Below are 55,986 nucleotides of genomic sequence, written 5' to 3' on the forward strand. Positions count from 1 at the left end.
CTCTTGGCGGGCGTTTCCGCAACCGGCGTCAGCGGCGGCTTGCCGGCGAACCAGGCTTTCAGATTGTCGACCACCAACTGATCCATGGCGTTGCGGGTCACGACCGACGCGGAGCCGATATGCGGCAGCAGCACCACGTTCTGCATGGTGCGCAGTTCATCCGGCACGTTCGGTTCTTTTTCGAACACGTCGAGGCCGGCGGCCAGAATGGTCCCCGATTTGAGCGCTGATATCAGCGCCTGCTCGTCGACCACCGAGCCGCGCGCGACGTTGATGATGACGCCGCGCGGGCCGAGCGCCTTCATGACATCGGCGTTGATCATTTTCGCCGTCGACGGGCCGCCGGGAACGATGACGATCAGCGTATCCACCGCCTTCGCCATCTCGATCAAATCAGGATAGTGCTTGTGGGACACGCCATCGGCGGGTTTGCGCGTATGATAGACCACGGGCACGCGCGACGCGTCGAGCCGGCGTGCGATTGCTTGTCCAATCCGGCCCATGCCGACCATGCCGACCTTGCGATCCCGCAGCGACCCAACGCTCAGGGGGAAATTCTGCGTCAGCCAGAGCCCGGAGCGCAGATATCGGTCTGCCTTGATGAATTCGCGTAACGTCGCGATCAACAGCCCAAACGCGATATCGGCGACCTCCTCGGTCAGCACGTCCGGCGTGTTGGTGACCATGATGTTGTGGTCGCGCGCATAAGCCGCGTCGATGTGGTCGTAGCCGACGCCGAACGAGGAGACGATCTCCATTTTCGGGAAACGCGCCAGCGTCTTGCTGTCGCCGCGAACCGAATTGTACGTCACCGCCATGCCGCGGATTTTCTCGGCGACCGCAGGCGTCAAGCGCTCGAGGTCGGGAATGGTCTCGAACGGATGCAGGACAAACTGATCGGAAAAGCCGTTATCGACGATCGGCTTGCTCGGCCCATAGATCAATAAATCGATCTTCTCGGAGGAGATGTTTCCGCCAACCATCAGTTTTCCTTTCCAAGCGCGCTCTCGTGCCAGCGCCGCAATACCAGATGCGAGGTTAGCGCCAGCAGCCCATAGATGACAATCCCGGCGGCGGAGAGCAATAATAAGGCAGCGAACATGCGGGGAATGTTGAGGCGGTAGCCGGATTCGAGGATTCGGTAGGCAAGGCCGGAACCGGCGCCGGCGGAGCCAGCCGCGATCTCGGCCACAACGGCGCCGATCAGCGACAATCCGCCGGCGATCCGCAATCCGCCGAGGATATACGGCAACGCCGACGGCAGTTTGAGATGGACAAGCGTCTGCAGCCGCGAGGCGCCATAAAGCCTGAAGAGGCCGGCCAGATTGCGGTCGACCGAATTCAATCCGAGCGCGGTGTTCGACAAAACCGGAAAGAATCCGACGATCCAGGCACAGACGATGACGGCGGCCTGCTGCGGCAGGTAAATCAGAAGTAACGGCGCGATCGCAATCACCGGCGTGACCTGCAGGATCACCGCATAGGGAAACAGCGAATATTCCAGCCATTTCGATTGATTGAACAACAGCGCGAGCGCAATGCCGCCGACGGCGGCGGCAACGAAACCTTCCAGCGTGGTGGTCAACGTGGTCATGAGCGATTGCGACAGCACCGGCCAATCCACGATGAGCGTCCAGAACACCGCGCCGGGAGCCGGCAGGATATGGGGCGGGATATCGTTGATGCGCACCACGAGGTCCCAAACCGCGATGCCCGCCGCCAGCACGACGACCGGAAGCAAAATCCGCACAAGGCGCAGGGTGCGGCTGTCGAGTGCCGCCTGCTCGGCCGATATGGGCTGGGTTTGCAGTTCGCTCATGAACCGGGCAGCCCGGAATAGGACGGCGCCAGCGCGTTCGATACCTCGCGGCAATAGCCGGCATAGTCGACGGAGGTGCGAAACTCCTCGCCCCGCGGTTCAGGCGCATCGATGCGAATTTCGGCCGTGATGCGTCCGGGCCGCGCCGACATCACCACCACGCGCTGCGACAGATAGACCGACTCGAACACCGAATGGGTGACGAAGATGACGGTCTTGTGCAGATTACGCCACAGCGACAACAGATCGTTGTTGAGGCGAAAGCGCGTGATCTCATCGAGCGCTGCAAACGGTTCGTCCATCAACAGGAGATCCGGATCGGTGACCAGCGCACGCGCCAGCGAGACCCGCATCTTCATGCCGCCGGATAATTCGCGCGGATACGCATCGGCGAACTCGGCAAGCCCCACTTGCGTCAGCGCTTCGCTGACGCGCGCATTGGCCTCCGCAGCGGCCGCACGGGCGAGTTTCAGCGGTAGCCGCACATTCTCGCGCACGCTGGTCCACGGCATCAAGGTCGGTTCCTGGAACACAAAGCCGATGGAATGTCCGGCGCGCTCCTCGCCGGGGCGGTGGAAGACACCGACCGTTCCCGACGTCGGCGCGTTCAGCCCCGCGATCAGCCGCAACGCCGTCGACTTCCCGCAGCCCGACGGCCCGAGCAGCGACACGAACTCGCCTTTCGTCACATCGAGGTCCAGCGGCCCGAGTGCCATCACGCCATTGTCATAGACCTTGGTGACGGCGCGGAGACTAACCGCGAGGCCGGCCATGCGCGCCTCGGCTTCGGACAAGACTGCAGGCTGGGCCATCGCCAAGCTAGTTCTTCGGCCGCAGATCGAGGCCGACGCCTTTATTGACAAAACGAAGCGTGTAGGCCTTGCGGAAGTCGATATCGGGCTTGACCACGCCGGCGCGAACCATCTTGTCGAAGAAACTCGCGGCGCGCTCGTCGGTCATGGCGCCGATGCCGTCGCGCAAGGTGTCGCCGGAATCGACAATGCCATATTCCTTCATCTTGCTTAGGGAGTAGGCGAGCAACTCGTCGGTCATTTCCGGATTGAGCTTCTTGATCATGGTATTGGCCGGCGCGTTGTCGCCGTAGAGATAATTGTACCAGCCGATGATGGAGGCATCGACGAAGCGCTGCACCAAATCCGGCTTCTTGTCGACCAGGTCGCGCCGGGTCTCGATCAGGGTGGAGTAGGTGTTGAAACCGTAATCCGCCAGCAGGAGCACCCCGGGCTTGAACTTGGCCGCCTTTTCGACCGCGAACGGCTCCGAGGTGACATAGCCCTGCATCGCGGTCTGCTTGTCGGCGATGAAGGGCTGCGAGTTGAAGGTGTAGGGTCTGACCTTTTGCTCGCTGAAGCCATATTCGGACTTCAGCCATTGAAAGTAGCTGGAAATGCCTTCCTTCGACACCAAGAGCGTCAGCGGCTTGAGCTCTTCGAGTTTTGTCACATTCGATTCCGGATGGGTCAGGAAGACCTGCGGATCCTTCTGAAAGATGGCGGCGACCGTCACTACCGGCACGTTGTTGGCGACCGCATCGAACGACATCAGGGTGTTCGCGGCCATGAAGAAATCGAGCTTGCCGGCGATCAGCAGCATGCGGTTGTTGTCGTTCGGGCCGCCCGGCACGATGGTGACGTCGAGCCCGTATTTCCGGTAGGTGCCGTCGGCCAGTGCCTGGAAAAATCCGCCATGCTCGGCTTCCGGAACCCAGTTGGTTCCGAACGAGACCTTGTCCAGCGTTTGGGCGCGTGCAGGCGAGGAAGCCATGACAATGGCCGCAAGGCCTAGCGTTAACGCTCGCAGCAAAAGAACCGGGTTCATGATTGGACTCCGTTGATCGTTCTGCCCATGATAGGAAGCAATGGACGCCGGTTGCGCCCTTTTGAAGGAATACAAACTACCCTGCAAATCTCCGCAAAGAAACATTCGCTCGATGACTTCTTTCCTGCCTCCCCGCGACTGGACCGAGATTCACTGGCCCGACTTCGCCGCCGCGGAGCCTGAGCGATGGATCGCGGTGCTGCCGCTGGCTGCGACCGAACAGCACGGGCCGCATTTGCCGCTCGGGACCGACGTCATGATCGCGGAGGCCTATCTTACGCGGGTGCGCGAGCTGTTGCCCCAAAACATTCCCGCGACCTTCCTTCCCGTTCAACCGGTCGGGATTTCCACCGAGCATGTCGATTATCCGGGCACGCTGACGCTATCTGTGGAAGTCGCGCTGAAGAGCTGGATGGCGATCGGCGAGAGCGTGGCGCGCGCAGGCCTCAAGAAATTCGTGATGGTGACGAGCCATGGCGGCAACAGCGCGGCGATGACGCTGGTGGCGCAGCAACTGCGCGCGCAACACGGGCTTCTCGCCGTCACCACCGGATGGTCGCGCCTCAGTGCGCCGGAGGGACTGTTTCCCGCCGATGAACTCCGTCATGGCATTCATGGCGGTGCGGTCGAGACCTCGATCATGCTAGCGCGATATAAGCAGCATGTGCGCGTGCCTGCGACCGCCGATTTTCGCTCCAGGGCGATCGCGATGGAAAAAGACTATCGCGTTCTGTCGCCGCAGCGGCCGGCGCCGTTCGCCTGGCAGGCCCAGGACCTTCACGCCAGCGGCGCCGTCGGCGATGCGACGATAGCGTCGGCAGAAAAAGGCGAACGCCTCATCGATCAGGGCGCGCGCGCGTTCAGCGAATTGCTTGCCGACGTCGACAAATTCGACCCGAAAGCCCTTTCAGCGCCCCCGAACGTTTGATGCCCTCTCCTAAGCGCATGTAATCGCTAGCAAATAAAAGCACTTTTCGAATTCCCGGACCATGCTTCGAACCGGAATCGAAGACGCTCCGTCCAACTGGGCATGCGGGCCACAACGGCCGCGTCCAACCCGGATGGAGTTTTTTCATGTCGATCAAAACCAAAATTGCAGCCCTTGCGCTGGCGACCCTTGCCGTCACCGGCGGCCTCGTCTCCACCACCACCCAGGCACAGGCCGGCGGTGGCGGCCTCGGCTGGGGCATCGGAGCCGGTCTTCTCGGCGCCGCCGTGGTCGGCAGCGCGATCGCTGCGAACAATGGCTACTACAACAACGGCTACTATTATGACGGCTACCGCCGCTGCGGCTGGGTTCGCCAGTTCGATGCCTACGGCAACTATATGGGCCGCGTCCGCACCTGCAATTTCTACTGATGATCGGCTGAATTTGAGAGTCTTCAAGACGTTCTGATTGTGAAGACGCTCTGACTGTGGATCCGCGTTCGGCACGGGCGCCTCATCCACCCCCGTGCCGCACCCGACCCGCCCGGTTGTCCCCCCGGGCGGGTCATCCTTTTTTCAAGCCTTGGTTGACGCTCGCCGTCAGGGTCGAGCGATCGGCGCGAGTGTTTTAGGCTAATGCGGCGGCAGCGCGATCAAAAGCCCAACGTTCACGGCAAGATTCTGGTCGTGCCCGCGGGTGAAGGCATAACTGAAGCTGGGCTCGACAAACCACCCGTATTGCGGCGTGACCCAGAACATGAAATCAAGAACGCCCGTGGCGCCGAACGAGCCGGAAGATGTCCATTGCGGGCCGGCGCCGATCATGAATTCCACGTTCTTGGACAGTTGGAACGGCTTCTTGAAAACCAGGTCGGCCTCCCACTCCGTACCTTCCTTGCTTCGCAGTGGACTGATCCCGGCCTCGATCTCCAGCCAATGCTCGATCGGCGTCACCTCGATCGCAAGGCTCGGGCCGAAGCTGTTTTTGCCGTCTTGCAGGCCCCATTCACGCGTCGCGCCAATTTCGAGAACGGCACCGCGATGATCGTCGTCCGAACGCTCCCCGGCGAGAATGGGCGCGGGAGCGGCCATAAGCCCGACAATCAGCAGGGCAGGCACTGAATCGAACGGCTTCATGGCCCATCCCTTCGCGACGAATCGAAACCCGCGCAGATTATGCATGGGCGGCGATCCCCCGCCAGATTGTAAAAAAATTGCGTCGGCGGGCGCGACGCGCCATCGCGGCGCGGCGTTCATGAGCGACCGAGCATCGTTTCTTGACGCGAACCGGTCTCCACCCCGGATCAAGTCCGGGGCAGGCTCTCGCTTGAAACGCGCTAGAAGGCCGCCGACCGGGTTGACGTAGCATAGGGGGGTATCCTATATAACCCCGATGTCACATACCATCCGAGAGAAGAAGAAGCTGCTCGCCCGCGTGGGCCGGATTCGCGGTCAGGTCGAAGCGATCGAACGGGCGCTGAATGAAGAGGCCGGATGCGACCGCATCATGCACATGATTGCGGGCGTTCGTGGCGGCGTCGCCGGCCTGATGGCCGAGGTGGTGGAAGACCACATCCGCACCCATCTGGTCGACCCCGAGAAGAATCCGGGCGCGCTCAACGCCGACGCGGCTGATCAGCTCATTGAAGTGGTCCACACTTACCTCAAGTGAGAGACGTCATGACCGACAATAGCAGCAGCGCCGCGGCGGCCTTTCATAGCCATGTTTTCCTCGGCGAAGGCCATGAGAAGAGCGAGCGCAAGACCTGGGCGGTGATCTGGCTCTGCGGCATCATGATGGTCGCGGAAATCATCGGCGGCCTCTTATTCGGCTCGATCGCGCTGGTCGCGGATGGCCTGCACATGAGCACGCATGCCGGCGCGCTGCTGCTGGCGGCGCTGGCCTATACCTACGCGCGCAAACACGCCAACAATCCGGCCTTCACCTTCGGCACCGGCAAGCTCGGCGACCTCGCCGGCTTCACCAGCGCCATTGTGCTCGCCATGATCGCGATCCTGATTGGCTATGAATCCATCAGCCGCATTTTTGATCCGGTTCCGATTCATTTCGCCGAAGCGATCCCGATTGCTTGTCTGGGGTTGGCGGTCAACATCGCGAGCGCATGGCTCTTGAGCGGCGGTGAGCATCACGGTCACAGCCATGGCCATGGTCACGGACACGCCCATGAAGGCCACGACCATGACGAAACCCATGAGATCGCGACCGCGGGCGGAATCGCAACTCTCGAAATATTTGAAGACGGGATGCCGCCGCGCTTTCGGCTGAGTGCCGAGAGCGGGCTGGTTCTGACTGCCCAGGCGTCTTCGGTTGAAACCGTGCGGCCCGATGGGGCCCGGCAAGTTTTCGCCATGAAGAGCCAAAGCGGCTATCTGGAATCGATCGACGAGATTCCGGAACCGCACGCCTTCACCGCGACGGTTCGGATCGGCGACCGACATTATCCCGTCGTCTTCGAAGAGCACGAACATGCGCACGGATCGGCGGCGCGCGACAACAACATGCGCGCGGCGGTGGTGCATGTGATCGCCGATGCCGCGGTGTCGGTGCTGGTGATCGTCGGCCTGTTGCTGGCGCGTGCCTTTGGCTGGCTCTGGATGGATCCGCTGGCCGGCATCATCGGCGCTTGCGTCATCGCCAGCTGGTCCTACGGCCTGATCCGCGACACCGGCGCGATCCTGCTCGACATGAATCCCGACAAGGGCATGGCCGGCAAACTGCGCGAGGCGATCGAGGCCGAGGGCGATACGCTCGCCGATCTGCATCTCTGGCGCCTCGGGCCCGGCCATCTCGGCGCGATCATCTCGGTCATCACCAATAAGGGACGCGACGCCGATTATTATCGCGCCCGGCTGGCGCGCTTCAAATCGCTGTCGCATCTCACCGTCGAGGTCGCGCGCAGGCCCTGACTTTATAAGCGGGGGATCGCAGGGCTTCGCCTGCGATCCCAGATCATCGGGTGTGGTCGGCGGTAAACCGGATTATGCAACCATGGCTCCGCCATCCTCTGGTTTCGCCGCGTGCACGATCGGGGAGCGATTTCGCGCCTCGCATTGGCTCGCCTGCTCGAGCGCGCTGATCGCAGCATTGGTTGCGTCACAACTGTCACAGACGGCGGATGCGCACGGAATCGCGGGCAACCGCTATTTCCCGGGGACGCTGACATTCGACGATCCCGCCGTGGCCGACGAAGCGATCGTGCCGAATTTCTCGACGCTCGAGCACCCTGACGCCGGCGCCGATGTCACCGACAATCGCATCAACTGGTCTTTTACCCGGCTTCTCACGCCCACCGTCGGATTTGTCGTCGACAGCAGCTGGATCGCGCGCAACTGGGGCGCCGCAAAACGCTCCGGTTTCGACGTCACCTCCGTTGGGCTCAAATGGGAGGTTTTTCGGGATAATCCTCACGAGATGCTGCTTTCCGCAGGCCTCGCATGGGGCATCGGAAAATCCGGCGCGCAGGCGGTCGATGCCAGCGCGCCCGATACGATCAGGCCCGGATTATTTTTCGGCAAAGGCTTTGGCGATCTGCCCGATAGTGTTTCGTGGCTGCGGCCGTTCGGCGTCACCGCCGCCATTGTGCTGGAGCATCCGACCGGCGGCGTATCGCGAAACTTTGGCATCGATCCCCTCACCGGCCAGCTTGGCCCGATGTTGACGAGTAACGTCGACATCCTGCATTGGGGATTTGCGGTCGAATTCTCGACGCTGTATCTGACCAGCCGGTTCACCGGCGGCCCGCCAAAGCAAGAGCCGCTCAATCAGCTGGTGCCGCTGGTCGAATTCGCCTTCGACAGTTCGAAGGGCACAAAATCGATCGCCACCATGAACCCCGGTCTTACGTACGTCGCGGTCACCTGGCAGATCGCGATCGAAGCGATCGTCCCACTCAACAACGCCTCGGGACACAACATCGGCGGCAGAGCCCAATTGCTGCTGTTCCTCGACGATCTGGCGCCCTCCTTGTTCGGAAAGCCGCTGTTGAGCCAGTGATGGCCGCCGTCGTAATCAGAGATACTTCGCGATCAATTTAAAATCCCGCAGTGCCGCCTGACCTTTCGCGCCGGACGCCTTGAGCGACCGTTCGAGGCTGTGGCTGATGTGATCGTGGATAAGGGCCTTCTTGGCGCTCTCGATGGCGCTCTCCACGGCCTGCAATTGCTGGGCGATCTGGGCGCAGGGCCGGCCCCGCTCGATCATGTCGATAATCGTCTCGAGATGGCCATTGGCACGTTTCAGACGCCGGGCGATCGCGGAATGCGGGTGGTCCATCAAATCCTCCTATCCTCCAGGGAGGATAACAGCCATCCTCCAGGGAGGATACGGGAAAATCACTTGACACCGTGAAGGGTCAGGCATACTTGCCAAGGGTTGTCACGGACGTTGGTTCGAGACAAGCCTTTCAACCCCAATGAAGAGCACATGGGCAGTACCACCTTTGGCAACGTCACCCCGGCGATGATCGGGCCAACGCTGCTGCAAGACATCAAGATCAATCGCGCCGGCTTTGGCCGCGTGAGGGTGATGGTCGCACCTAGCTGACCCATCGCGCTCACCGGCCTGCCGCGCCAAGCGGACATGGAGGTGAGCGATGTTCAAAACGCTCGCAAAATCCGGACTTAAAGGATTCTGGCCTGTTCAGCCGCGGCGCATCGCGCCTGTGCCGCACGAGGTCGGGCTTTCCAATGCCACCCATTCCAATGACAACCTTCCGGGTCTTCGCCGCCCGAAGGGCCGGCGCCGGATTCCATCCCCGGCGCTGGCTTGTCATTGGATCGATCGCAACGGCCGGCTCGAATGCCGCTGGCAGGTCGTGCACGGTGGCGATGCGCCGATCGGCGATTTCGACGAGCACGGCGCGACGGGCCGGGCTTCGGGCACGCCGCCGCTGATGTCATCGCGCGGCCGAAGGCTGGCGCCGGCCGGATAGGGGGACCCGGGTACTTGCAATTGCGAATGAGTTGCAATAACGCTGAAGAATGAATGTCACGTTCGTTTGATCTAGCTTACGCGTGGGGCGTGGGGCGGTGAATGAAGGCAATTTGCAAAATTGGAGGCGGCAAAATCGCAGGTGGCACGGCGATCGTGCTCGCGACGTGCTCCGCCGCGCTCGCCGCCGACCTGCCGCCGAGCCTCCCGGCCAAGCCGCCCGTACCTTACGTCGCGACCGCTTACGACTGGACTGGCCTGTATGTCGGCGCCCATGCCGGCGTGATCAGGGGCGCTTCGAACTGGACCGCGCAGCCGGGAGCCGGCGTCCCGGATCTGAATGGATCATTCAATCTTCCGTTCCATTTGGATTTCATGGCCGGCACCGGCAGCTATGTCATGGGGCTGCAGGCCGGATACAATTACGTCTTTCCGTCTCGCGTGTTGCTGGGCGTCGAGGCTGACGTCACCATGCCCAACTCGGACGTGCTGATACCCTTTTCGGTGCGTGGCAGTCAGACGGTGAGCTCGCCCTTGATCGGCCAGGTGACCTATGGCGAGGCGGTGATTCATTACGGCAGCGCGCGCGCCCGCTTCGGTTATGCGTTCGACAACTTTCTGCTTTACGGCACCGGTGGGCTAGCCTGGTCCTACGATCAGGTGACGCGGAGCCAGGACGGTGGCGTTTCGGCTAACGGCTTCGCGGCGCAGGGCACGCTGGACACCAGGCGGTTGTGGCGCCTGGGCTGGGCGGCGGGCGCCGGCATCGAGATCCCGGTCGCCGGGGGCTGGACAGCGAAAGCCGAATATCTGTCGACCGGATTTGGCCACAAGGGCATGACCTTCACGGCCGCCGCAGAACCCTTCAATTCCGACCTGGCGATGCAAAGCATCCGGCTCGGCCTAAATTACAAGATCGGCGATGACAGCACGCACGTCTCGGACTTCCTGACCAAGGGACCATCTGCGCTCGAGACGGATCGCTTCGCGTTCCACGCCCAGGCCACCTACCTCCAGCAGTATGATCCTCCGTTCCGGGCTCCCTACAAGGGACCGAACAGCCTCGACTCGAACATCAGCCGCCAGACCTCGGACTTGACCGCCTTCGCGGGCATCCGCCTCTGGCAGGGCGCCGAAGCCTGGATCAATCCGGAACTCGATCAGGGGTTTGGCCTAAGCGGATCGCTCGGCGTCGCGGGATTCCCGAGCGGCGAAGCCTACAAGGTCGGCGCGGATTATCCCTATCTGCGTGTGCACCGGGCGTTCCTGCGGCAGACCATCGACCTCGGCGGTGACGCCATCGAGCATCTCGACGCCGGGCTCAACCAGTTTTCCGGAACGCGAACGTCGGACCGCCTGGTGTTCACGGTCGGAAAATTCGGCGTGGTCGATATCTTCGACACCAACCAATACGCCCACGACCCGCGCGGCGATTTCATGAACTGGTCCCTTGTCGACACCGGATCGTTCGACTACGCCGCAGATGCGTGGGGCTATTCCGTCGGCGCGGCGGCGGAGTGGTATCAAGGTCCCTGGACGTTTCGCGGCGGCGTGTTCGACCTCTCTTCCGCGCCGAACCAGACCGGCCTGGATTCGCGGTTCGAACAATTCCAGTGGGTCGGTGAAATCGAGCGGCGATATTCCATCCTCGATCAACCCGGCAAGATCGCGATCACGGGCTTTCTGACGCGAGGCGTGATGGGAAGCTTCGAGGACGCGATCCAGCTCGCCGCGATCAATGGAGGCCCCGCCGACATCGCCGCCGTGCGGAAATACCAGGGTCGCGGCGGCATCAGCATGAATCTGGAGCAGCAACTGATGCCCAATGTCGGGCTGTTCATGCGGGCCGGGTTCGCGGACGGCCACAAAGAACCCTTCGAGTTCACCGACATCGACCGCACCGTCGCGACCGGCCTGTCGATATCGGGAAAGCAATGGGGGCGGGATCAAGACGTGTTCGGCATTGCCGGCGTCGTCAACGGCATTTCCGGCGTACACCAGGCGTTTCTCAACGCCGGCGGACTTGGCATCCTGGTCGGCGACGGCATGCTGCCGCATCCCGGCTACGAACAGATCCTCGAGACCTATTACAGCTTTCCGATCTTTGCCTCGAGGATCACGCTCGACTACCAGCTCATCGTCAACCCAGCCTATAATCGCGACCGGGGTCCTGTTTCGGTGCTCGGTCTACGCCTGCATACGCAGTACTGAGCGGTTCCAACAGACAAGGACAATCGGCAGCTAAGGTTGGAATCTCTCAGCCCCGGGCTTAGACAGCAACAATGACCTAAAATTGCGGACTTGCGCCGCGAACAGGCATGCCTGCTCCGCCTTGCGGAAGCCACCCACTCGATCTAAATTAATTGGCTTCGATGCCGATTGCGATTCCGTCCGTCAATCGGCTCGATTTGGCTTGCTGGAACTGCAATGTGCCGCATCCGCTTCCTGATCCTGATACTGATCTCGGCAATGGCTTTCACGGCCGCCACTTGGTCAAATTGCCAAGCCGCCGGATCCTTTCAAACTAAGCCGGCGTTCACGACGGTGGTGACGGCCGGGGTTGCACCTTCGCTGCCAACCGTCACAGCGCCGAACGTATCTGCAGGCGATCTTGTTGGTGGCTGTGGTAGGGGTCGCGTCCGCGATCCGCAAACCCATACTTGCCGTGGCCCGGCCGACATCAGGTAGGGCGCTCCCACAAGACGCGGCCGCGATCGGCTATGAAAAAGCTACTATGGCAGCAGCGGCCGATCCGCTCCCCATACGTTTATTCGTGTGCCTTCGAACAGGCCGGGTCGGTAGAGAACTCGGTCAGCATCCCGCTCAAGCCCCAGCCGTGCGATTTCAGAAAACGCCAAGCTTCCCGACCCTCCGATCTTTGCGAAGCAGGTCGGCAGGATTGAGCTGTCGTAAAACCATAACATAATCGGGAGGCTGTTTCAGGAAAGCGGTTTGCGTGTGACACGCAATACCGGCGTTTCCGATCGGCTTGCAGCGACCCAATGGGCTCAAAGACTATTGATGTCTGCGAACAGATTCTGCAATGAAGAGCTGCCCTTCGGCACGCCTCCGGAGTTCGTTGCTCGTCGCCTTCGCTGCCTACTATCCACCCATCACAAACCCCGCCTATAACGCTGATCTCGGGTCCGGCCAAAAACGTCTCGGGCCGTTTGCACGGCAAGTTCTGAAACAAGGCGCCTCGCATGCCACTTCAAGAAATTCTGACGCCGAGATTGGGGCAGGCGCTGCGGCCCAACATCTGGGACGCGGTCGCGCTTATTCTGGTGATCGGCGCCATGGTGCTGATCGTCTATGGCGGCAGGCAAACCACGCTTCCGCTGTCGGCGCTCGACATCAGTCCGGTTTCGCTCGATCCCTCCAACCTGCCGGTCTATGCGCTGCGGACGACGATGCGGATGCTGCTCGCGATCGTCTGTTCGATCATTTTCACCTTCGTCTATGCGGCGCTTGCCGCCAAGAGCCGGCGCGCCGAGATGGTGCTGATCCCGCTGCTCGACATCCTGCAGTCGGTGCCGATCCTCGGCTTTCTCACGTTCACGGTGGTCTTCTTCCTGAATCTGTTTCCGGGTAGCGTGTTCGGCGCCGAGCTCGCCTGCGTGTTCGCGATCTTCACGAGCCAGGCCTGGAACATGACCTTCAGCATGTACCAGTCGCTCCGCAACGTGCCGAAGGACCTGGAGGAAGCGACCCAAAGCTTTCATTTGAGCGGCTGGCAGCGCTTCTGGCGGCTCGATGTGCCGTTCGCCATGCCGGGCCTGATCTGGAACACGATGATGTCGATGTCGGGCGGCTGGTTTTTCGTGGTGGCGTCGGAAGCGATCACCGTCGGCAACACCACGATCACGCTGCCGGGTATCGGCTCCTATGTCGCGCTCGCCATCGAAAAGCAGAGCCTGCCCGCGATCGGCTATGCCATCCTGACCATGCTGCTCGTCATCATCGCTTACGACCAGCTGCTGTTTCGCCCGGTGGTCGCCTGGGCCGACAAATTCCGCTTCGAGCAGACCGCGTCAGCCACCGCGCCGTCCTCCTGGATGCTCGACCTGTTTCGACGGACACGGGCGTTGCGGGCGCTGACCTATCCGTTCGCCGCCGTGAACAAAGCCATCTCGAATTTGCATATCGCGCTGCCGACGGGCCTTTGGAAGCCGGCCACAAAAGGCCCGCCATCGCGCGTGGTCGATGCGGTCTGGCTTGCGCTGATCGCGGTCAGCACCCTCTATGCCGGCTGGAGGGCCTATTCGTATCTGTCGGCGACATTGAGCCTGGCAGACGTCTTCACCGCCGTTGGACATGGCTTCGTCACACTGGCGCGCGTCGTCGTGCTGATTGCGCTGGCGACGCTGATCTGGGTCCCGGTCGGGGTCTGGATCGGGCTGCGGCCGAGACTCGCCGAACGCATCCAGCCGCTAGCGCAGTTTCTGGCGGCATTCCCGGCGAACCTCGCCTTTCCCGTGTTCGTGGTAGTGATCGTGCGCTACCATTTGAACCCGAATATCTGGCTGAGCCCGCTGATGATCCTGGGGACCCAGTGGTACATCCTGTTCAACGTGATCGCGGGCGCCAGCGCCTTTCCGACCGACCTTCGCGAGGCCGCGGGCAGCTTTCATCTGCACGGATGGCGGTGGTGGATGAAAGTGATCCTGCCAGGCATTTTCCCCTATTACATCACCGGCGCCATCACCGCCTCCGGCGGATCATGGAATGCCTCGATCGTCGCGGAAGTCGCAAGCTGGGGCGATACCCATCTGACCGCAACCGGTCTCGGCGCCTATATCGCAACAGCGACAGAGACCGGGGACTTCCCTCGGGTGGTGCTCGGCATCGCCACCATGTGTATTCTGGTGACGCTGTTTAACCGGCTGCTCTGGAGGCCGCTCTATGCCTTCGGCGAGCGTCGTCTTCGCCTCGGCTGATCAGGGGACAATCATGCTCGATCAAACCACAAAGGCCAATTTGCTCGAGATCCGCGGCGTCTGCCGGTCGTTTCCGAAAGGCAGCGGCGAGGACCTGCAGGTGCTGGAAAAAGTCGACCTGACCATTCATGCCGGCGAAATCGTCGGCCTGCTCGGCCGCTCCGGATCGGGCAAGTCGACATTGCTGCGGATCATCGCCGGACTGATCGCGCCGTCCTCGGGCGACGCCAAATGCCGCGGCGAGACGATCGTCGGCCCGCCGAACGGCGTCTCCATGGTGTTTCAGTCGTTCGCGCTGTTTCCATGGCTGACCGTGCTGCAGAACGTCGAACTCGGACTGGAGGCGCTCGGGATCGACGCCGCCGAGCGCCGCAAGCGCGCGCTCGCCGCGATCGACCTGATCGGCCTCGACGGTTTCGAATCCGCCTACCCGAAGGAATTGTCGGGCGGCATGCGCCAGCGCGTCGGCTTTGCCCGGGCGCTGGTGGTTCATCCGGATTTGCTGCTGATGGACGAGCCGTTTTCGGCGCTCGATGTATTGACCGCCGAGACGCTGCGCACCGACCTGGTCGATCTCTGGATCGAAGGAAGGCTGCCGATCAAATCGGTGCTGATGGTGACGCACAACATCGAGGAAGCGGTGTTGATGTGCGACCGCATCCTGGTGTTTTCCTCCAACCCCGGCCGGGTCGCCGCCGAGATCAAGGTCGACCTGCCGCACCCGCGCAATCGCCTCGATCCGACCTTCCGCCAGCTCGTCGACAGCATCTATGCCCGCATGACACAGCGCGCCGAGCCGCGCGCGCCGGCGATCGAGGGCATCCACGGCACCGGCGTCGGCATGATCCTCCAGCACGTCTCCTCCAACGTGCTGTCCGGCCTGATCGAAACGCTGGCGGCACCGCCCTATAACGGGCGCGCGGACATGCCCGTGCTCGCCAACAGCCTGCAGCTCGAAGCCGACGAGATCTTCCACCTCGGCGAATCGCTGCAACTTTTGAGGTTTGCTCAATTGAACGAAGGCGATTTGATCCTGACGGAAGCCGGCATGCGCTTTGCGCACCTGGAGACCGACGCCCGCAAAAAACTCTTCGCCGAGCATCTGATCAATTATGTGCCGGTGATGGGGTTGATCCGCCGGGTGCTCGACGAGCGCCCCTCGCACACCGCGCCCGAAGCGCGCTTCCGCAACGAGCTTGAGGATTACATGGCGGAAGACCAGGCCGATGAGACGCTGAAAACCATCGTCTCATGGGCGCGATATGCGGAATTGTTCGCCTATGACGAGCAGTCGGAAACGTTCAGTCTGGAAAACCCGCACTAGCGGCGGATTTTTATTTGGTCGTCCCTGCGAAAAGCAGGGACCCATACGCCGCGGCCGCGCTTTGGGCACGATGGCCGACGGCTTTCTAAAACAACTGAACCCTGTGGTTATGGGTCCCTGCTTTCGCAGGGACGACGAGAGAACCCTAACCCCCCGGCGCGAACGACTCCGCGCGCGCCAGCGCCCAGCCGTCGCGAAAACGCGGATCGCTGGTGCCGTCGATCAGTTCGCCCGGCAGCAGCGAGGGATAGAGCTGCGCGAAGGAACGCACCTCGGTCGTGGAAGATCGCTGCGAGAAATGGATCGGCCGCAATTCCTGCGGATGTTCGAGGCCCGCGGCGGCGATCAATTCAGCCAGCGCGTGCAGGGTGGCGTGGTGATAATTGTAGACCCGCTCCACCTTGTGCGGCACCACCAGCGCGCGCTGGCGGGTCGGGTCCTGGGTGGTCACGCCGGTCGGGCAGCGGTCGGTGTGGCAGGACAGCGACTGGATGCAGCCGAGCGCGAACATGAAGCCGCGGGCCGAATTGCACCAGTCGGCGCCGATCGCCATCGCGCGCGCCATGTCGAAGGCGGTCGCGATCTTGCCGGCGGCGCCGATCCGGATACGATCGCGCGCATTGATGCCGACCAGCGCGTTATGAACGAAGTTGACGCCCTCGCGCATCGGCATGCCCATATGGTCCATGAATTCCAGCGGCGCCGCGCCGGTGCCGCCTTCATTGCCGTCGACCACGATGAAATCCGGATAGATCCCCGTCTGCAGCATTGCCTTGCAGATCGCCAGAAATTCCCAGGGGTGGCCGATGCAAAGCTTGAAGCCGGCCGGCTTGCCGCCGGACAGCCGCCGCATCTCGCCGATGAAGGCCATCATTTCCAGCGGCGTCGAAAACGCCCGGTGGGTCGCCGGCGAAATGCAGTCCTCGCCCATCGCGACGCCCCTGATCCTTGATATCTCCTCGGAAACCTTGGCCGCCGGAAGCACGCCGCCATGGCCGGGCTTGGCGCCCTGGCTGACCTTGAGTTCGACCATCTTGATCTGGTCGTCGGACGCGACGCGGGAAAATTCTTCCGGATTGAACGAGCCGTCGCGGTTGCGGCAGCCGAAATAGCCGGAGCCGACCTCCCAGATCAGGTCGCCGCCGTTCTCGCGATGATAGGGGCTGACGCCGCCCTCGCCGGTGTCATGCGCGAAGCCGCCCTTTTTCGCACCCGCATTCAGCGCCCGCACCGCGTTCGGACTAAGCGCGCCAAAACTCATCGCCGAGATGTTGAACACCGATGCCGAATACGGCTTGACGCAATCCGGCCCGCCGATGGTGACGCGGAAATTCGCGTCGGCACGTGCTTTCGGCGCCACCGAATGGTGGATCCATTCATAACCCTCGCGATAGACATCCTCTTGCGTTCCGAACGGCCGCTTGTCGAGCACCATCTTGGCGCGCTGATAGATCAGCGAACGGGTGTCGCGACTGAACGGCATGCCGTCCTTCTCGCTCTCGAAGAAGTATTGCCGCATCTCGGGGCGGATCTCTTCCAGCAGGAAGCGCAGATGCGCCGAGATCGGATAGTTTCGCAACACCGCGTGATTTTGCTGCAAGAGGTCGCGAATGCCGAGAGCCGTCAGCCCGCCAAAAATGAGGATCGGTATCAGGACCAGATCGAACACCTTGCGATCGAAGATCCCAAGCCCAAGCAGCAAGGCCGTCACGACGCCGCAAATCGTCAGAACGATGAAGCGCGGCGAGAACGGAAGCATCAGTGTTTCCATGGGACCCCTCAGGCAGATTCTTCCGTTGTTTATTGTTGTCGGCCGCAGTTTATTCCAACTAACGGACCAATGCTGTACACGATATTTCGCGGACAGGTCATGGATATGACAGCCATCAGGCTAGCCAATCCGCCGGTCTGCAATCAATCGGTCCGGTGACCGGGTATATTACCCGGTATGAGTCTTATTGCGGTGCAACGTAGGCGGCCCCGAGCTTGCGATGCCAGCCCCTCATGGTGAGGAGGCGCACTTGCGCCGTCTCGAACCATGCGGCCCGAGCGGTGCCTCTGGCCATCCTTCGAGACGCGCGCAAAGCGCGCTCCTCAGGATGAGGAGCGGATGCGGAGGCACGGCTCAATGACCGTGCGGGCGCATCTCATGCGGAATCCCGCGTTGCTCGAGGCCGCTTTGCGCCAGCCAAGCGTCGGTGCTCTGGATCGCGCGCTCGATATGATCGGCGGTTCGGGTGAAATCATAGGGCGATCCGACCAGCGGACACAATGGCGGGACCACGTAATATTCTATACCGGGGTGGAGGCCCTCCAATTCGCTCACCAGTTGCCGCGCGATCAGCAGCGTCAGCGCGTGCAGCGCGTTCGCCACCGCGCCGCTCGGCGGCGCGTGCTCCGCGCAGGCATAGCCGGTCGGCAGGATGATCAGGCGCCGCGCGCCCTTTTTGACCGCGATCCGGACCGGCGTGTTGGAGGAGATCGCGCCGTCGGCGAGATAGAGATCCTTGTAGCGGACCGGCGCGAAAGCGCCGGGGATTGCGGTCGAGGCGACAATGGCGTCCGCGGTCGAACCCTCCGACAACACGATGCTGTCGCCCGAGAGGATATCCGTGGTGACGATATGCACCGGGAGCTTTGCGTCTTCCAGATTTCGATAGGGAATATGGTCGTCGATCAGCTTGCGGATGCCGTCATTCGGGATCAGAAAATCCCGCCGCCAGACAAATCCCACCAGCGTCCGCCACGTCACCGGAAAAACGTCATGCCGCTGCAACCCGCGCCAGATGGTTTCGAGCTGCAGCACGCCTTTGAGCGTCGGATCGCCGGCATAGTAGGCCCCGTTCAGCGCGCCGACGCTGGAGCCGACCACCATATCCGCTGATATTCCGTGGGCGGCGAGCGCGTGCATCATGCCGACCTGGATCGCGCCAAAACTGCCGCCGCCTGCGAAGACGAAGGCCGTCTTGACCGGGCTGGCTCGGTTGGATGTCAGCAAGGTTTTCGTTCGCTCCCGGTGTCGTCGCATTGGGATGTGCGACGTTGGCTGGCGTTATAGCAGCGGGTGGGGACGGCGTGCTACTGGCACGAGCCTATCGTCGTCCCCGCGCACGCGGGGACCCATAACCACCGATGGGTGGGTTTGCGAACGCTGGGGCCACGGCCCGGCGCAACAACAGCGAGCGGTGGTTATGGGTCCCCGCTCAAGGCCGGGACGACAGCGTGTTACCGCTCCACGAACGCCTTTTCGATCACAAAGTGGCCGGGCTCGCTGTGATTGCCTTCGAGAAAACCGCGCGCGTCGAACATGGCGCGCAATTCTTCCAGCATCGCCGGGCTGCCGCACATCATGATGCGGTCGGTTTCGAGTGAGAGCGGGCCCTGGCCGATATCGTTGAACAACTGTTCTGAGGTGATCAGGTCGGTGATGCGGCCGCGGTTGCGGAACGGTTCGCGGGTGACGGTCGGATAATACACCAGCTTCTCGGTCAAGAGCGGTCCGAACAATTCGTCGTCGCGCAGTTTTGCCACCAGCTCTTCTCCATAAGCGAGTTCGGAAACCTGCCGGCAGCCATGGACCAGCACGATGGTTTCAAACTGCTCATAGACGTCTGGATCCTTTATGAGGCTCGCGAACGGCGCGAGACCCGTTCCGGTCGACAGAAGCAGCAGGCGCTTTCCGGGAATGAGATTGTCCGAAACGAGCGTGCCGGTTGCCTTGCGCCCAACCAGGATGGTGTCGCCCTCTTTGATCTTCTGCAGCCGCGAGGTCAGCGGCCCATCGGCGACCTTGATCGAGAAGAATTCCAATTCCTCCTCGTGATTGGCGCTCGCCATGCTGTAGGCGCGCAACAAGGGGCGGCCATCGACCTCGAGCCCGATCATGGCGAACTGGCCGTTCTGGAATCGAAAGCCGGAACTGCGGGTGGCTCGGAAGCTGAAAAGCGTGTCGGTCCAGTGCCGGACAGAAAGAACTTTCTCTCTATTAAATGCGCTCATGGGATTTGGTTTTCCGTTGTCGCCTGGTGTAGAAGGATCACGTGGGTTCGGCCCCGGAAGAGGCAAAAACCCCTGCAATATCTGATGATTTAGCGTTTCAAATAGACTGCTGTCAGTGATAGTCAACACACATCGACGCGCATTTGACGGGCGAAATTGGCGGCCGGTTCGGCTACGGAAAAGCTTTGCTGCGGATCGCCGCCGTCGCGCAATTAACTTGCTGGAATCGGGCTCCGATCGAGCAGTTAATTGCCCCACGAGGGCAAAAATTTCGTTAAGAGTAAAATCTCAAAACAAAATGCCAGATCGCCTGATATCGCATGCGCAGCCTTGAGACATTTCGATCGGGAAAGCCGGGTTTTTATCCGGACCAGGCGGTCTATGCGGAATTCGCCTGCGCGCAATTCGGCCTCGCGTTTCAGGACAAGGACGGCGGAACGGGACTCCTGTTCACCGTGGCCTCAAAGACCAAAAGCGTCCATTTCGGCGCCGGGCGTGCTTCGTGGTATCCGCAAAACGGCGCCACGGCCTCGACGCTGGCATCGGACAAATATTTCACCAACAAGATCCTCCAAGACGCCGGCATCGCCACGCTCGGCGGCGAATATTTCTTTCTGCATGACCGACACCGCGCCCATCGCCCCGCGGGCCATGAGCGCGAAGACGCGCTCGCGTATTTCAGAAGACTGGGCGGCACGGCGTTCATCAAGCCGCTGCAGGGATCGCGCGGCGATTTCGCGCAAGTGCTTCACGGCGAAGCGGCGCTGGTTGGATATTTTGATGAGGTCTCGAAATATTACGATGCGGTCTTGGTCCAGCGCGCTGTCACTGGATTAGAACACCGGATTTTCCTGCTGGATGACGAAGTGGTCTATTCGGCGCGAAAATATCCGCCCTTTTTGCTGGGCGATGGCATTAGCCCGATCCGCGATCTCCTGACCACGCATAACGCGGCCTTGCGCTCGCGCGGACTTTCACCCGCTGCCGCCAGCCACGATGTTTCGCTCGACACAGTGCTGGCAAAGGGCGAGCGCTGGAACATTCCCGGGCGGACCAACCTCAGCGCGGGCGGAACGATGGTGATCGAGGCGCCCTATTCCGATGCGGCCATCGCGCTGGCGCGCAAGGCCGCGCGGACGCTCGGACTGCGGGTTGCCGCCGTCGATCTCTTCACCGATATCGGCGGTGATCCCAAGGCGATCGGGATCATCGAGGTGAACTCCAATCCGTCGATCCGGCTCCTGGAAGAGTCCGGCCGCGGCGACCTGATCCTGAAAATCTGGCAGCACACATTTCTGGCGATGGGATTATTGGGTGTTTGATCTGCCAAAATACGGCGACGGGGTCTGCCTGGCGCGGCTGGCGGCGTTACTCGACGCGCTCGCGATCGATCGCGCAAGGCTGTCGCGCATGTCGGTGGTGGTGACGGGGTCGAACGGCAAGGGTTCAACGGCAGCGTTCTGCGCCGGCATCGCCCGCGCCTACGGCTTGCGAACGGGGCTGTTCACCTCGCCGCACCTCTATCGTGTCAACGAACGGTTTCAGGTCGATGGCAAGCCTGTTGCCGACGATGACCTCGCGCGGCTTGCTTCGCGGATCACGGCCGCCATTGCCGATATCACGCAACGCGGCGGTGAAAAATTCGGAAGCTTTGAGGCGATGTTCGCACTGGCCTGCCTGCATTTTCAGGAGAGCGATTGCGATTTCGCCGTGTTCGAGGCCGGCATCGGCGGCCGCTACGACCCGGTCCGTCTGGTCGGCGCGCGCACCACTTGCGTGACGTCGGTCGATTACGAGCATGTCGAATTGCTCGGCCATTCCCTGGAACTGATCGCGTCCGACAAAAGCGACGCCTGCGCGTCTGGCGGCACGATCGTCTATGGCGAAAATTGCCGAAAGCTCGCGCCGCATCTGACCGAATATAACCGCTTTCGCGGGGTCATGCCGCTGTTTGTCCACGACCAAATCGGGATCGGCGGCGAAGCCAGCTCCTCGTCGACGCAGCGGTTCGACTTCGCGCTCGAAGCTTATGATTTTCGCGCCCTCGAAACCAACCTGCTCGGCGCCTTTCAGTTCAACAATGCGGCGATCGCGACCGCTTTGTTCCTGCTCTGGCTGCAGGACAAGCGACCCGGCGAAAGGCGCGCTGCCATCGAATTAGCCGTGCGATCGGGGCTGCGCGAGGTGCGCTGGCCCGGCCGTCTCGAAGTCATCAGGCAAGACCCGCTCACCTTGATCGACGTCGGCCATACGCCTGACGGCATCAGGCAATCGCTCGCCAGCCTGAAGGCGATCTACGGTGAAGAGGGCTGGGTGCTCGTCACCGGCGTTTCCCGCGACAAGAAGGCAGGTGAGATCGTGGGCGCGCTGGCGCCGTCGTTCGACACTATTATCTGCACCATGGCGCACCATAAGGGCGCGGACGCCGAGACGATTGCGACTACGGCGCGCAAGGCCAACCCGCAGGCGGCCGTTCACATCGCAAAAACCATCGAGGACGCCGTGAGCTTGAGCGAGAGGCTCGCCGCGTCGGAGAGCCGAAAGATCTATGTGGCCGGCGGATTATTTTTGGCGATCGAATACGCGGTCGTCGCGAGCGGCGGCCGCGCACCGGATTTGGATTTTTTCTAACGAGGTCTCACCTCGTCATTGCGAGGAGCAACGCGACGAAGCAATCCACTCTCAGCCAATACTCGGTGCCATGGATTGCTTCGCTGCGCTCGCAATGACGGTCAGTTACTCGTGCCCTCGGTATCGTTGAGCACGTGAAAGGCCTCCTCGAGCTGCGGCGAGATCGGGACGTTGAGCTTCTCGCCGGTCGGCAGCCGTGCGACGAACCATTTGTTGTAGAGCGGGATCAGGTCACGGTTCGAACCGAGCTTGTGGAAGGTGCGTTCCACCACCGCCGCAAGCTGCGGCTCGCCCTTGCGGAACATGATGCCGTAGGGATCGTAGGACAGATAATCGCCGGTGACTTTAAACTTGTCCTGCGCCTTGTGCCGCACGATCAGGCCGTACAGCAGAATGTCGTCGGTCGCGAACGCGTCGGCCTTGCCGTCGACTACCATTTGGTAGGATTGCTCGTGGTCGCCGGCCGTGACGATGTTCAGGCCGAGCGAGAACTTCTTGTCGACATTATGCATCGCCTGCTCGTTGGTGGTGCCCTTTGTCACCACCACGGTCTTTCCCTTCAGGTCGGTTGCCGCCGAGATGTTTGATGCCTTCGGCACCATCAGTTTGGTGCCGGCGACGAACATCAGCGGCGAGAACGCCACCTGCTTGGCGCGCTCCGCGTTGGCGGTGGTCGACCCGCATTCGAGGTCGATCTTGTTCTGCAGCACCGCCGGAATGCGGTCATCCGAGGTGACCTTGACATATTCGATCTTCAAATTGGCGTCGTCGACCTCGACACCGATCTCGTCGACGATCGCTTCGCAGAGCTCGAGGCTGTAGCCGATCGGCCGGTTGGCCTGATCGAGAAACGAAAACGGCGGCGAAGCCTCGCGATAGCCGAGATGCACGACATGGGTCTTCTTGATGTTGGCGAGCGTCGGGCTAAGCCCTTCGCCGCCGGTCTGGGCGCTCGCGGCCGTTGTCAATAGACACGCTACCAACAACAGGCCGCAGGCCGGGACAGATCGCCCCAGGGTTTGGCGCATGGTTTCCTCCCATCAATGGCCGGCCATCGCGGGAATTTCGCCGGCGATCATATCCGGCGGCACGACGTCGTCGGGGCCAAGCGCGTGTTCGGGCGCGAGTTCGCCCTCCCACTTCGCCACCACCGCGGTTGCCAGCGAGTTGCCGATCACATTGGTGGCGCTGCGTCCCATGTCGAGGAACGTATCGATGCCCATGATCATCAACAGCCCCGCCTCGGGAATGCCGAACTGGCTCAAGGTCGAGGCGATCACCACCAGCGAGGCGCGGGGAACACCGGCGACGCCTTTCGAGGTGATCATCAAGGTCGCCAGCATCGCCAGCTGGGTGCCGAGCGACATTTCGATCTTGTAGGTCTGCGCGATAAAGATCGAGGCAAAGGTGCAGTACATCATCGTGCCGTCGAGATTGAAGGAATAGCCGAGCGGCAGCACGAAACTCGAAATCCGCGACGAGGCGCCGAAGCGGTTGAGGCCTTCGAGCGTCTTCGGGTAGGCGGCCTCCGAGCTTGCGGTCGAGAACGCGATCATCAGCGGTTCGCGGATCAGCCGCAGCAGATGGCTGTATCTCGGCCCGATGACGACGAACCCGACCATGACCAGGATGCCCCACAGGATCATCAGCGAGAGATAGAAGCCGCCCATGAAGACCACGAGCTTCCACAGCACCAATAGACCGTTCTTCGCCACCGTCGCGGTGATCGCCGCCCACACCGCGATCGGCGCGAACAGCATGACATAGCTCGTCACCTTCAGCATGATGTGGCCGAGGTCATCGATCAGCGAAAGGATCGGCTTCGAGCGCTCGGGCATCGCGCCCATCGCGACCGAGAAGAACACCGCGAACACCACGATTTGCAGGATCTCATTCTGCGCCATCGCATCCGCGATCGAGGTCGGAATCAGATGGGTCAGGAATTTTTCGATCGAGAAGGCCGACACCGGCAAGCCCGTGGATTGCGTCTTGTCCGGCAAAGTGCCGGGGAAATTCGCACCGGGCTGCAGCAGATTCACCATCACGAGGCCGAGCAGCAGCGAGATAAAGGACGCGCTGACGAACCAACCCATGGTTTTCGCAAAAATCCGCCCCAGCTTGGCGCCGCTGCCCATATGGGCGATGCCGCCGACCAGTGTTGCGAACACCAAGGGCGCGATGATCATCTTGATCAGGCGCAGGAACAGCATCGCGATCAGGTTTACGTCAGCGGCGATATCCGCCCTTATATCGGGAAGATAATTGAAGATCAGCGCCCCCATCACGATGCCGAGCGCCATCGCGACCAGAATATATTGCGTAAACCTGTTCGACATTTGCTTACCCCCGTAAGTTCCGGCGGCGACGAGTTTGGCAGATTTTGGGGGCGACGCAACTCGCTTCCCCGGATCGACGGGTTTGCTACAATGTTCCCGTTGCGGGATGAACGTCCGCCGACTAGCGTCGTGCGCAACGCACAATGTGTGCAGGGTGCGCGTTTCCTGCGCGTCAATTGCATCAAGAAGCGTCACTTCGAGGGGAGAGAAAGCCATGAGCGACACCGTCAACCGACAGGTCTTGCTGGTCGAGAAGCCGGCTGGGAAACTAGGGCCGGAGCATTTCAAGATGGCCAAGGCGACCATCCCCGAGCCCAAGGACGGCGAGGTGCTGGTGCGCCTGCGCTACATCTCGCTCGATGCCGCCAACCGGGCCTGGATGCACGGCGCGACCTATCGCGCGGCGGTCGAGGCCAACACAGTGATGGCCGGCGGCGGCATCGGCGAGGTGGTATCGTCGAAGGCGCCGGGGCTTGCGCCGGGCGACATTGTGTTCGGCGATACCGGCTGGCAGGATTACGCGGCTGTCCCCGCAAAACATCTGACCAAGATGCCGAAGGTCGAGCCGATGACGCATCTGCTCAGCGTCTACGGCATCGCCGGCCTCACCGCCTATTTCGGACTGCTCGACATCGGCAAGCCTAAAGCCGGCGAGACCGTCGTGGTGTCAGCCGCGGCCGGTTCGGTCGGCTCGATCGTCGGCCAGATCGCCAAGATCAAAGGCTGCAAGGTCGTCGGCATCGCCGGCGGCAAGGACAAGTGCAACTGGCTGACGCGTGAGCTCGGCTTCGATGCCGCGGTCGATTACAAGGACGGCGCGGTGTTCAAGGCGCTCAAGGCCGCGGCGCCCAACGGCATCGATGTCTATTTCGACAATGTCGGCGGCGACATTCTCGAGGCGTGTCTGTCGCAGATGAACAATCGCGGCCGCATCGCCTGCTGCGGCGCGATCTCGCAATATGACGGCGTGCCGTCGGCGCATGGCCCGCGCGGCGTGCCCGGCCTGATCGTCGTAAAACGTCTCATCATGCAGGGTTTTATTGTGATGGACTTCATGGATCAACGCGATGAGGCGCTGAGCGATCTGCAATCCTGGGTCGCCTCCGGCAAACTGAAGGTCCAGGAGGACGTCATCAACGGGCTGGAGAACACGCCGAAGGCGCTGATTGGATTATTGGCCGGTGAAAACCGCGGCAAGCGGATGGTGAAGGTGTAAGGCTCGGAGGTCGAGGCGAACTAAAGCGTGGACTCGTAATCTCCAGTTAGGGGAGACTCGTGCGACGCAGGGATTTCATCACGCTTCTCGGCGGCATAGGAGCGGCGGGCGCGTGGCCGGATTGCACGCGCGCGCAGCAGCCGGCAATGCCAGTAATCGGATTTCTCAGCAGCTTTACGACCAATCCGCGATTTGTTGCCGCGTTTCGTCAGGGCCTTGGCGAAACCGGCTACGTCGAGGGCCAGAACGTCGCGATCCAATACCACTGGGCGGAGGGAGGCCAATACAATCGATTGCCGACGGTAGCAGCGGAACTGGTTGGCCGCCGAGTGGCTGTGATTGTGGCAAGCCCAATTCCCGCGGCCCTCGCTGCTAAGGCGGCGACCACGACGATTCCAATCGTTTTCGCGATTGGCAGCGATCCGATCGAGTCCGGTCTTGTGACCAGCCTTAACCGGCCGGGTGGAAATATTACCGGCGTAAGTTTTCTTAGCGTCGAGTTGGGGGCGAAGCGACTTGAACTGCTGCGCGATCTCGTACCCAAAGTCGCTTCAATTGCCTTGCTCGTGAATCCGAACAATACGAATGCGGAGCCGCAGACCAAAGAAACCCAATTGGCGGCGGCGGGACTTGGACTGGATCTCGATGTCCTAAAAGCCAGCACAAGAGCCGATTTCGATCAGGCCTTCGCGACCCTGGTCCGACAGCGGGCCGGTGCCCTGGTCGTCAGCGCCGACCCGTTTTTCATCAGTCAACGTGATCATCTGGTCGCCCTGGCGGCGCACCATGCGGTGCCCGCGATCTACTATGCGCGCGAGTTTGCGGAGGCCGGCGGCTTGATGAGCTACGGGTCCAACTTTGCTGCTGCGAATCGTCAGGCGGGCGTTTATGCGGGGCGGATTCTCAAGGGCGAGAAGCCGGGTGACCTTCCGGTCATGCTGTCCGCCAAGTTCGAGTTCGTGATCAACCTCAAGACCGCCAAAGCACTCGGGGTTGAAGTGCCGGCAAAGCTTCTCGCGCTCGCCGACGAGGTGATCGAATAGCGATCGCGTGGCGTAAGCCTCTCAATGTCCGGCCTGCGGGCTCGTCTGCGCCGCGGGCGCCTTTCCCTTGTGCGACGTGAGCCAATTCTCGAACCGCTGCACCACGACAAAGAAGCTCGGCACGAACAGCACGGCGAGGCAGGTCGAGGCGATCATGCCGGAGAACACGGTGATGCCGATCGATTTGCGGGCGCTGGCGCCGGCGCCGCTCGCGAGCACCAGCGGCACCACGCCGAGGATGAAGGCAAACGACGTCATCAGGATCGGCCGGAAGCGGGCGCGCGCCGCCTCTACCGCCGATACCACTAGCGACTTACCGTCGCGCACATGCAATTCGAGCGCGACCTCGACGATCAGAATGGCGTTCTTCGCCGACAGCGCGATCAGGAGGATCAGCCCGATCTGGGTATAGAGGTTGTTCTCGATCCTTAAGCCCGTGAGCACCGCCATCGGGCCGATCAGCGAGAGCGGCACCGCGAGGATCACGGAGATCGGCGCGTACCAGCTTTCATATTGTCCGGCCAGCACCAGGTACACCAAAAGAAGAGCCAGGCCGAACGCCAGGTAGATCTGGCCGCCGACGGATTTCTCCTGATACGACATCGCCGTCCACTCATAGCCAGTCCCCGGCGGCAAGGTTTTTGCGGCGATCTGTTCCATCAGGTCGATCGACTGGCCGGAGCTGTAGCCCTGGGCCGGCAGGCCGATGATGGTCGCGGACGGGTACAGATTGTACAGGCTGATCAGCGAGGGCCCGACCGTCGGCGTGATGGTCGCGACCGTCCCGAGCGGGATCATGTCGTCCTGGCTGTTGCGCACCATCAGGTTTTCGATGTCCCGCGGGGTCAGGCGAAACTTCGCGTCGGCCTGGGTGTAGACCTGAAAGGTGCGGCCGAATTTGTTGAACTGGTTGATGTAGCTCGATCCGAGATAAGAGGACAGCGTCGAGAAGACCTGGTCGGTCGTGACATGCAGGGTCTGGGTCTTGACCCGGTCAACCTCGACGTCGAACTGCGGCACCATCGCACGGAACGGCGCGTTAACGCGCTGCAGCGCGCTCTGGGTCTGCGCGTTGGCGACGATGGCGCCGGTGATGGCCTGCAATTTGCCGAAGTCGGAATTGCCATCGCGCAGCTCGACCTGCATGGCGAAACCGGCGGCATTGCCGATGCCTTGAATGGGCGGCGGTGGAATCACGAGGATCCGCGCTTCCGGGATCGCCGCCAGTTTCTGGTTCAGGCCGATGATCAGCGACCGCAGATCCTCGCCCGGACCGCGCTCGCTCCAGTCCTTCAGGATCAGATAGGCGACGCCGGCATTGGCAAGGCTCGACGAATTATCGAGCGCCGATATGCCGGCAATGCTGATCACCTGATTGACGCCCGGGGACTTGCCGGCCAGTTCGCTGACCTGATCGAGCACGCGCTGGGTGCGGTCGAGCGCGGCGCCATCCGGCAACTGCACGGCGGTGAGCAAATAGCCCTGATCCTCGATCGGAATGAAGCCGGTCGGAACCCGCGACAGGCCGTAGCCGCCAATGCCGATCACGATCAGCGCGACGATGACCGACAGGTTGCTGTTTTCGGCCATACGGCCGATCAGCCGGCCGTAGCCCCGCTCCAGACGGTCATAGACCGCGTTGAAGCCGCGATAGAAAAAGTTGCGCTGTTCGGGCGGCACCGGCCGGCGTAGCCACAACGCGCATTGCGTCGGCTTCAGCGTCGCGGCGTTGACGGCGCTGAGCAGCGCGGTCGCGGCGATCACCAGCGCGAATTGCGAGTACATTCGCCCGGTCAATCCCGGCAGGAAGGCCGACGGCAAGAACACCGAAATCAGCACCAGCATGATGCCGATGATCGGCCCGAACAGCGCATCCATCGCGGCGATCGCGGCGTCATGGCCGGACATGCCGCGTTCGATATTATGGGCCGCGCCTTCGACGACGACGATGGCGTCGTCCACCACGATGCCGATCGCGAGCACGATCGCAAACAGGGTCGAGAGGTTGATGGTGAAGCCGAGCGCCGCCATCGCCGCGAAGGCGCCGATAATCGTCACCGGCACGGTGGTGGCCGGCACCAGCATCGCGCGCCAGTCCTGCAGGAAGATCAGGATCACGACCAGCACCAGGAAGCCGGCCTCGATCAACGTCTTGTAGACTTCGTCGATCGAGGCCGAGACGAATTTGGTGGTGTCGAACGGCGTGTCGTATTTGACGTCCTGCGGGAACTGGGCGGCGAGCGTCGTCATCTTCTTCTTGATCGCCCTCTCGACATCGAGCGCGTTGGCGCCGGGCGACTGGAAGATGCCGATGCCGGTGGCGGGCTTGTTGTTGAGCGAGAACACCTGACTGTAGGTCTGCGCGCCGAGCTCGACCCGGCCGACGTCGCGCACGCGCGTGACGTCGCCGTTATTTCCGGTCTTGACGATCACATCCTCGAATTCGCTGGGATCATCCAGCCGGCCGTTGACGTTCAGCGTATATTGAAACGCCTGTCCGGCAGGCGTCGGTGGCATGCCGACCTGGCCGGCGGCGACCTGCTGGCTCTGCTGCTGGATCGCGTTGATGACGTCCTGCGGCATCAGCCCGCGGACCTGCAGCTTGTTCGGATCGAGCCATACCCGCATCGAATACTGGCCCGCGCCGAACACGGTCACATTGCCGACGCCGGGCAGTCGCGACAGCTCGTCGCGGAGGTTGATGGTGGCGTAGTTTGAGAGAAACAGGCTGTCATAGGTCGAATTCGGCGACGTCAGGGTCACGAACAGCAGGATCGCCGTCGACTTCTTCTGCACCGTGACGCCCTGGTTCTGCACCGATTGCGGCAGCTGCGACAGCGCGCTCGACACCCGGTTCTGCACCAACACCTGCGCGAAATTGAGGTCGGTGCCGATCTTGAAAGTGACGGTGAGCGAATAGGTGCCGTCGGCGCCGCTATAGGACTGCATATAGAGCATGTCCTCAACGCCGTTGACCTGCTGCTCGATCGGCAGCGCCACGGTGTCGATCACGGTCTTGGCGCTGGCGCCGGGATAGCGCGTCGTGACCGACACCGTCGGCGGCACCACGTCGGGATATTGCGCGACCGCGAGGCTGAACAGCGCCACGCCGCCAATCAGGATCATCAAAATCGCGATGACGTTGGAAAGGACCGGCCGCTCGATGAAGAATTTCGAAATCATGACCGGTCCTATTTGGCCGCTGCCGGCGCCGCTTCGGCCTTCTGCACTTGCGGATCGACTTTCTGGCCCGGGATCGCGCGCAATAATCCGGCGATGACGACGCGGTCATCGGCCTTCAGGCCGCTTTCGATGACGCGCAGATCGCCCTCGACCGGCCCGGTCTGCACCTTGCGCTGCTCGACGACGTTGTCGCCGTTCACGACCAGCACATATCGTCCGGCCTGATCGCTGCCGAGCGCGACGTCGGGCACCAGCAACGCGTCGTGCTGCTGCACCAGCGGAACGCGGACGCGGACATAATACCCCGGCAACAGGACGCGATCGGGATTTGGCAGCAGGCCGCGCACCGCCAGCGTTCCGGTCGACTGGTTGACGGTCGGCGCCGCATAGTCGAGCTTGCCCTTGTGCGGATAACCGGTTTCGGTCTGCAAGCCGACCTCGATCGCAACCTGCTTGAGATCGTCCGACGTCAGTCCCCGCCGCAAGGCGTCTGCCCGAATCCGCAGCACATCCTGTTCGTTGACGTTGAAATTGACGTAGATCGGGTCGAGCGCCACGATGGTCGCAAGCTGTGTCGGCGACGACGCGCCGACCAGCTCGCCGACCGAGATCAGATGCGCGCTGACGATCCCGTCGAAAGGCCCGACCACCTTGGTATAGCCAAAATTGACCTCGGCGATCCTGGTGTTGACCTGGGCCTGCTGCAGATTGGCTTGGGCGTTGTCGCGGTTGGAGGTCGACGTATCCAGCGTCGCCTGCGACACGGCTTGCCTCGCGACCAGATCCGACTGCCGCTTGAAATCGGCATCGGCCTGCTTCATCGACGCCTGCGCGCCGGCCTCAGCGGCCTGGGCTTGCTCGAGTTTTAGCTTGTAGGTATCGGGCTCGATCGTGAACAGCGTCGTGCCTTCCTTCACGAAGGTGCCGTCCTGGTAATTGATCGATTGCAGAAAGCCCTGTACCCGCGCGACCAGATCGACGCTCTTGATCGGCGCGGTGTTGCCGGTGGCCTCGAGATAACGCGTGATACTCCGCGCCACGGGAGGCGCGACCTCAACCTTCGGTGGCGGCGGCGGCACAAAACTATTTTGTTCGCAGGCACTTAATGCGACGCACGCGAATATGACGAAAGCAATACGGGAGGCGGCGGCTGCTTGCCCCACGCTGCCGTTCAACGTGATGCATGCTGGCGAACACGAAGGCTTCATTCCCGTGGCCTCATTCAATTTTGCGCTTGCGAAGATATTTGTTCTGAGCACGGCTTTCCGCGATCCATGAATAGCAACAATCTACTTGCAGTGAAACCCGAAACCGAAAATGATGCCGGCCGCGAAAATTGGTCTGTCACCTCTTTTGAAATTTCACTTCAGCGGTGCTCAAGCGACAGCGAAGGATTTCTCAAAATGATCGACACGTTAAAACGTTGGGCGCCAATCGCAACCACCATATTCATGGTAGTGACGCCGGCACTCGAAAACGAACATGATGCCGGCCGCTAACATTGGTCTGTCACCTCTTTTGAAATTTCACTTCGATTGCAGCGGCGGCTCAAGCGACAACGATAAGGATTTCTTAAATGATCAGCACGTTAAAGCGTTGGGTGCCACTGGCAACCGTCATATTCATGGGAGTGACTCCCGCATTTTCGCAGGCGCCGACCGATGCGCAACGCGGCGCCATCCGGTCCGAATGCCGTTCGGATTATGAAGCCCATTGCGCCAGCATTCCGCCGGGCGGCGCGGCGTCGCTGCAATGCCTGCAGAAAAACATGTCGAGCCTCGCGCCGGGCTGCCAGGCCGCCGTGCGCGCGGTAGAAGCCCCGGCCGCGCCCAAGGCCGAGACCGCCCCTGCCGCCGCTCCGGCCAAGGGCACTGCTGAGACCACGGCTCCGGCTGCAGCCCCCAAAGCTGCGGCGAGCACCACGGCGAAAAAGCCAAGCAGCGCGCAAATTTCGGCCATTCGCAGCGCGTGCCGCTCCGATTATCAAAAAGTCTGTGCCGGCGTGCCGACCGGAGGCGCGCCTGCCCTGCAATGCCTGGAAAAGAACAAGTCGAAAGTTTCCGCAGGCTGCGCGACCGCCGTCAGCGCCGCGACCGGCGGCGGCGCCGCACCGGCGGCAGGCGGCGCGCCGGCAGCGGATACGGCGACCGCAAGTCCTGGGGCAGCAAGTCCTGGGGCAGCAAGTCCTGGGGCAGCAAGTCCGGGAGCGGCAGCCCCCGCCGCGGCGCCGCCACCCGCGCTGGCGCTGCGCCCGATGCGGCCGCGCGAAGAATTGTTCGTGCTGCGATCGGCATGTGGCGGCGACGTCCGCTCGCTTTGCGCCGGCGTTCAAGTAGGCGGTGGCCGCGTCATCCAGTGTCTGGCGAGCCAGGCCGCCGCGCTGTCGCCGGCCTGCAAGGAAGTGCTGGGCCAGTTCGCCGCGCAGTAAGAGAGAATTGCGCACATGAGCCGCCGGCGGTCCGCATTGCTTTGCACGACCGCCGGCTATTCGCCGCGAAAAGCGAGGATCAACTGGACCAATCGGACCGACAGCACGAAGTAGCAGAGCGACATCGCGATCTGGTAGGCGGCGTGCCACTTCAGCCTTGCAAGCTTGGAAAGGCCGTCGACGAAATTCAGGATCAGAAGGACGATGCCGAATAGCTCAACGCCGAGCCCGACCAGCCCATGACGGAGATAGCCGAACAGAACGATCGCCGGTTCGTTGCTCGAAACATGGGCGCCCGCCGAGATGATCAATGTCGCGACGATCATTCTTTCGGCGTAACCAAAAATTTGCGTGCAGGCTTGTTCGAGATGTTCAGCGTAGAAAGCAAGCCATCTGGTTTTGATATCCTGCATGGTTTCTCCTGGCGTGCTCAACCCGCGATTTGTCGGAGTCAATAATTCCGCGCTCAAGCAACAATAACGATCCTCAGAAATGAAACTACAGATGTTACGCGTCATCATGATTGCGGCCGGCTTGTGCGTGTCCGAAGCGGCGTTCGCGCAGGAATTGACCGCCGAGCAACGCAATGCCTGCATGGGCGACTATCAGAAATTTTGCAAAGGCACCACGCCGGGCGGCGGGCGGATCATCGCCTGTCTCTCCAAATCGAGCGACAAGCTGACGCCGGCCTGCCAGAAGGTGCTGGCTGCCGCGGAGAAGAAGTAGCTAGGTGCACTCCCTCGCCCCGCTCGTCGCGTCTCGCTTCTCCCTCGCCCCGCTCTTCGCGGGGAGAGGGTCGGGGTGAGAGGCTGTCGCCGCGTCAAGAACGAGGATTTTGCCAAGCGTCGTGCCTCGCCCCTCACCCGAAATTCGCTTCCCGCGAATTTCGGGCTCTCTCCGCAGAAGAGCGGGGAGAGGTTAGGCAACAGCCAGCGAGCGCACTACGTTCCGCTGACCACGGTGTCGCGACAGCGTCGCCGAAACTCTGATCGGCGTGGAAACAACCTGGGGGCGCAGGCGCCCCGTAAATGACACGCTTCGGGCGCATCCCAAAGCGCGTCCGCAGAACATTACAAAAATCAAAAGAGGGCAATGAGGGAGGAGAACATGCGTTCATTTTTGCTCATCGCATCTGCCGTTGTGGCCTTTGCCGCGAGCATGACCTGTGAGACGACTGACGCCAATGCGGTCGTTTGCGCCCGCGGCGTCTATCGCGCCGGCTGTGCGGGCGCCCGTGGCGCGGTTGTGGTGCGCCGGCCGGTCGCTGCCTGCCGCAGCGTGCTGGTGAATGGCGTCTGGGTTCGCCGCTGTGTCTGAGCCAGGTTCCTGGATAAGCGGGTTCCTTACGATTTTACGGTAGCGCCGCGACCGCGCAGCGATTAGTCTGGCGACAAATCGTCAGTATACTGCCAAATTGGGAGGAGCGACCGTGCGCATCGCCGTGATCGGAGGGGGTCCCGGAGGTCTTTATTTCGCGTATCTGTGGAAGCAGCGCCACCCCGACGCCGAGATCGATCTGTTCGAGCAAAACGCCGCCGGCGCCACCTGGGGCTTCGGCGTGGTGTTTTCCGAGCAGGCATTGGAATTCCTGCGTGCCGACGACCCCGATACCGTCGATGCCATCGCGCCGAGGATGGAGAGCTGGAAGAACATCACGCTGAATTTGCGCGGCGAGAGCGTCGAGATCGACGGCGTCGGCTTCTCCTCGATCGGCCGGCTCGATCTATTGACGATCCTGCAACAGCGCGCTTTCGCCGCGGGCGTCATGCCGCGCTACGACACGCAGGTCGCTTCCGTGGACGCGCTGGCCGGCTACGACCTGATTGTCGCGGCCGACGGCCTGAACTCGCTGGTGCGCCGCAGTCTTGAGGGCGATTTCGGGACGTCCTTGTCCTATTCGCCGAACAAATTCGCCTGGTACGGCACGACAAAACGATTCGAGACATTGTCGCAGACTTTTGTCGAGACCGAGCTCGGCGCGTTCAACGCACATCACTACCGCTATTCGCAGGGCATGAGCACGTTCCTGGTCGAATGCGATCTGCCGACCTGGCAGCGTTATGGCTTTGCGGACAAGACGATCGAAGAATCAAAGACCATTTGCGAGCGCATCTTCGCGGCGACGCTGGGCGGCCATGCGCTGGTGTCGAACAAATCGGTGTGGCGCAATTTCCCCTGGGTCTGGAACGAGCGCTGGTCGTTCAAGAACATGGTGTTGATCGGGGACGCGCTGCATTCGGCGCATTTTTCAATTGGGTCCGGGACCCGGCTGGCGATCGAGGACGCGATCGCGCTTGTGAAGGCGCTGGAGGCGGAAGGCGAGATCGCCGCAGGGCTCAATCGCTACCAGGCGGAGCGCCAGCCGATCGTGAAGAAGCTGGTCACCGCGGCGCGCACCAGCGCCGATTGGTACGAAAAATTTCCCGAACATATGAAGCTCGACCTGATGGATTTTGGCTATAGCTACATCACCCGCTCGGGGCGCATCGACGATGCCCGCCTGCGCGCGATGTCGCCGGCCTTCATGGCGCGCTACGAGGCCTCGCGGCGTCAGCCGCAGCGAAGCGGGGAAAAGCGATGATGCAGGAGATCACAGACCGCGTCCCGGGCAATTGCCCAGGAGCTGTGGAGATCGGCTTTGCGATCCCGGACAAATATAATGCGAGCCGTATCCTGTTCGACAATCTCGGCAAAGGCCACGGCGGCAGGCTCGCGCTCACGGGACCGCTGGGTACCCGCAGCTACAAGGAACTCTGCGTGGACGCCTCGCGTTGGGGCCACGGCTTTGTATCGCTGGGCCTCAAGCGCGGCGACCGCATCCTGATGTTTCTGGACGACACGCCCGCCTACCCGGCGGCGTTCTTCGGCGCGGTTCGCGCCGGCTTCGTGCCGCTGTTGATCAACACGCTGACGCCATCCGACCTGCTGCAATTTTATCTGGCGGATTCCGGCGCCTCCGTTGCCGTCACCGATGCCGAGTTTTGCGCCCGCTTCGACGCGGTCGCCTGCAAGGACACGCCATTGCGCACGCTGATCGTCGTCAACGGCGCGGCCGGCGAGCACGCCGCACCCGACATGATTATCGCCGAAGCGTGGTTAGCCGCGTTTGCCACCGAACTCGCCGAGGCCGATACCGGCCGCGACGAGATGGCATTCTGGATGTATTCGTCGGGCTCGACCGGACGCCCCAAAGGCATTGTCCATCTGCAGCACGACATGGCCTATAGCGAGGTGGCCTTCGCGCGCAACGTGCTGAAACTCACACCCGATGACATCTGCTTTTCGGTGCCAAAAATGTTTTTCGCCTACGGCTTTGGCAACTCGATCACCTTTCCGTTCTCGGCGGGCGCCGCGACGCTGCTGCTGCCGAGCCAGCCAAAACCGGCCGCGATCTTTGAAGCGATCGAACGCTTCCGCCCCAGCGTGTTTTTCGGACTGCCGACGCTGTACACCTCTTTGACAAAAGCCGAGGGCGCGGCGGATGCGGATTTTTCCTCGCTGCGCATGGCGCTCTCCGCCGCCGAAGTGCTCTCGTCCGAAGTTTTCAACGGCTGGAAGAAACTCACCGGCCTCGAGATCGTCGAAGGGCTCGGGTCCACCGAAGTGCTGCACATCTATCTCTCCAACTTGGCCGATCAGAAAAAGCTCGGCGCCGCCGGACTTCGCGTGCCCGGCTACGAAATCGCGCTGAAAGACAAAGACGGCCGCGAGGTCGGCGACAACGAAGAGGGCATCTTGTGGGTGCGCGGCGATTCTTCAACGCCGCTGTACTGGAACCGACCCGACAAATCGGCGGAGACTATCCGCGAGGAGGGGTGGATCTACACCGGCGACCGCTTTGTCCGCGACAGCGATGGTTTTTATTTCTTCCGCGGCCGCGCCGATGATCTGATAAAAATTTCCGGGCAATGGGTCTATCCGCTCGAGGTCGAGCTTTGCCTCGCCGAGCATCCCGAGGTGCGCGAATGCGCGGTGTTTGCCGCCGAGCTGCCGGACCGGCGCATGACGCTGAAGGCGGTGGTCGTGATGAACAGCCGCGAGTACGACGCAAGCGCGACGACAAAAATATTGCAGGATTTTGTGAAGGCGAAGTTGTTGCCTTACAAATATCCGCGCGAGATAAAATTCCTCGACGAATTGCCGAAGACCGGCACTGGCAAGATCGACCGCCAGGCGGTGTTGCGGATGTAGGGGCTTGCGCCGCTGCGCCCCCTCTCCCGCACTTGCGGGGGAGGGTTGGGGTGGGGGTGCCCGCCAAGTAGCGAGCTGTCGAAAACGTGGATAGATTTCCCCCACCCGCCGCGCTCCGCGCGTCGACCTCCCCCGCAAGCGGGAGAGGTAAGATCAGCTCCCCAGCCCTGTCCCGCCATAGAGCCACGCCAGATCGCCGTAATAATCCTCCGACGATTTTGCGCGCATGATGGCGTTGCGTAGTCGCGCGTGTTCTCCTGAGGGGTGATAGATGTGCTCGCCGATGGCGCGGGATAATAGTTGCACGCGCGCGGTGCGCGGAAAGCGCTGCGCGCGATAATGCTGGAGGGCTAAGGCGTGATCCTCATGTGTCGAAAGCATATGCGACAGGCACACCGCGTCCTCCAGCGCCATGCAGGCGCCTTGCGCGAAATATTGCAGCATCGGATGGGCGGCGTCGCCGAGCAGCGCGACCCGGCCGTCGACCCAGCGCTCGTTCGGATCGCGGTCGCACAATACCCAGAGGCGCCAGTTCCTGCCGTGGCGAATGATGTTTTGCGCACGCGCGTGCACATGCGCAAAACCCTGCATCACCTCTTCGTCTGACACCGGCTTTCCCGCCACCGGTTCCGGCGCATCGTTGTGACAGGTCACAACGAGGTTGAAAACTTTCCAGCCCGACAGCGGGTAATGCACGATGTGGCATTTCGGGCCGGCCCACAGCGTCGCCGCGTTCCAGCGCAGATCTTCCGGCATCTCGTCGGTCGGAATCACCGAGCGATAAGTGGTGTGACCGGAAACCCGCGGGCGCCCATCGCCGATCACGGTATTGCGGATGTTCGACCACAGCCCGTCGGCGCCGATCAACAGCGATCCCGTGACGCGCTCGCCATTGCCAAGCCGCGCCGTCACGGACGAGGCGTCCTGATCGTAGCCGAGCACTTCGGAGCTCACGCGCAGATCGATCAGATCATGGTTTTGACAGGCCTTTAGCAGCACGCCGTGCAAATCGCCGCGATGCACCACCGCGTAGGGATTTCCAAAGCGGGCGCGGAAGGCGTCGCGCAGATCGACATGGGTGATCTCTTCGGCCGTCAGCGCATCCATCAGCCGGAGCTGATCGATATAAACAGCCATGCCGCGCGCGGCTTCGCCGACGCCGAGATAGTCGAAGGCATGGAACGCATTCGGGCCGAGCTGGATGCCGGCCCCGATCTCGCCCAGCGTGGATGCCTTTTCGAGCAGAACCGAAGAAATTCCCTTTTGCGCAAGTCCAAGCGCCGCGGCCAGGCCGCCGATGCCGCCGCCGGCGATCAGGACCGGATGCGTGCCCAAAAATCCCATCAGCCGGATTTCCCGAGATGTTCAAGAGCGTCCTCGGCGCGCAGCGGCACCCGCGACGCCTCGTTGTTGAGATCGACCAACTGCGTCAACAGCGCCATCAGCGCCTTGCGGTCGGCCGGTTTTAACGGCTGCAGCATCCGCGCTTGCGCCCGATCGACCGCGGGCATGATGTCGTGCAACAGCGCCGAGCCTGACTTGGTCAGATAAAGCAGTTTTATTCGTTTATCCTCGCGCGACGGCTTTCGCTCGATGTATTTTTTGGTCTCCAGCCGTTCGATCACATTGCCGAGCGTCGAGCGGTCGAAGGCGATCACGGCGGAAAGCCGCGTCGCATCGATGCCGGGATGGGTGTGGATCGCGACCAGTGCGGCGAATTGCACCGGCGTCAGGTCGTGATCCCGGCATTCCTCGACAAAGATCGAGACCGCGATCTGCTGCATGCGCCGGAACAGATAGCCCGGCGCGTCATAGACCGCGTCCATCGTCACCGGTTGGGTCTTGTTATTCGGCATCGGACTGCCGCTCCGGTGCAGCGTCCGCGAACGCCTTGAGGGTTTTTGCGGCCGCCTCGGCTTTCAGGAGACGCGGAAACGCGGCGAGATCGACACCGAATCGCCGCGCATTGGCCAACTGCGGCACCAGGCAGAGATCGGCGATGGTCGGATCAGCGCCAAAGCATAACGGACCCGGCTCTTCGGCGATCAGCGTTTCGCACGCCGCGAGCCCCTCGCGATTGGCCCACGCCGCCCAGCCCGTGACCTGCTCCTCGGGCAATCCGAGCTGCCGCAGCCTTGCCAGCACTTTCAGGTTCTGAACGGGATGGGTGTCGCAGGCGAGCGCCATCGCAAAGGCGCGGACTTTGGCCCGGCGCAGCGGGTCCTTTGGCAGGAGTGGCGGTTCGGGGTGGGTTTCGTCCAGCCATTCGATGATGGCGAGCGACTGGGTGAGGATCGCGCCGGTGTCATTTTCCAATGTCGGAACCAGCCCTTGCGGGTTGATCGCCAGATAGCTGGGCGCGCATTGTTCGCCCTTGCGAAGGTGATGCGGCAGGTGCTCCGCGCCTAGTCCCTTTAGATTCAACGCAATTCTGACCCGGTAGGATGCGCTGCTGCGGAAATAGCCGTGCAGCCTCATGGGAGCCTCCCTCGATTTTTTCTGGCTTGCTTGACGCTAGACATATTGTAAGTATGCTGTCAATCTCGAGAAGCAACAAGAACCGGGAGGCCGCCATGGAAGCCGTACAGAAGACGCCAGAACGCGAGGCGTTTTACAAGAAGATCGACGGCGAAAATCTCTCCGCGCTCTGGAACGTGATGGGCGATCTGATCACGCCGGAACCGAAGAGCGCCTGCCGCCCGCATCTTTGGAAATTCGACGCCATCCGCGACTATATGACCGAAGCGGGCAAGCTGATCACCGCGAAGGAAGCCGAGCGGCGGGTGCTGGTGCTGGAAAACCCCGGCCTTCGCGGTCAGTCGAAGATCACGACCTCGCTGTTTGCCGGCGTGCAGATGGTGATCCCCGGCGACGTCGCGCCGGCGCACCGGCACAGCCAGTCGGCGCTGCGTTTTGTGCTCGAGGGCAAGGGCGCCTATACCGCTGTTGATGGCGAGCGCACGGCGATGGCGCCGGGCGATTTTGTCATCACGCCGTCGATGACCTGGCACGATCACTCCAACGAGACCAACGAGCCGATGTTCTGGCTCGATGGCCTCGATATTCCGATGGTGCAGTTCTTCGACGCCTCCTTCGCGGAAGGCTCCAACGAGGATCAGCAAAAAATCAGCCGCCCCGCCGGCGACAGTTTTGCGCGCTATGGCCACAATTTGCTGCCGGTCGACGGGAAGCGCAAATCGAAGACGTCGCCGATCTTCAACTATCCCTATTCCTACACGCGCGAGGCGCTGGAGCAGGCGAAGGTGCGCAACGAGTGGGACGCCTGCCACGGCCTGAAACTGAAATTCTCCAATCCCGAAACGGGCGATTTCGCGATGCCGACCATCGGCACTTTTATTCAGCTGCTGCCGAAGGGATTCAAAACCGCGCGCTATCGCGCGACGGATGCGACCGTGTTCGCCGCGATCGAAGGCAAGGGCCGTTCCCGGATCGGCGAGCAGACCTTTGAATGGGGCCCGCGCGATTTGTTCGTGGTGCCGAGCTGGCAGTGGGTCACCCACGAATCCGACGAGGATTCGGTGCTGTTCAGTTTCTCGGATCGCCCGGTGCAGCAGAAGCTGGACCTGTTCCGCGAAGATCGCGGGAATGCGTGAGGGATAACCTCGCCCCGCTTGCGGGGAGAGGTCGGCGCGCAGCGCCGGGTGAGGGGGACTATCCGCGAGTCCGAATGCGTGGAGAGAGCCCCTCACCCCGACCCTCTCCCCGCGAAGAGCGGGGCGAGGGAGAAGACTCAGCGCCAGTGCAGCAAGCGCGTTTCCAAGAGATTGATCAGCTTCCCCACCGCCAGCCCGAACAGCGATAATATCACTACCCCCGCCAAGAGCTGATCGGTCTGCATGAGATTGCCGGCCTGCAGCACGAAGGCGCCGATGCCGTATTCGGCGCCGATCATCTCGGCGCTGACTACCAATAGCAGCGCGACGGACGCGGTGATACGAAAACCGGCGAGGATCGAGGGCAGCGCGCCCGGCCAGATCACGCGGCGGACGATAGCGTGAAACGGTACGTTAAAACTCTGCGCCATCCGGATCAGATTGCGCGGAACATTGTCGACGCCGCTATAGACCGAGATCGCGGTGGAGAAGAACACCCCAAGCGCGATGGTGGCGATTTTTGGTTCCTCGCCGATCCCGAGCCAGAGAATGAGCAGCGGCAGCAGCGCGATTTTGGGAATCGGAAACAGCGCCGAGATGAAGGTGATGCCGACGCCGCGCGCGAGGTTGGAGAGCCCGATCGCAAAGCCTGTAATGACGCCGGCGATAGTTCCTAAAATCCATCCGATGCCGATGCGCATGATCGAATAGGCCAGATGCTGCCAGAGCGCGCCCGAGATCGCGAGCTGCCACATCGCGCGCGCGATCGCGGTCGGCGGCGGCAGGAACAGCGGATTGACGAGACGCGTGCTTCCGGCCAGTTGCCAAAGCCCGAGCGCCAGCGCCAATGCGATCCAGCCGGAATAGCGGCCGGCTTTCGGCATGAACCCCGCGCCCCGAAAGGCGACCGGCCGCGTCGCGGTTTCGCGATCGGTCGGCTCTGAGGTTTTTGAGGTTGGCGCGCGGTCAAGCATGCTGGACCTCGCGCTCGGCATCGATCGCCTCCTCGCGGATCAGCGACCAAAGCCCGCTTTGCAACGAAAGCAGTTTGCCGCGGGCATTGATGTCGCCGCGCTCGTCGCGGGTCAGCGGAATGGCGACGACCTCGCGGATGCGGCCGGGCCGCCGCGACAGCACGACAATGCGGTCGGCGAGCCGCACCGCTTCCTCGAGATTATGCGTCACATAGACCGCGCCCATCGAGCCATCGGCGAGCAGACTGACAAAATCCTCCATCAGCAATTCGCGGGTTTGCGAATCCAGCGCCGACAGCGGCTCGTCCATCAACAGTATCGCGGGCCGCACCGCGAGCGCGCGGGCAATGCCGACCCGCTGGCGCATGCCGCCGGACAATTGTTTTGGGTAGGTGCCGCGAAAGTCCGAGAGCGACGTGCGGCGCAAGGCGTCGTCAACGATCGCGCGGCGCTCGGGTATAGCGAGGCCCGTGTGCAGGAGCGGAAATTCGACGTTCTCTTCGACCGTGCACCAGGGCAGCAGCGCAAAATCCTGGAACACAAACGTCAGCGGATTGAAGCTTCCCGGCGGCGGCGCGCCGCGCCATTCCGCCGACCCCGCACTCGCTCGCAATAACCCGCCCAGAATCGAGAGCAGCGTACTCTTGCCGCAGCCCGACGGTCCGACGATCGCCACGACCTCGCCCGCGCCGACCGTGAACGATACGTCGTCGAGCACGTCGAGGGCGCCAAAACCGTGACTGATATGGTCGGCGATCAGGTCCATTTGGTGTCCAAGTTGTCATTCCGGGATGGTGCGTTAGCACCAGACCCGGAATCTCGAGATTCCGGGTTCGATGCTTCGCATCGCCCCGGAATGACGGCTTCAATTTATATCAGCATCAATCCGGCTTCACATAATCCTTGGCGATGATGGCGTCGACACCGAATCCCTTGTCGACAAAGCCCTGCGCCTGCAGCCACTCGACCTGGTTGGCGACATTCTTGACGTCGAGCTTGCCGTCGGGGTCGATATAGGCGCAATTACCGACCACCTGCTCGACCGGCAGATTGGTATATTTGGCGATGATCTCCAATAGCGGCTTTGTCGCTTCGTTGATCGGCGCCTTGCCGTCGGCGACGGCCGCGAGGATCACGTCGTGATATTCGCGATCGGCGCGCGCGAGCGCTGCCAGAAGTTTTGTCACCAGCGGCTTGTTAGCCAGTGTCTTGGGCGAGGCGAATACCGCGCCCAATTGCCATGGCGTCTCGTCGCCGACCCAACCGAGCAGTTTTGCTCCGCCGTCGTCGATCAATTTGCGCGCGGTCGAGGCCGGCAATAATGCAGCATCGACGGTCTCGCCTTTCAAGGCGGCGGCGGCGTTCGACAGCGATTGCAGCGGCAGCACTTTTGTCTCGCTGAGCTTGAAACCGTATTTGTCGGCGAGCAGGCCGAGCGAATAGTGAAAGCTGGATCCGACCTGCGTCACCGCCACTCGCTTGCCGGCGAGATCCTTCGGCGTCCTGAGACCGGCAGCGTAGGCGTTGTTACTGGCGAAATATCCAATCAAGGGATACCCCGCCTTCTCGCGGCTCATGCCGCCGATCACTTTCAAGGTGCCCTTGCCGGCGAGATTGTAGAGCCCCGCGGTGAACGCGGTGACCCCGAAATCGATATCGCCCGAAGTGGTCGCGACCGCGATCGGCTGCGCGGCGTCGAAGAACTTTAGGTCGACATCAAGCCCGGCCTCGTGAAAGTAGCCCTTGTCCTGCGCGATGAACACCGGCGCGGACGACGACAGGCGCAGCACGCCGACTTTCGCTTTCAGCAAATCATCCGCCCGCGCGATCCCGCTCGCCGCGATCATCAGCAGGCCCGCCAAGGCGAGCCGTGCAACCCTCATCATCCAGTTTCCTCCGTCTGTTATTTATTATAACCCTTTAGGGATCGCCTGATCCTGCCCGATAAACGCGCCCTGTTGCTTCAACTGTCGTTGCAATTTTTCAACGGCAATGTCGCGCGGAATTGTATTGCCGCCGAGCGCCAGCGCCGCCGCCGTTCCCGCCGCTTCGCCCATCGCAAAACAGGCCCCGGAGACGCGCGCCGCCGACTGGCCATCATGGGTCATCGAGGCGCAGCGCCCGGCCACCAGCAGATTGTCGAGACCAACGGGAACCAGCATCCGATACGGCAATTCATTAAACCCCCGCGACTCCGGGATCGGCGGAAATTTGAAGATCACGTCGCCCGCGACATGGGATTCCATCGGCCAGCCATTGACGCCGATCGAATCCGCAAACGACGTGCAGCCGAGCACGTCCTCGCCGGAGAGCATGTAGCCGCCGACCACGCGCCGCGTTTCGCGGATGCCGAGCTGCGGCGGCAGATCGACGATGTAGGATTTTTCAAACCCCGGCACGGTGCGCAGGAACTCGAACGCCTGCACCGCCTGCCGGCGGCCATCGATCTCGCCGCGCGTGAGATCATCCGGCTCGAGCCCGTTGATCGCGGTGCCGTCTTCGCGCGCGAGCTGGGTAAAGTTTACCCGCCATTCGATTTGCGAACGCTGCGGCCGCACGATCGCGGCCTTGCGCGGAAAGTGATGCGTGCCGCTGGCTTCCGCCTGCTCCATCAGCGCCGGGATCGTCCGCCAGGCTTCGCCCGCCTTTTGCGGATCGATACCGTTGAGGCGGAACATCATCGAGGGGTACAACATGCTGCCGGCATTGTCGCCGACCTCATAAGGCGCGCCGGCCCAGGCCGCGAGATCGCCGTCGCCGGAGCAATCGATGAAAATATCCGCCGTGATCGCCTGCCGGCCGGCCTTGGTCTCGACCATCAGCGCGTTGATGCGCCTCTCGTCATGCATCACGACGCCCGCGCCGAGTGCGTGGAAAAGAATATCCACCTTGTGGGCGGTAAGCAGGTCGTCGGCCGCGATCTTGTAGGCCGCGGTGTCGTAAGCCTGCGCCAGGATTTTCCCGAGAATGAGATGCGGCGCATTGAGCCCATCGAGCCGATCGATGCACGCCAAAAACTCCGAGGCGATGCCCTGCACCACGCGATGCATCTCGCCATGCACATTGGCATGCAGCCCGCAAAAATTCGTCACCCCCGCCGCCGTGCCCATGCCGCCGAGAAAGCCGTAGCGCTCGATCAACAGCGTGCGGCGGCCGGCACGCGCCGCGGCGACCGCGGCCGCGATCCCCGCAGGTCCGCCGCCGAGCACCGCGACTTCATATTCGCCGTAGAGCGGCACCTGGCGCGCGGGTTCTTCGATTGACCTGGAGGGCAAGTTGGGGTTCCCGGATGGTGGGCGGGGATCATGCCCCGGCGGACCGATTTTAGCCATCGCGCCAAAGGACTAGCGCGCTGTTTGTATTTTGTCGCCTGCATGGTTTGCAAGCTCTGGCCCTGCCGCAACAAAATAGACCGCGTGCCGCTGTCGGATTTCATCCGCCAATTTCGTCATCCTGTCGAGGATTGGCCCGCCAAGGAGGTTCGGCAGATGGCAACCAAGGAAGAGGCGATAAAGGTTCAATTCACCGCGCAACTTCAGAAAAGCCCCGCCAAAGGCGGTTGGAACTACGTTATTTGGCCTGAATCGGCCACGTTCTTCAAAACCCGCGGCCTGGTGAAGGTTCAGGGCACGATTGACGGGCGTCCCTTCCGGAGTGCGTTCATGGCGATGGGCGGCGGGGTGCACAAGCTGCCGGTCAAGGCGGAAACCCGCCAGCTCCTCGGCAAGAAGACCGGCGATATCGTAACCGTGCGGCTGATGGCGCGGGAACGGAGGTGATGGCGGCTGCGATGCCCGCAGGCCCACCGCCGAGCAGACCCACCTCATACTCCCCTCATGCTGTCTTGTGATCAACAGAGATCGATCGTGAACGGGTCACGATGATGCTGTCGCTTTTGCCCTCGGCCGGCTGCCGCGCTTGCGGCCGGGTGGCTGGGGCGCACCTCCGGATGGCGTTTTTCTGTTGGCAGGTAGCACATTCTGCTGAGACTGCCGGCGTGGCGTGGAAGCTCCCTGAGAAATGTCCTTGCGCTGCTCGTCTCTCTGTTCAGCAAGCAAAAGCAACGGGGCGTCCCCACCGCTATTGAGCCCGACCAGGAAATCCATCCCGGCGCGCATCACATGCTCGGCTGCAAGCGTAGCGGCGGCGCGCTCGTCGCCCTTGATGATCGCGCGCAAGATCGCCGCGTGCTCCTCCCAGGAGCGGGCTTGCCGGCCCGGATCCATCGGCGCGAACAGCATCGCGGTCCGTTCACGCAGTTTCTGCAGCAGATCCCCGAGAACCGTATTTTGTCCGGCCGCGGCGAGTTCGCTGTGGAAACGCTGGTTGAGATCGAACAACTGCTCAAAACGCTTGGCCGCGACTGCCGCATTTCCCTTGCTCAGCACCGCCTCGATGCGCTTGATGATCTGCTTGTCCTGCCGGCGCGCCGCGAGCCTGGCGTTCTGCCCCTCGAGCAGGGCCCGCAATTCGATCGTCTCGCGTGCCTCCTGCTCCGTCATCGTCGCTACCGCCGCGCCCCGACGCGCGGTTACTTCGATCAGACCCTCGGAGGCGAGCGCACGGATCGCCTCGCGCACCGGATTGCGGGAGACCCCCAGTTCGTCGGCAAGACGGCCCTCAATCAAACGTTCGCCTGGCTTCAATCGCCCGGACAAGATGGCCTGGCGGAGCTCCGCCACCACCTGGTCGTGAAGCGGGGAATGGGCCTCGCCAAGTCGACGCTTCGCTGTTCCGATCGTGAGCGCCATGTCGTCAACCTATCCAAAAATCAATCGGCCGCCGTCGAGACAAGCACAACAACGCAGACGATTCTGAAGCGCGCGCCAGTTTACTGCAATCCGCCCCATATGCCATCCGGTCGATACGCATAGCCTTCCTTGCGCACAGTTCAGCGGATCGCATCAAATGCGCCATTGAGCGCGCCATAGGATTCGGCTTCATTCCCGGTAACCGTGCCGGCTGCCCGGCTATGTGACTGTCCATGGTAACCTATTGCGCCGGTCCATCGGGCGGGGGTGCAACTGCCGCTACGTCCGGCTCGCTGCGGGGGGCCGCGGCACGACGCTCCGCCAGCGGCACCCAGGAGACACTGACGTCGCCGTTCAGGAAGGTCTGGCAGGCCATACGGTAACCGGCCTTGAATTGCTCTTCGGTCAGATGTTTGCGCTCTTTGGGCTTGATGGCATCGGTGTGCTCAAGGCCTTGCTCTATCCTGCATTTGCAGGTGCCGCATAGTCCGCCGCCGCACTTGAATGGAATCCCGCCCTGCTCGCGCAACGAAACCCGCAGCAGATTGCTGTTTTCCGGCGCGCTCGCCACCTTGCCGTTGTTCGTCAGGAATGTGACTTGAATCATGTCGGTGACCGGCTGACAACACTTCAGCTTGCAGGCAGCGCCGTCTTGCGCAACTCGGTGTCCATGTGGCCGAACGTCGTGAGGTGCTGCAGCTCCTTGAGCGCCTGCTCGGTCGTCTCGAATTTTTCCAGGAATTTTACAGGCACATCGTTGACGATCGCGGTGTCGTCTTCGACGACGCGGATCTTGGTGCGCTCTTCAAGCAGTTCCGCGATCACGAAGTGCGCTTTGGTATGCCCGTAAAACAGATAGTCGTAAGCCTCGAGCGGCCGAAGACCCCTGACGGTCTCGGTCCTGAATTGTCCGGGCTTGCTTGTCAGAATGACATACATGGCAATTCCTCATTGTCATTGGCAACGCGCCGGACCGCTCGCCGCGGTCAGGAGCCTTGAAGAGCCGCGGGTGCCGAGGGCTCGATCGGGATCTCGTCTTGCAAGAGTTCTACATCGTGGCTGAGCCAAAGCTGACAAATCAGCCGGTAGCCTTCATCCAGTCCCGGACCCAACCGCCTCTTTTCCTTCCAGTTCGGCTCAGGCAATTGCTCGGCTCCCTTAAGGACACGGCAGGCGCATTTTCCGCACTTCCCCATCCCGCATCCATATCGCAGATGAGGATAAGGAAACTGCCTGATGCCCGCCTTCACGACCAGATTTGTGTTAGCTGCCACCTCGCCGTGATAGGCGTGACCGTCGCGATGCAGGGTTACCTTGGGCACCCGATCAAGCCTGCAGCAATTGCCGCTCGCCTTGCTCAACTTTGCGCTCGACGTTCTCGATCTCGCTGATCGGAACGTCCTTGGCGACGTAGTCCCAATAAAGCGCGGTGGTGTACAGTAGCCGCATCTGCGCCCCTATTTCGCAGATTTTCAGGCAGCGTTGTTGCAGCTCGACAGTATCGGCGTGCTCAAGAACGATCTGATAGCCGCGTTCGCCATGGATTTCGTCGGAAACGATATGGAGATCGAAGAATTCGACTTCCTCATCGGTGAATTTGTACTTCTCGCGCAGGGTCGGCGTTTGCTTGCGATAGATCGACGGCACCTGCGACTCCAGACCGACCACGAGACCGGCGACCGCGACGATCGGATCTTCGCGCATCGCCACCGCATAACACCAGCTCTGCAGGCCGCGCGTGGTGGCGGTCATGTTGTCAGGATCGATGACGCGCGCGCGCGTCGTGCCGCAGGCTTCGGCAAAACGGATCAGGAGATCGGTATGGCGGTCGCCGCCAATCTCTTCTTCGTACATGTTGGCCAGCAGGAAGTCCTTGGCCTCGGTGTACCGTTCCGGCATCCGGGCATAGACATAGGCCAGATAGTCCGCGAACGGCCCGACATAGTGGTAATGATTCTCAGCCCAGCTTGCGAGATGCGCCCGGCTCAGCTTGCCGCTTGCCCAGGCGATGCTGAACGGGGCCTTGTTGGCGCTCTTGCCCTTGATCGCATTTTCGAGAGCGGTGCGGAATTCCACATGGTTCATCAATTCAGGCATGGTCGCGTTCCTTTGTGGACATGGCTGGTCGAGGCGGCATTGGATCACCAAAATTGTATACTTTATACGAGAACAGTCAATCGGCGGACCTGCTCATATCGCAGGCGCTTGTGCAGTCATTTGACCATTCTTTGGCGCACCGCATCACAAATTATCGCTTGCGTTCGAGAATACAGTATACAATCCTTTGGCCGTAAGCTCGGCAGTCCGGTTCCATTCGGCGAGGGATACATGAGTCAGCACGTCACGATCACCGCCGCCCATTGGGTCTATCTCGCAGGTGTATTGGCGGTCGTGCTCACGATGGTGCTGCGCGCCAACGTGGTTGTCCCTTCCATCGTTGCCACCTTCGCCGTGGCGTTGGTATGGACGCACAGCCCGGTGAGTGCGCTTGGAAGCATCTTCAATGCCAGCTTCGTCGCGGCCAAGGAGCTGTTCAACATCTTTCTCGTGATCGCGCTGATCACCTCGCTCCTGAACGCACTGAAGTCGCTGCGCTCCGACGTTCTCATGGTGCAGCCGTTCCGGACGGTGATGACGAATGGTCACACCGCCTTCTTTGTGCTTTCTGCCGTGACCTATGTGATTTCGCTGTTTTTCTGGCCGACGCCCGCCGTTCCGCTGGTGTCGGCGGTGCTGTTGCCCGCCGCGATCATCGCCGGGCTGCCGCCGATCGCCGGCGCGATGGCGATCGCGATCGCCGGTCAGGGCATGGCATTGTCCTCGGACTATGTGATCGGCGTTGCCCCCGGCATAAGCGCCAAGGCTGCCGGCGCCGCAATCAGCGCCGCAGCAGTGGCCGACCGCGCCCTGGCGCTGTCACTTATCACCGGCGGCGTTGCCTTGCTGCTTGCCTATTTCTCCATTCGCAAACTTATTCGTCCGGGCAGCGAAGCGTTGCTGCTGCGCTGGCAGCGTCAATCGAGCACGGGTGAACTCGAACGCCTGGAAGCCGCCGGCAGTTTCGACAAGGCCGAGATCGCGCGCGGTACCAGTGCCAGCTATGAAGAACCACTCGCGGTCGATGCCCAGATCAGGACCGAGCTGCCCGTCGGAAAGCGGCGCGCCTACTGGTCGAAATTCTTCGCCATTCTCACTCCACTCGGATTCCTGGCCGTGATCGCGGTGATGGTATTGCCCAAACTGGGCGCTGGCCGCGGGTTGCCGGGACTCAAGGGCGGCGACGCGGCCGCGCTGGTCGGCGGCATGGGTGCGGCGCTGATGATTCTGGCGACGCTGGCCGCCGAAGGTCCGCGCAAGAGCCTCGACGTCTGTGCCGACCATATCACCGACGGCTTCGTTTTCGCCTTCAAGGCGATGGGCTCGGTTCTTCCGATCGCAGGCTTCTTTTTCATGGGAGCAGGCGGCGATCTCGCTGCCGGCGTTCTCAACGTCCCGGTCGGCGAAGCGCCGCCGTTGCTGTTCAACTTGATCCAGAACGCCCAGCAATGGATTCCGCACAATCACGTGCTGGTGGCATTTGGCGTGCTGCTGGTCGGCATGATCACCGGCGTCGATGGTTCCGGCTTCGCCGGCCTCCCGCTCACGGGGTCGCTGGCGGGCGCGCTTGGACCGACGGTCGGGCTTGACGTGACCACGCTGTGCGCCGTCGGGCAGATGGGCGCGGTGTGGACCGGCGGAGGCACCTTGATCGCATGGTCGTCGCTGATCGCGGTGGCGGGGTTCGCTCGCGTGTCGGTGCTCGACACGGTCCGCGCCCTTCTGCTACCCGTGCTGGCCGGTCTCTTCGTATCGACCGTCTGCGCCGTCCTGTTCTGGAGCTAGAGCCAGCCATCATCAGCATTCGCAGTGCGAACCGCCGGGTATAACGAATGAGACCTTCGATCAAATTGGAGCTCGCAGAAGCGCGCCACATGGTCGCCGCCGCCATCCGTAAATCCTTCGAGATCGGTGTGCCGGAGACGGTATGCGTCGTCGACGAAGGCGGCTATCCGCTGGCACTCGAACGGATGGACGGCGCGCGCCTGACCGGACCCCAGATCGCCTGGAACAAGGCCTTCACCGCGGCCGGGCACAAGCGCTCGACCCACTTGTTCAACCAGGCGCCGAGCGGCCCCGCGCTTCCGGGCAATGAAGCCTTTGGCATTCAGTGGAGTTTCGAAGGCAAATTTGCCGTGTTTGTTGGCGGTTTTCCGATCGTCGTGGACGATGAGGTCGTCGGCGGCATCGGCCTCAGCGGCGGCAACGGCGAGCAAGACACCGCCTGCGGCGTCGCGGCCCTGCAGGCCCTGCAGGAGTTGCTGGCGCCGAACAAGCATCACGTTCTGGTCCAGGCCGACATCAAGATGTGATCGACGGGCAGCGGCGCCTCAACGAATGGGCATCAGATTTTGCGGCGCGGCGTACGGTCGGCTGATGGTCGGAAACAGCGGCTTGGGACGCGGCGGCGGCGGTCGTGTCAGCGCGACCGGCGCCGACGACGCGTCGAGCGGCACATCGTGCGGCGTCGATTTACGCAATCGAATTTCAATTCGCCGCCGCTCGCGGATGTCACCGGAAAAAAAGCCGTCGACGGCGAGCGTCTCGTCGGTATTGACAAGTTGCGCGCCGGACAAAGGGATCAGCTTGTATCCATAAAGCAGCGGCGACCGATTTAGCACGCTGACCACGGATACCGCCCTGGCGAGCCCGAGCCCCGCATTGTCGGCCGGGACGAGACTGGCGACGTCGGCGTAATTCTTCAGAACCGGCACCAGATCACGATCGAGGTTTGATTGCCGCAAACCCACCGGCTGTTCATCGGTGTGGCCGACGACTTCGACGACATCGACGTCATACTTTTTGATCAGCGCGGCGATTTCCTCGGGCGTCGAAGTTATCAGCTTGTCGCGAAACTCGGGCGACAGCTCCGCGCTTCCCGTCTCAAAGAAATATCCGCCGGCTTCGCTCAGGCTGATGATGGGAGGCCATTGATGGGCCGGTTGGTTGCCAGCGGAAAGCCCTTTGGCAATCGCGTCTGCAATCATTTGCGGCGTCGTTGAAGGCTTCGCAAGCTCCGGCATGATTTTTTCGATACTCCCGACGATCTCCGCGTCGCGCAGCGCCTTTTCCACGCTGATGCCCCTGGAATTGAGCCGATCCACATTGGCGAGCCGGTCGCTGATATCCTTTTCCGACAGGCCGCCCTTTTTCAATTCGGCCATTGCATTGCGGCTTTCCACGAGCTCGCGCCAAAATTCATCCACGGCCTTGGCGCCGGCCGAACTCGAGACCTCGGAGCGAAGCCGCTCATAGAGCTCCGGGTTCTGTTTGATCGCCATGATCAGATTATGCTCGGCCATGCTGTCCACCCGCTCGACACGGACCTGCTCTTCGGCCTCCTGCCGTCTGGTCTGTTCTCTCTTCAGGAACGTGGCCATCGTGATCAAGAGGCAGAAGATCAAAAGGATGACGATCTCGGCCATGGTCAGGCCGAGCACCAGACCCTGGCGATACGATGACGATTGCCGGAAGATATGACCGTCCATAGTGAGCCTGCCTGACGATTGAATAGCGACGATTGATTCTCCTCTCGCCGCACCATACCAGTTAGTAGTTTCCGTCTCCCTCGAAGCGCGTCGAGGGAGACGGCGACAGCGGCGTTTCGACGACCGCGGCCGAAGGCTCGGAGGCGGCACGGGCCGCTTCGGCGGCCCTGATCTCGGACAACAGAATAGTAATCGCGCTCGAAAGCGCTTGCGTCTGCTTCAGGTTGGAATTCACCGAAATGGCCTGCACCTCGGCATTCTTGCCGAAGGTAGAGACCACGCGCGTCAGGCCCTGAATCACTGGATTGAGCTTCACCTCGATAATGTGTTCCGGTGTCTGCAATGCGGCGAGCCTCGAGACGACGTCATCGATCGACGTTACGATGGCGGCGGTGCTGGTGGAGAGGCGAGCGCCGTCCTCGGCAAGTTGCTTTGCCACCGTCTCGAAAGTCTCCAAAACCCTGGCGTTGAGTTGCTCGACGGTTTCACCGGATTTCTTCGATGCGTCCTGCAGCGGCTTGTTGGCCTCGAGCGCGAAACCCTCGAGCTGGCCGACAATCCGGTCCTTGGCCTCTTTCAGCATCGTGTCGATCTCATCCACGGCGTCGGCGATCGATTGCTGGGTGGCCCGCCTGAACGAGCCGAATTCAATCACCGTGCTTTCGAGTTCGCGCCGCACCCGTCGCGACGCCTCGGCAAGCTCCAGCCGCGCCGCCTGCTCGACTTCGACGGGATCGCGCCGCATCTGGTTGAAGAAGATCCGCAGCGTGATGCCGGCAATGGTCGAACCGATCGCGATGCCGAAATTCTGCACGATCTGTTCCGCCGAGCCTTCGGCCGAAAATTGATACAGCGACACGGCGAGGCTGGTCAGGGTGAACAGAAAACCCATGTAATACAAATTGTCGCCGGACTGGTCGTCGCGCAGGCGAAACAGCCGCGCCAGCCCAAGCACGAGCGCGTAGGCGACCATGATCAGGACTGGGACCAGGGTTACCTGGACCGCGCCGAACCCGTTGAGCTTGGAGAACACGATGTAGCCGGCGCCCGACAAGACCACGGCGAAGAACAACAGCCCGTTCAATAGCCCAGGCGGCATCTCCCGAAGACTATTGGTTGAGGCCACTACCTTGCTCCCTGCAATCGCCGAGCGCCGTCGAACACACCCCTGTTGTCAGTGATCCACTCCCTCCAAAAATCGATGTGCCGCACGGTGTCGATCGCTGCCTCGGTTTGCTGGACGTATTCGATCTTGACGTGCGCATCATGCAGGTCCGTCCGAAATTTCAGATAGGCGGGCGACCGCTTGAACCTCTGGTACGACAAATCACCGGCAGCCGGATATTGGCTGTAAAGATGGGTGTATTCCAGCATGTCGGAAATCACGATCAGCTTCTTTTCGACCTTTTTAGCCGCATCGCTGGAAAACTGGTCGATCGCGATGTCCTGGATCGCACCCATGATCGGCGAGCTTTTTGACTTTGCCGACGACAGGCTGTTTTTAATGGCATCCTTGGCCGGCTGCCGGAAGTTTTCGAGCCAGCGCATGCGCGCGATCCGCGGATTATCGGTCCATTCGCTCAGGCCCGTTCCGTCCCCCGGATTGCATCTCGAAAACAGCGACCGGCTGCGGCCGCCGGCAATGTCGAGCACGCGGATGTCGAACTTGTAGTACGCAGGCAGCGCGGCCACCTGATCCTCGAGCATGCCGAGAAGCTGGCGCTGGGTCGGTTCCGGCAGGTCATCGGAAGTATCGACCAGAACGACCGTGATGCCGTCGGGCCCGCTGACCGGGCATAGGGTAGCAGCGTCGAGCTTGGGCTTCTGCGGGGCGGAAAAATAGAACAGCGCCAGAAAGCCCAATGCCACCATGGCAAAGAGGATCAACACGATGCCGCCGATCGCAGCGCCCGCGCCGCGCGCGCTGTTACGTTTTCTTGGCTGCAGCCGGGCCAAACTTGCCCTCCGGGATCAGGTCGTCGATTTCGCGGTAGGAGCGCACGGCCTCATCGAACGCCTCGTGAATGGCCTGAATCTGACCCTTCAAGATGTCCTGTGCCTCGAGGATCGATTGACGAAGCTGATCCCGTGCCGTCTCGTCCCGGTCGGTTCCGACATAGACGATGCGATCCATGTTGTAAGGCTTTGTGAAGTAAGCCGGCGCCGGCGTGCTGCGCGCCTTGCGGTTGGCTTCACGGTAGATCGCGAGCAATGCGCGGCAGGATCGCTCGATGTGATTTTGATGCTCGGCAAACCGCTGCGCCAGGCGTCCCCGCGCCTGAATGATGGCATCGAACTCGCCGCGCCGGACCGATAAATCCCGCGCCGCGCCGTTCATCGCCTCGCTCGCGGCGTCCCTGATATCGCGCAGCCGCTCGACCAGTTCGGCCTTGCCCTCGGTGTATTGGGCGCGGGCCTCGTTGCATCGTTGTTCCAGCGAGGCATAGCCAAAATACGGATCGGTGAACAGCAATCCGTCGGTCATGGCGATCAGCGAGAAAATAAAACCGATCCCGAAAAACACCCAGGAGATGATGTCGTTCAGGACGAATGGCGCTTTCAGAAGCTGGATCATGACCTCCTGCCCGGCATCGCCGTTCACGCTGGGAGTTATTTCGCGCAGATGGGCGAGCGTGAGATTTAGTCCGATCGCGAACGCGAGATAGAGGATGAAGGATGCAAGGCCGATCAGTTTGAAGAAGAAGTTGCGGCGATTGATCAGACGGATCGGCACCAGGCCCCACAGGAAGCTCGCGATAATGTTCAGCGCAGCAAAGCTCACCGCCTGCACGGCGCCGCCGAGCAGCCCCTGCGGATTGGATTTGGCGAGAAAATTGCCGTTGATCACGACTTCGACGACGAAGAGAACCGCCAATATTCCGACCTTGAGGATGGTCTTGCCTTGCGATGACAGCCGCGCCGGCCGCACAAGCTTGTGGCGCTTGCGAAAATCATCGCGCTCCTGTTCCGAATCATAAAGCCGCCGCCGCAGGCTGAACAATTCGTCCCGGCCCAGCGCTGCCTCGGCGCGGAATTCGCCGACCGATTCGGGCGCGGCCTGCTGGATGATCGCGAACCGCTCCTCGAAATTAAGCGCGGTCAGGCGCTCGTCATAGGTGTGCAGGTGCTCAAGATAAATTGAATGCGCATCTTGCTTGTGGGTCTCGATCAGTTCCACGACCCGATGCTCGATGTCGTCGAGGGTCTCGGCATCGGTGGACGGGCGTTCCTCGGCGCCGCGCACGCCGCCATCGGCCGAAAGGTTCAGATCGTCGGCGACGTGATTGACATTGAGATCGAGAAACACCTCGGTCGACGGCCGATAGGGGTGCTGGGGCTTGCTCAGCAAACCCATGAGCCTCGAAATGGCAGACCGCTTCCCTTGAGCCTCGTTCATCCAACTTCCCAGTTCAGCCACCGGCCGCCCGCGCCGCGCCTTAGTGCCAAACTTGGGCACCAAATCGTTGCATGTCTAGGCGATCACAGAAGCCCCCGCAATAAGCCGCGGCCGGGGCTTTTCGTTATAATCATTGCATAACATTGCAGCCCTGGTGCAGGCGTTTTTGTTCATAATGCTGTCGTGCGCTGCAATGGCTTACGCTGGTTTTCTAGCGGCGGACGCACGGCCTAAAAGCCGCAGCATCAAGGCAAACGCTGTCGCGCTGACCGCAACCGGTTGCGCGGCGACATCAGCTTGTGGAAGATAGGTTCCAGATCATCGGGCCTCGAACAGGAAACCTCCACAATGCGGATTTGCATTTTCGGCGCGGGCGCGGTCGGCAGCCATTTTGCGGTACGGCTCGCGCTTGCCGGACATGAGGTCTCCTGCGTGATGCGCGGGCCGCATCTGGAAGCTGTCAAAGCGAAAGGCTTGACGCTTCGCGTTGGTAGCTCCGAATTCCCGGCGCGGGTGAACGCATCCGACGACCCGGCGGCGCTCGGTCGCCAGGATCTTGTCATCAGCACCCTGAAAGCCAATGCGCTGGGCGACCTTGTCGCGGGGCTGCCACCGCTGCTGCGCGACGACACCGCGATCGTGTTCGCCCAGAACGGCATTCCCTGGTGGTACGATATCGCCCTCTCTCCCGATCATCCGCCGCCGCCCGATCTCGCCTTTCTCGATCCAGGCGGCCGCTTGCGCGCCACAGTCTCGCGCGAGCGCATCATCGGCGGGGTGATCTTTTCGGCCAATGAAGTCGTCGAACCCGGTATCGTCGTCAATCTCTCGCCGGAGCGAA

General features: G+C 61.9%; 55 protein-coding genes (2 of these 55 running past the window's edge). 25 read left to right on the forward strand and 30 right to left on the reverse strand.

All coding sequences use genetic code 11. The annotated features are described in order from the left end of the window. The 4 genes in view from B5526_RS16265 to B5526_RS16280 are tightly spaced (at most 7 nt apart) and all read right to left on the reverse strand, a layout consistent with a single transcriptional unit that may run on beyond the window. Positions 1-983 carry the 5' portion of a 2-hydroxyacid dehydrogenase gene (locus B5526_RS16265; RefSeq protein WP_079539475.1) on the reverse strand. 7 nt of this gene lie to the left of the window's left edge, so only the first 983 of its 990 coding nucleotides appear in the window; it begins with the start codon at positions 981-983; the stop codon falls past the left edge of the window. Further along, a complete protein-coding gene (locus B5526_RS16270) occupies positions 983-1,810 on the reverse strand; it encodes an ABC transporter permease (protein WP_433994649.1) in 828 nt (275 codons plus the stop codon). Before B5526_RS16270 ends, B5526_RS16265 begins: the two co-directional genes overlap by 1 nt. Positions 1,811-1,815: 5 nt before the next feature. After that, complete coding sequence (locus B5526_RS16275) at positions 1,816-2,631, reverse strand: ABC transporter ATP-binding protein (protein WP_079545045.1); 816 nt, start codon at positions 2,629-2,631, stop codon at positions 1,816-1,818. Between the two features lie 7 nt (positions 2,632-2,638). Continuing rightward, complete coding sequence (locus B5526_RS16280; protein ID WP_079539479.1) at positions 2,639-3,658, reverse strand: ABC transporter substrate-binding protein; 1,020 nt, start codon at positions 3,656-3,658, stop codon at positions 2,639-2,641. A gap of 112 nt (positions 3,659-3,770) precedes the next feature. Between B5526_RS16280 and B5526_RS16285 the strand changes: the two genes are divergently transcribed. Further along, on the forward strand, positions 3,771-4,586 hold the full coding sequence (locus tag B5526_RS16285; RefSeq protein WP_079545046.1) for a creatininase family protein: 816 nt from the start codon (positions 3,771-3,773) through the stop codon (positions 4,584-4,586). 146 nt (positions 4,587-4,732) lie between these two features. After that, positions 4,733-5,017, forward strand: coding sequence for a hypothetical protein (locus tag B5526_RS16290; protein ID WP_079539481.1), 285 nt, complete (start codon positions 4,733-4,735; stop codon positions 5,015-5,017). A gap of 201 nt (positions 5,018-5,218) precedes the next feature. Here B5526_RS16290 and B5526_RS16295 read toward each other — a convergent pair whose 3' ends face one another. Next, the gene (locus B5526_RS16295; RefSeq protein WP_154071332.1) at positions 5,219-5,842 is read right to left on the reverse strand and encodes a hypothetical protein; all 624 of its coding nucleotides are present in this window, start codon (positions 5,840-5,842) and stop codon (positions 5,219-5,221) included. Positions 5,843-5,978: 136 nt separating this feature from the next. On the opposite strand from B5526_RS16295, the gene B5526_RS16300 reads away from it, so the two are divergent. The 3 genes from B5526_RS16300 (at position 5,979) to B5526_RS16310 (ending at position 8,600) form a co-directional block, all read left to right on the forward strand. Then, on the forward strand, positions 5,979-6,257 hold the full coding sequence (locus B5526_RS16300) for a metal/formaldehyde-sensitive transcriptional repressor (RefSeq protein ID WP_079539485.1): 279 nt from the start codon (positions 5,979-5,981) through the stop codon (positions 6,255-6,257). 8 nt (positions 6,258-6,265) lie between these two features. Beyond that, positions 6,266-7,513, forward strand: a complete 1,248-nt coding sequence (dmeF, locus tag B5526_RS16305) for a CDF family Co(II)/Ni(II) efflux transporter DmeF (protein ID WP_079539487.1) — start codon at positions 6,266-6,268, stop codon at positions 7,511-7,513. A gap of 82 nt (positions 7,514-7,595) precedes the next feature. Beyond that, positions 7,596-8,600, forward strand: coding sequence for a hypothetical protein (locus B5526_RS16310; protein ID WP_154071333.1), 1,005 nt, complete (start codon positions 7,596-7,598; stop codon positions 8,598-8,600). 15 nt (positions 8,601-8,615) lie between these two features. Here B5526_RS16310 and B5526_RS16315 read toward each other — a convergent pair whose 3' ends face one another. Then, positions 8,616-8,879, reverse strand: a complete 264-nt coding sequence (locus tag B5526_RS16315; RefSeq protein WP_079539489.1) for a metal-sensing transcriptional repressor — start codon at positions 8,877-8,879, stop codon at positions 8,616-8,618. A 319-nt stretch (positions 8,880-9,198) separates the two neighbouring features. Between B5526_RS16315 and B5526_RS16320 the strand changes: the two genes are divergently transcribed. From B5526_RS16320 to B5526_RS16340, 4 genes are all read left to right on the forward strand, one after another. Further along, positions 9,199-9,537: a hypothetical protein gene (locus tag B5526_RS16320; RefSeq protein WP_079539491.1), complete on the forward strand. Its 339-nt coding sequence runs from the start codon at positions 9,199-9,201 to the stop codon at positions 9,535-9,537. A gap of 101 nt (positions 9,538-9,638) precedes the next feature. Next, positions 9,639-11,747: a carbohydrate porin gene (locus tag B5526_RS16325; RefSeq protein WP_079539493.1), complete on the forward strand. Its 2,109-nt coding sequence runs from the start codon at positions 9,639-9,641 to the stop codon at positions 11,745-11,747. A 992-nt stretch (positions 11,748-12,739) separates the two neighbouring features. Further along, positions 12,740-14,473: an ABC transporter permease gene (locus B5526_RS16335; protein WP_079539498.1), complete on the forward strand. Its 1,734-nt coding sequence runs from the start codon at positions 12,740-12,742 to the stop codon at positions 14,471-14,473. Positions 14,474-14,486: 13 nt separating this feature from the next. Further along, the gene (locus B5526_RS16340; protein WP_079545048.1) at positions 14,487-15,797 is read left to right on the forward strand and encodes an ABC transporter ATP-binding protein; all 1,311 of its coding nucleotides are present in this window, start codon (positions 14,487-14,489) and stop codon (positions 15,795-15,797) included. A 145-nt stretch (positions 15,798-15,942) separates the two neighbouring features. Here B5526_RS16340 and B5526_RS16345 read toward each other — a convergent pair whose 3' ends face one another. From B5526_RS16345 to B5526_RS16355, 3 genes are all read right to left on the reverse strand, one after another. Beyond that, positions 15,943-17,568: an FMN-binding glutamate synthase family protein gene (locus B5526_RS16345; RefSeq protein WP_079539500.1), complete on the reverse strand. Its 1,626-nt coding sequence runs from the start codon at positions 17,566-17,568 to the stop codon at positions 15,943-15,945. Between the two features lie 354 nt (positions 17,569-17,922). Continuing rightward, the gene (locus B5526_RS16350) at positions 17,923-18,795 is read right to left on the reverse strand and encodes a patatin-like phospholipase family protein (RefSeq protein WP_244562307.1); all 873 of its coding nucleotides are present in this window, start codon (positions 18,793-18,795) and stop codon (positions 17,923-17,925) included. 227 nt (positions 18,796-19,022) lie between these two features. Then, positions 19,023-19,796 (reverse strand): ferredoxin--NADP reductase, encoded by a 774-nt coding sequence (locus tag B5526_RS16355; RefSeq protein ID WP_079539505.1) that lies wholly within the window; start codon positions 19,794-19,796, stop codon positions 19,023-19,025. A gap of 320 nt (positions 19,797-20,116) precedes the next feature. Between B5526_RS16355 and B5526_RS16360 the strand changes: the two genes are divergently transcribed. Both B5526_RS16360 and B5526_RS16365 read left to right on the forward strand, forming a co-directional pair. After that, entirely contained in the window at positions 20,117-21,118 is a 1,002-nt protein-coding gene (locus B5526_RS16360) for a hypothetical protein (protein WP_079539507.1), read from the forward strand. Further along, positions 21,111-22,427, forward strand: a complete 1,317-nt coding sequence (locus B5526_RS16365) for a bifunctional folylpolyglutamate synthase/dihydrofolate synthase (protein ID WP_079539509.1) — start codon at positions 21,111-21,113, stop codon at positions 22,425-22,427. Before B5526_RS16360 ends, B5526_RS16365 begins: the two co-directional genes overlap by 8 nt. Before the next feature lie 101 nt (positions 22,428-22,528). Here B5526_RS16365 and B5526_RS16370 read toward each other — a convergent pair whose 3' ends face one another. Together B5526_RS16370 and B5526_RS16375 are read right to left on the reverse strand one after the other, a co-directional pair. Next, positions 22,529-23,455, reverse strand: coding sequence for an amino acid ABC transporter substrate-binding protein (locus tag B5526_RS16370; RefSeq protein WP_079539511.1), 927 nt, complete (start codon positions 23,453-23,455; stop codon positions 22,529-22,531). Between the two features lie 12 nt (positions 23,456-23,467). After that, on the reverse strand, positions 23,468-24,763 hold the full coding sequence (locus B5526_RS16375) for a dicarboxylate/amino acid:cation symporter (protein WP_079539513.1): 1,296 nt from the start codon (positions 24,761-24,763) through the stop codon (positions 23,468-23,470). Between the two features lie 214 nt (positions 24,764-24,977). Between B5526_RS16375 and B5526_RS16380 the strand changes: the two genes are divergently transcribed. Together B5526_RS16380 and B5526_RS16385 are read left to right on the forward strand one after the other, a co-directional pair. Then, positions 24,978-25,979, forward strand: coding sequence for an NADP-dependent oxidoreductase (locus B5526_RS16380; protein ID WP_079539515.1), 1,002 nt, complete (start codon positions 24,978-24,980; stop codon positions 25,977-25,979). Positions 25,980-26,038: 59 nt separating this feature from the next. Further along, complete coding sequence (locus B5526_RS16385) at positions 26,039-27,022, forward strand: ABC transporter substrate-binding protein (RefSeq protein ID WP_079539517.1); 984 nt, start codon at positions 26,039-26,041, stop codon at positions 27,020-27,022. A gap of 21 nt (positions 27,023-27,043) precedes the next feature. Here B5526_RS16385 and B5526_RS16390 read toward each other — a convergent pair whose 3' ends face one another. Together B5526_RS16390 and B5526_RS16395 are read right to left on the reverse strand one after the other, a co-directional pair. Further along, entirely contained in the window at positions 27,044-30,205 is a 3,162-nt protein-coding gene (locus B5526_RS16390) for an efflux RND transporter permease subunit (RefSeq protein ID WP_079539519.1), read from the reverse strand. Between the two features lie 8 nt (positions 30,206-30,213). Then, complete coding sequence (locus B5526_RS16395) at positions 30,214-31,341, reverse strand: efflux RND transporter periplasmic adaptor subunit (RefSeq protein WP_244562365.1); 1,128 nt, start codon at positions 31,339-31,341, stop codon at positions 30,214-30,216. Between B5526_RS16395 and B5526_RS39015 the strand changes: the two genes are divergently transcribed. The 3 genes from B5526_RS39015 to B5526_RS16405 all read left to right on the forward strand — a co-directional run bounded on the left by B5526_RS39015 (position 31,229) and on the right by B5526_RS16405 (position 32,633). Next, positions 31,229-31,483 (forward strand): hypothetical protein, encoded by a 255-nt coding sequence (locus B5526_RS39015; protein WP_244562439.1) that lies wholly within the window; start codon positions 31,229-31,231, stop codon positions 31,481-31,483. The two genes, B5526_RS16395 and B5526_RS39015, sit on opposite strands and share 113 nt — an antisense overlap. Further along, entirely contained in the window at positions 31,480-31,704 is a 225-nt protein-coding gene (locus B5526_RS16400; protein WP_079539523.1) for a hypothetical protein, read from the forward strand. The genes B5526_RS39015 and B5526_RS16400 overlap by 4 nt, the downstream gene beginning before the upstream one ends. Before the next feature lie 77 nt (positions 31,705-31,781). Further along, positions 31,782-32,633, forward strand: a complete 852-nt coding sequence (locus B5526_RS16405) for a cysteine rich repeat-containing protein (protein WP_079539525.1) — start codon at positions 31,782-31,784, stop codon at positions 32,631-32,633. A gap of 56 nt (positions 32,634-32,689) precedes the next feature. Here the strand turns inward: B5526_RS16405 and B5526_RS16410 are convergent, their stop codons facing one another. After that, complete coding sequence (locus B5526_RS16410) at positions 32,690-33,046, reverse strand: hypothetical protein (RefSeq protein ID WP_079539527.1); 357 nt, start codon at positions 33,044-33,046, stop codon at positions 32,690-32,692. Between the two features lie 91 nt (positions 33,047-33,137). Between B5526_RS16410 and B5526_RS16415 the strand changes: the two genes are divergently transcribed. From B5526_RS16415 to B5526_RS16430, 4 genes are all read left to right on the forward strand, one after another. Continuing rightward, positions 33,138-33,359 carry a cysteine rich repeat-containing protein gene (locus B5526_RS16415; protein WP_079545049.1) on the forward strand — a complete coding sequence of 74 codons (222 nt, stop codon included), beginning with the start codon at positions 33,138-33,140 and terminating at the stop codon, positions 33,357-33,359. Between the two features lie 381 nt (positions 33,360-33,740). Then, a complete protein-coding gene (locus B5526_RS16420; RefSeq protein WP_079539529.1) occupies positions 33,741-33,950 on the forward strand; it encodes a hypothetical protein in 210 nt (69 codons plus the stop codon). A 112-nt stretch (positions 33,951-34,062) separates the two neighbouring features. After that, positions 34,063-35,214: an FAD-dependent monooxygenase gene (locus B5526_RS16425; RefSeq protein WP_079539531.1), complete on the forward strand. Its 1,152-nt coding sequence runs from the start codon at positions 34,063-34,065 to the stop codon at positions 35,212-35,214. Next, complete coding sequence (locus tag B5526_RS16430) at positions 35,211-36,824, forward strand: benzoate-CoA ligase family protein (protein ID WP_079539533.1); 1,614 nt, start codon at positions 35,211-35,213, stop codon at positions 36,822-36,824. Before B5526_RS16425 ends, B5526_RS16430 begins: the two co-directional genes overlap by 4 nt. Positions 36,825-36,977: 153 nt before the next feature. Here the strand turns inward: B5526_RS16430 and B5526_RS16435 are convergent, their stop codons facing one another. The 3 genes from B5526_RS16435 to maiA are packed head-to-tail and all read right to left on the reverse strand — an operon-like array spanning position 36,978 to position 39,302. Continuing rightward, positions 36,978-38,168 carry a 3-hydroxybenzoate 6-monooxygenase gene (locus B5526_RS16435; RefSeq protein ID WP_079539535.1) on the reverse strand — a complete coding sequence of 397 codons (1,191 nt, stop codon included), beginning with the start codon at positions 38,166-38,168 and terminating at the stop codon, positions 36,978-36,980. Continuing rightward, on the reverse strand, positions 38,168-38,680 hold the full coding sequence (locus B5526_RS16440; RefSeq protein ID WP_079539537.1) for a MarR family winged helix-turn-helix transcriptional regulator: 513 nt from the start codon (positions 38,678-38,680) through the stop codon (positions 38,168-38,170). Before B5526_RS16440 ends, B5526_RS16435 begins: the two co-directional genes overlap by 1 nt. After that, positions 38,670-39,302, reverse strand: a complete 633-nt coding sequence (gene maiA / locus B5526_RS16445; RefSeq protein WP_079539539.1) for a maleylacetoacetate isomerase — start codon at positions 39,300-39,302, stop codon at positions 38,670-38,672. Before maiA ends, B5526_RS16440 begins: the two co-directional genes overlap by 11 nt. A gap of 95 nt (positions 39,303-39,397) precedes the next feature. On the opposite strand from maiA, the gene gtdA reads away from it, so the two are divergent. Next, on the forward strand, positions 39,398-40,438 hold the full coding sequence (gtdA, locus tag B5526_RS16450; protein ID WP_079545050.1) for a gentisate 1,2-dioxygenase: 1,041 nt from the start codon (positions 39,398-39,400) through the stop codon (positions 40,436-40,438). A gap of 137 nt (positions 40,439-40,575) precedes the next feature. Here the strand turns inward: gtdA and B5526_RS16455 are convergent, their stop codons facing one another. The 4 genes from B5526_RS16455 to B5526_RS16470 form a co-directional block, all read right to left on the reverse strand. Continuing rightward, the gene (locus B5526_RS16455; protein ID WP_079539541.1) at positions 40,576-41,412 is read right to left on the reverse strand and encodes an ABC transporter permease; all 837 of its coding nucleotides are present in this window, start codon (positions 41,410-41,412) and stop codon (positions 40,576-40,578) included. Beyond that, on the reverse strand, positions 41,405-42,178 hold the full coding sequence (locus tag B5526_RS16460; protein WP_079539543.1) for an ABC transporter ATP-binding protein: 774 nt from the start codon (positions 42,176-42,178) through the stop codon (positions 41,405-41,407). The genes B5526_RS16455 and B5526_RS16460 overlap by 8 nt, the downstream gene beginning before the upstream one ends. Before the next feature lie 115 nt (positions 42,179-42,293). Continuing rightward, positions 42,294-43,298: an ABC transporter substrate-binding protein gene (locus B5526_RS16465; protein WP_079539557.1), complete on the reverse strand. Its 1,005-nt coding sequence runs from the start codon at positions 43,296-43,298 to the stop codon at positions 42,294-42,296. Positions 43,299-43,322: 24 nt separating this feature from the next. Beyond that, a complete protein-coding gene (locus tag B5526_RS16470; RefSeq protein WP_079539559.1) occupies positions 43,323-44,687 on the reverse strand; it encodes an FAD-dependent oxidoreductase in 1,365 nt (454 codons plus the stop codon). A gap of 81 nt (positions 44,688-44,768) precedes the next feature. Here B5526_RS16470 and B5526_RS16475 point away from each other — a divergent pair, with 81 nt between their 5' ends. Next, the gene (locus B5526_RS16475; protein WP_244562308.1) at positions 44,769-45,191 is read left to right on the forward strand and encodes a DUF1905 domain-containing protein; all 423 of its coding nucleotides are present in this window, start codon (positions 44,769-44,771) and stop codon (positions 45,189-45,191) included. 96 nt (positions 45,192-45,287) lie between these two features. Here B5526_RS16475 and B5526_RS16480 read toward each other — a convergent pair whose 3' ends face one another. The 5 genes from B5526_RS16480 to B5526_RS16500 form a co-directional block, all read right to left on the reverse strand. After that, entirely contained in the window at positions 45,288-46,163 is an 876-nt protein-coding gene (locus tag B5526_RS16480) for a GntR family transcriptional regulator (protein WP_079539561.1), read from the reverse strand. A 241-nt stretch (positions 46,164-46,404) separates the two neighbouring features. After that, entirely contained in the window at positions 46,405-46,770 is a 366-nt protein-coding gene (locus B5526_RS16485) for a 2Fe-2S iron-sulfur cluster-binding protein (protein ID WP_079539564.1), read from the reverse strand. Between the two features lie 23 nt (positions 46,771-46,793). Continuing rightward, positions 46,794-47,102, reverse strand: a complete 309-nt coding sequence (locus tag B5526_RS16490; protein WP_079539566.1) for a ferredoxin — start codon at positions 47,100-47,102, stop codon at positions 46,794-46,796. Positions 47,103-47,149: 47 nt separating this feature from the next. Continuing rightward, positions 47,150-47,524 carry a 2Fe-2S iron-sulfur cluster-binding protein gene (locus B5526_RS16495; protein WP_244562309.1) on the reverse strand — a complete coding sequence of 125 codons (375 nt, stop codon included), beginning with the start codon at positions 47,522-47,524 and terminating at the stop codon, positions 47,150-47,152. Then, positions 47,490-48,260 (reverse strand): TenA family transcriptional regulator, encoded by a 771-nt coding sequence (locus B5526_RS16500; RefSeq protein ID WP_079539570.1) that lies wholly within the window; start codon positions 48,258-48,260, stop codon positions 47,490-47,492. Before B5526_RS16500 ends, B5526_RS16495 begins: the two co-directional genes overlap by 35 nt. A 231-nt stretch (positions 48,261-48,491) precedes the next feature. Between B5526_RS16500 and B5526_RS16505 the strand changes: the two genes are divergently transcribed. Further along, entirely contained in the window at positions 48,492-50,045 is a 1,554-nt protein-coding gene (locus B5526_RS16505; RefSeq protein WP_079539573.1) for a hypothetical protein, read from the forward strand. Between the two features lie 47 nt (positions 50,046-50,092). After that, positions 50,093-50,572, forward strand: coding sequence for a GlcG/HbpS family heme-binding protein (locus tag B5526_RS16510; RefSeq protein WP_079539575.1), 480 nt, complete (start codon positions 50,093-50,095; stop codon positions 50,570-50,572). Between the two features lie 18 nt (positions 50,573-50,590). Here B5526_RS16510 and B5526_RS16515 read toward each other — a convergent pair whose 3' ends face one another. The 4 genes from B5526_RS16515 to B5526_RS16530 all read right to left on the reverse strand — a co-directional run bounded on the left by B5526_RS16515 (position 50,591) and on the right by B5526_RS16530 (position 55,103). Beyond that, positions 50,591-51,748 (reverse strand): hypothetical protein, encoded by a 1,158-nt coding sequence (locus B5526_RS16515; RefSeq protein ID WP_079539577.1) that lies wholly within the window; start codon positions 51,746-51,748, stop codon positions 50,591-50,593. A gap of 61 nt (positions 51,749-51,809) precedes the next feature. Beyond that, positions 51,810-52,874, reverse strand: coding sequence for a hypothetical protein (locus tag B5526_RS16520; protein ID WP_079539579.1), 1,065 nt, complete (start codon positions 52,872-52,874; stop codon positions 51,810-51,812). Then, positions 52,874-53,704 carry a hypothetical protein gene (locus B5526_RS16525; protein WP_079539581.1) on the reverse strand — a complete coding sequence of 277 codons (831 nt, stop codon included), beginning with the start codon at positions 53,702-53,704 and terminating at the stop codon, positions 52,874-52,876. The genes B5526_RS16520 and B5526_RS16525 overlap by 1 nt, the downstream gene beginning before the upstream one ends. Next, positions 53,676-55,103 (reverse strand): hypothetical protein, encoded by a 1,428-nt coding sequence (locus tag B5526_RS16530; protein WP_079539583.1) that lies wholly within the window; start codon positions 55,101-55,103, stop codon positions 53,676-53,678. Before B5526_RS16530 ends, B5526_RS16525 begins: the two co-directional genes overlap by 29 nt. A gap of 390 nt (positions 55,104-55,493) precedes the next feature. Between B5526_RS16530 and B5526_RS16535 the strand changes: the two genes are divergently transcribed. Continuing rightward, positions 55,494-55,986 carry the 5' portion of a ketopantoate reductase family protein gene (locus B5526_RS16535; RefSeq protein WP_079539585.1) on the forward strand. The gene runs 482 nt beyond the window's last position, so only the first 493 of its 975 coding nucleotides appear in the window; its start codon is at positions 55,494-55,496; the stop codon falls past the right edge of the window.

It is taken from the genome of Bradyrhizobium lablabi (assembly GCF_900141755.1).
GTDB classification, from domain to species: Bacteria; Pseudomonadota; Alphaproteobacteria; order Rhizobiales; family Xanthobacteraceae; genus Bradyrhizobium; species Bradyrhizobium lablabi_A.

What these genes read in the sequence shown, in the direction of transcription:
- B5526_RS16275 (WP_079545045.1), bottom strand. Translation starts at nt 2,631, where the DNA reads ATGGCCCAGCCTGCAGTCTTGTCCGAAGCCGAGGCGCGCATGGCCGGC.
- B5526_RS16280 (WP_079539479.1), bottom strand. Translation starts at nt 3,658, where the DNA reads ATGAACCCGGTTCTTTTGCTGCGAGCGTTAACGCTAGGCCTTGCGGCC.
- B5526_RS16285 (WP_079545046.1), top strand. Translation starts at nt 3,771, where the DNA reads ATGACTTCTTTCCTGCCTCCCCGCGACTGGACCGAGATTCACTGGCCC.
- B5526_RS16290 (WP_079539481.1), top strand. Translation starts at nt 4,733, where the DNA reads ATGTCGATCAAAACCAAAATTGCAGCCCTTGCGCTGGCGACCCTTGCC.
- B5526_RS16295 (WP_154071332.1), bottom strand. Translation starts at nt 5,842, where the DNA reads ATGAACGCCGCGCCGCGATGGCGCGTCGCGCCCGCCGACGCAATTTTT.
- B5526_RS16300 (WP_079539485.1), top strand. Translation starts at nt 5,979, where the DNA reads ATGTCACATACCATCCGAGAGAAGAAGAAGCTGCTCGCCCGCGTGGGC.
- dmeF (WP_079539487.1), top strand. Translation starts at nt 6,266, where the DNA reads ATGACCGACAATAGCAGCAGCGCCGCGGCGGCCTTTCATAGCCATGTT.
- B5526_RS16310 (WP_154071333.1), top strand. Translation starts at nt 7,596, where the DNA reads ATGGCTCCGCCATCCTCTGGTTTCGCCGCGTGCACGATCGGGGAGCGA.
- B5526_RS16315 (WP_079539489.1), bottom strand. Translation starts at nt 8,879, where the DNA reads ATGGACCACCCGCATTCCGCGATCGCCCGGCGTCTGAAACGTGCCAAT.
- B5526_RS16320 (WP_079539491.1), top strand. Translation starts at nt 9,199, where the DNA reads ATGTTCAAAACGCTCGCAAAATCCGGACTTAAAGGATTCTGGCCTGTT.
- B5526_RS16325 (WP_079539493.1), top strand. Translation starts at nt 9,639, where the DNA reads ATGAAGGCAATTTGCAAAATTGGAGGCGGCAAAATCGCAGGTGGCACG.
- B5526_RS16335 (WP_079539498.1), top strand. Translation starts at nt 12,740, where the DNA reads ATGCCACTTCAAGAAATTCTGACGCCGAGATTGGGGCAGGCGCTGCGG.
- B5526_RS16340 (WP_079545048.1), top strand. Translation starts at nt 14,487, where the DNA reads ATGCTCGATCAAACCACAAAGGCCAATTTGCTCGAGATCCGCGGCGTC.
- B5526_RS16345 (WP_079539500.1), bottom strand. Translation starts at nt 17,568, where the DNA reads ATGGAAACACTGATGCTTCCGTTCTCGCCGCGCTTCATCGTTCTGACG.
- B5526_RS16355 (WP_079539505.1), bottom strand. Translation starts at nt 19,796, where the DNA reads ATGAGCGCATTTAATAGAGAGAAAGTTCTTTCTGTCCGGCACTGGACC.
- B5526_RS16360 (WP_079539507.1), top strand. Translation starts at nt 20,117, where the DNA reads ATGCGCAGCCTTGAGACATTTCGATCGGGAAAGCCGGGTTTTTATCCG.
- B5526_RS16370 (WP_079539511.1), bottom strand. Translation starts at nt 23,455, where the DNA reads ATGCGCCAAACCCTGGGGCGATCTGTCCCGGCCTGCGGCCTGTTGTTG.
- B5526_RS16375 (WP_079539513.1), bottom strand. Translation starts at nt 24,763, where the DNA reads ATGTCGAACAGGTTTACGCAATATATTCTGGTCGCGATGGCGCTCGGC.
- B5526_RS16380 (WP_079539515.1), top strand. Translation starts at nt 24,978, where the DNA reads ATGAGCGACACCGTCAACCGACAGGTCTTGCTGGTCGAGAAGCCGGCT.
- B5526_RS16390 (WP_079539519.1), bottom strand. Translation starts at nt 30,205, where the DNA reads ATGATTTCGAAATTCTTCATCGAGCGGCCGGTCCTTTCCAACGTCATC.
- B5526_RS16400 (WP_079539523.1), top strand. Translation starts at nt 31,480, where the DNA reads ATGAATAGCAACAATCTACTTGCAGTGAAACCCGAAACCGAAAATGAT.
- B5526_RS16405 (WP_079539525.1), top strand. Translation starts at nt 31,782, where the DNA reads ATGATCAGCACGTTAAAGCGTTGGGTGCCACTGGCAACCGTCATATTC.
- B5526_RS16410 (WP_079539527.1), bottom strand. Translation starts at nt 33,046, where the DNA reads ATGCAGGATATCAAAACCAGATGGCTTGCTTTCTACGCTGAACATCTC.
- B5526_RS16415 (WP_079545049.1), top strand. Translation starts at nt 33,138, where the DNA reads ATGTTACGCGTCATCATGATTGCGGCCGGCTTGTGCGTGTCCGAAGCG.
- B5526_RS16420 (WP_079539529.1), top strand. Translation starts at nt 33,741, where the DNA reads ATGCGTTCATTTTTGCTCATCGCATCTGCCGTTGTGGCCTTTGCCGCG.
- B5526_RS16430 (WP_079539533.1), top strand. Translation starts at nt 35,211, where the DNA reads ATGATGCAGGAGATCACAGACCGCGTCCCGGGCAATTGCCCAGGAGCT.
- B5526_RS16435 (WP_079539535.1), bottom strand. Translation starts at nt 38,168, where the DNA reads ATGGGATTTTTGGGCACGCATCCGGTCCTGATCGCCGGCGGCGGCATC.
- B5526_RS16440 (WP_079539537.1), bottom strand. Translation starts at nt 38,680, where the DNA reads ATGCCGAATAACAAGACCCAACCGGTGACGATGGACGCGGTCTATGAC.
- maiA (WP_079539539.1), bottom strand. Translation starts at nt 39,302, where the DNA reads ATGAGGCTGCACGGCTATTTCCGCAGCAGCGCATCCTACCGGGTCAGA.
- gtdA (WP_079545050.1), top strand. Translation starts at nt 39,398, where the DNA reads ATGGAAGCCGTACAGAAGACGCCAGAACGCGAGGCGTTTTACAAGAAG.
- B5526_RS16455 (WP_079539541.1), bottom strand. Translation starts at nt 41,412, where the DNA reads ATGCTTGACCGCGCGCCAACCTCAAAAACCTCAGAGCCGACCGATCGC.
- B5526_RS16460 (WP_079539543.1), bottom strand. Translation starts at nt 42,178, where the DNA reads ATGGACCTGATCGCCGACCATATCAGTCACGGTTTTGGCGCCCTCGAC.
- B5526_RS16465 (WP_079539557.1), bottom strand. Translation starts at nt 43,298, where the DNA reads ATGATGAGGGTTGCACGGCTCGCCTTGGCGGGCCTGCTGATGATCGCG.
- B5526_RS16480 (WP_079539561.1), bottom strand. Translation starts at nt 46,163, where the DNA reads ATGGCGCTCACGATCGGAACAGCGAAGCGTCGACTTGGCGAGGCCCAT.
- B5526_RS16485 (WP_079539564.1), bottom strand. Translation starts at nt 46,770, where the DNA reads ATGATTCAAGTCACATTCCTGACGAACAACGGCAAGGTGGCGAGCGCG.
- B5526_RS16490 (WP_079539566.1), bottom strand. Translation starts at nt 47,102, where the DNA reads ATGTATGTCATTCTGACAAGCAAGCCCGGACAATTCAGGACCGAGACC.
- B5526_RS16500 (WP_079539570.1), bottom strand. Translation starts at nt 48,260, where the DNA reads ATGCCTGAATTGATGAACCATGTGGAATTCCGCACCGCTCTCGAAAAT.
- B5526_RS16505 (WP_079539573.1), top strand. Translation starts at nt 48,492, where the DNA reads ATGAGTCAGCACGTCACGATCACCGCCGCCCATTGGGTCTATCTCGCA.
- B5526_RS16510 (WP_079539575.1), top strand. Translation starts at nt 50,093, where the DNA reads ATGAGACCTTCGATCAAATTGGAGCTCGCAGAAGCGCGCCACATGGTC.
- B5526_RS16515 (WP_079539577.1), bottom strand. Translation starts at nt 51,748, where the DNA reads ATGGACGGTCATATCTTCCGGCAATCGTCATCGTATCGCCAGGGTCTG.
- B5526_RS16530 (WP_079539583.1), bottom strand. Translation starts at nt 55,103, where the DNA reads ATGGGTTTGCTGAGCAAGCCCCAGCACCCCTATCGGCCGTCGACCGAG.